Source organism: Comamonas sp. BIGb0124 (assembly GCF_003752175.1).
In the GTDB taxonomy this organism is placed as follows: Bacteria; Pseudomonadota; Gammaproteobacteria; order Burkholderiales; family Burkholderiaceae_C; genus Comamonas_F.
The window spans coordinates 55,309-111,350 of record NZ_RJVF01000016.1 but is presented as its reverse complement, the minus strand read 5'-3'; the positions used below and the strand labels follow the sequence as shown (position 1 = coordinate 111,350).

The window sequence follows — 56,042 nt, the reverse complement described above, 5'->3', positions numbered from 1 at the left end:
ACTCGGGCATGGCGATGAGCTGCCCCACCGCCTCGCGGTCGATGGTGGGCACGAGCTGCACGGCATCCGGCGGCAGGCCGGCATCGGCCAGGGCCTGCTGCACCAGTCGGGCCAGTGCCTTGTTCGAATCGATGGCCTCGGAGCCGCCGCGCAGGATGGCCGCATTGCCGCTCTTGATCGCCAGGCTGGCCGCCTCGATGGTGACGTTGGGACGGCTCTCGTAGATCATGCCGAAGACACCCAGCGGCACACGCATCTGGCCCACGCGGATGCCCGAAGGCTGCTCGCGCAGTCCGCTGATCTCGCCGATGATGTCGGGCATGGCGGCCAGTTGCTCGCAGCCCAGCGCCACGGTCTCGAGGATCCGGGGCGTGAGCTTGAGCCGATCGAGCATGGGGCCGGTCAGGCCGGCGGCCTCGGCCCGCTGCAGGTCGAGACGGTTGTCGGCCTGCAGCGATTCGGTTTCACGGCGCAGCAGCTCGGCCAGGCGCAGCAGGGCCCGATTCTTGACGGCGGCGCCGGCGCGGGCCATATGGGCGGATGCGGCCTTGGCCTGCGAGCCCAGCGTCTGCATCAGTTCATGGGTGTTGATCGCGTTCATGGCCGGCATTTTCTCACGTCTGCCGCCCTGTCCGCTGGGGCCGTCAAGACATCCTCCCCGGCCCCCAAAGCCGGGAACCCCATGCGTAGAAAGAATCTTCTGCTACGAAATCTGTATTTCCGTGTCGTCCACCGTGTGCACGCCACGCCACGCCAGGGCCTGCCGGATGCGCTGCGGCGTGAACGGCGGCTCGCGGAAACGGCAGCCGGTGGCGTCGAACAGGGCATTGGCGATGGCCGCCGCACCCGGCACCGAGGCCGATTCGCCCGCGCCCATGGGGGGCTCGTCCTGCCGGTCCATGAGCAGGACGTCGATCTCCGGCAGATCGGCAAAACCGATGATGGGGTAGGCGCCCCACTCCCGGCTGGCCACGCCCTGGGCATTGAAGTCGACCCGCTCGAGCAACGCGCGCGACAGCGACTGGATGACATTGCCGTGGATCTGGTGACGCACGCCGTCGGGGTTGACCATCATGCCGGTGTCCTGCGCCACCACGATCCGGTTCACGCGGATGCGGCCGCTGGCCGGCTCGACCTGGAGATCGACCACCCAGGCGGCCCAGGCGGCGCCGAAGCCGGGAAAACGGCTGTGCACATACCGCGCGTAGGCCACGCCCCGCCCCCGCAGCAGGCCGTCCGGACCGGGCGCGCCGCGGCTGCCCCGGTCACCCGCTTGCCAGGCGGCGCGCTGCGCCACGGCGCCGACCAGATCGGCGGCGCGACGGTCGTCGAGGTGGCGCAAGCGGAACTCGACCGGATCGGCGCCGGCCTCGAAGGCCAGTTCGTCGAGCAGGCAATCGTGCGCGAACGAATTCGGCAAGGCCGAGACGCCGCGCAGCCAGGACGACCGCACCAGCGGCGGCATGTCGTGGCAGACCACCCGCAGGTGCGGATACCGGTAGGGCGGCACGGCGGTGCGGTCGCCCATTTCCAGGGTGCGGGGCTCGGCCGACACCTTGCCCGTCAGCAGCAGGGCCAGCAGCGGCGCGTCGTTGGACGGGTAGCGGGTCGCAAAATCGTAGGCCAACAGGTTGCCGCGTTCGTCGAGCGCCCCCTGCACCTCCATGAGCTGGGCCGTGCCCTTGGGCTCCCAGACATGCTCCTGCTCGCGCGTGAGCTGCACACGCACGGGCGAACCCACGGCGCGGGCCAGCAGCGCGGCATCGGCGCAGACGTCGTCGGCGCAGTTGCGTCCGTAGCAGCCGGCGGCTTCCAGACGGACGATCTCGATGTTCTGTTCACCCGCGCCCAGCAAGCGGTCGAGGTCGATGCGCAGCATGTGCGGGTTCTGGGTGCCGGACCACACCGTCAATTGCTCGCCGCGCCATTCGGCTACCGCGCAGGACGGCCCGATCGAGGCGTGCATCTGATAGGGCCAGACATAGGTCCGCTGCAGAGCCACGGCGGCATCGGCCAGGGCGGCGTCGGCATCGCCCTGGGCCAGCAGCGGGCGCAGGACGGACGGATGGCCGCGCAGGGCCGCCGCCAGATCGGAGAGGTCCGGCGCGGGCGGCGGCTCGCGCCACTGCACCCGCAACACACGCGCGGCCGCCGCCGCCTGCTCTTCGCGATCGGCGACCACACCGACGAAATCCCCGTCGACCACCACGGCCACATGGCCCGGCAGATGCTGCACCGAAGCCGCATCGACCGACAGCAGGCTGCGGCCGATGAACGGCCCGGCATCGCGCCCGTGGTAAGGCGGGCGCAGCACACGGCCGTGGCGCATGCCGGGCACCCGCACGTCGTGCACGAAGGTGAGCGCGCCGGTGGCCTTGGCCGGAATATCGACCCGCGCCGCACCGCGCCCCACGATGCGGTACTCGCCGGCGGGCTTGAGCTTGACGCTCTCGGCCAGACGGAAGACATCCTGGCGGCCCGACAGCAGCGCGGCGTAAGAAAGGCGCCGCGGCGCGGCACCGTCGCCGCCGCCGTCGCTTGCGACATCGCAGATCACATGGCCATCGGCCGCGCGCACCTGCGCGGCCGGCACACCGAAGACCGATGCCGCCAGCACCAGCAGGTGCTCGCGCGCCTGCGCCGCCGCCCGCCGCAGCGGCACGGCCGAGATCTGGATGGTCGCACTCGCGATGGTGGGCCCCTGGTTGGGCGCGCCCTCGGTATGGCCGAGCACCATCTCGACCTGTGACAGGGCCACCTCCAGCTCCTCGGCCACGATCTGGGCCAGGGCGGTGCGGATGCCGGTCCCGAGGTCGACGTGGCCGTTGAAGGCCATCACGCGGGCCGGCCGATCGGCCCCCTCGTCGAGCACGGCGACAAAGATGTCGGGCGTGCCCGGCACATAGTCGGATGCCGCACCCGGCTGGCCCGGCGCCGGCCGGGCACCCGCCACCGGGTCGCGCACGATGAGAAGCGCGCCCTGGCGGCTGAGCAGATCCTGACGCTGGAGGCGGGGCTGGGGTAGCGGGGTCATGGCAAGGCAGCGAGGGTCGGGGGCGGTCGGCGTCGGGGCGTGAGGTTCAGCCCAGTGCCTCGACGCTGGCCAGCGCCTGCGCCAGGGGCATCACGGCCGCGTACTTCTGCGCCATGTCGAAGAGATTGGCATGGTGCGGGCCCAGCGCGCGGTCGCCCACGCAATCGGCCACCACCAGCGGGCGGAAACCCGCCTGCATGGCATCGACCACGCTGGCGCGCACGCAGCCGCTGGTCACGCAGCCGGCCACCAGCAGCGTCTGCACGCCGCGCTGGGCCAGCCAGGGTGCCAGCATGGTGCCGAAGAACGCCGAGGGCGTGCTCTTGCGCACCACGTACTCGCCGGCCGCCGGCGCGAGCTCGGGCACGATGGCGCTGGCCGGGCTGTCTTCCTTGAGCGTGAGCATGCCCGGCACCTTGAGACAGAAGATGTTGCTGTCGGCATCGTCGTCCGAGAACACGATGCGGCTGTGCGCCACCGGCCAGCCCTGGGCTCGCGCATGCGCCAGCAGGTGCGTGGTCTGCGCGATGGCCTCGGGAATGTTGCCGCCGCCGAACACCGCCGGATCGGCAAAGCCGTTGACGAAGTCGATGACGAGCAGGCCGAACGGCGCCTTGAGCGGCAGCGGCGTGCCGAAGCCCTGCCGTGCGTAGGCCGAGACGTCGCCTTCGACGCCGGCGATGGGGAGGGTCTGGGTGTCGTTGCTCACAGCAGTCCTTTTCTGGCCGCCGCGTAGGCCAGGCCGATGTCGTCCTGCACCACGCCGTCGATCACGGTGGGGGTGCCGTCGAGCGCCACGCTGCAGCGGCGCATGGGAATGTCGATGTGGCAGGCCGTGGTGCGGCTACCGCCGGCTTCGTTGTTGGGGCCCATGGACCACAGGAAGTTGCCTTCGAAGGCCCGGGCATCCATGCCGATATGGGTTTCCTTGTTGTAGTGACCCAGCATCGACCATTGTGCGCGCGGCTGCAGGCCCCAGCCGATGTGCGAGACCGCATAGGCCTCGGGGTCCTCGAAGGTGGCCATGTATTCCTTGAGCAGATCGGCCTGCAGGCCGCCCTCGATGGCGCGCACGTAGCCTTCGCGGATGTCCAGGCGGATGGGCTCGGTGACGTAGTCCTTCATGGGCAGCAGGATGTCGCCGCGGTCGAGCACCACCACGCCGTTGCTCTGCCCTTCGTTGGGCCAGGTCAGCACGAAACCGCTGGGCCAGTGATCCCAGCGTCCCGGCTCGTCGACATAGCCGTACTCGCGGATCGCCGGGAACTCGCCCAGGGCACAGCGCAGATCGGTGCCGGCGGCCGAGGTCACGTGCATCTCGCGTGCGGCCTCGATGCGCTGCGAAGCGGCGCTCACGCGGACGCGGTCGCCTTCGGTGGGCACCAGGCGGCACAGCACCTCGGGCGGCTCGACGGCCAGCAGGATCTTGGTGCCGGCCGACAGGATCTCGTGCTGCTCGGGCGAGAACAGCAGCGTCATCAGGTCGAGCACCAGGTCGCTGGCCTTGAGCGCGGCGATCGCCGCGTGGTTGCCCGTCAGCGGCGTCGTGCCCAGGTAGGCCAGCGAATCGCGGCTGAGGGCCTTCTCGGCATTGACGGGCGGCAGATCGAGCCGGTTGACCAGAGCCCCCATGTCGCTGGCTGCGGCAATGGCGCAGCGCAGGGTCTGGGGGTGGGTGTCGGCGCTGGTCAGCACGGTCACGGTCTGGCCGGCCTGCAGCTTGGACAGAGTCAGAACCTGTTTCCAGGCCTTCATCAGATCGATGTCGCTCACGGACATGGTGTGCTCTCCTGCATAAGGAAGAAAGGGGATCGGTCGGGCGGCGGAACGGGGCGGACGGCCCTCAGTCCAGCCGGTGGCCCAGGACGTCGTCGAAGGCGGCGTAGAAACCTTCCTCGTTGTCCCAGGGAATCATGTGGCCGGCCGCAGGCACGCGATGGTGCTGGGTCTGCGGAGCCAGTTGCTGCCACTCGGCCACGTCGTCGTCGCGCACCACGTCGCCGCGTTCGGCGGTGATCAGGCGCAGCGGATGCTTGATATGCGGCAGATCGGCATGGATGTCGTCGGTGCCGAAGTCCTCGAAGCTCTGCACGATGGCGGGCTCGTGGCAGGTGTGCAGCCACTGGGCACGCAACTGGCGCTGCGCCTCGGTCCAGGTCGGGCAGAAGGCCTTCATGTCTTCGGCCGACATGCCCCGCGTCGCCTGCCGGATGGAATCCACGTACCAGGGCAGCTTGGCCGGATAGGCCCGCCGCCCGGGCCCGGAGACCGGCGGATCGACGATGATCAGCTGCGACAGGCCGGCCGGCTGGCTGCGCGCCGCACGCACCGCGATGCGGCCGCCCATCGAGTGGCCGACCAGCGTATAGCGTTTCAGGCCCAGCGCCTGCGCCAGGGCGACGACGTCGGCGGCCTGGGCGTCCAGGCTGTAGTCCAGCCCCGGGCCGGACGACGACAGGCCGCGGCCCCGCACGTCCAGCACATAGGTGTCGACGTGGCGGCCGAAGCGTTCGGCCACGAAGCCCCAGGTCACCGCCGGGCTGGTGATGCCGGGAATCAGGATGACGGGATCGCGCCTGGCGCGCTCGCCGTCGCTGCCGCCGTAACGCAGCACGTGCTGGCGGATGCCGTTGGCATGCACGTTGGCGCCGTAAAGAAAATTGCTCATGCAGAACTCCAAGCAAGGACCGTGACAGGACGACGACGCGCCGGGCGCTTCGTCAGTCGGCGTAGGGATAGGCGCCCGACAGCAAGGCCCCCGCGCCCGGCACCACCGGATCGAGCTTGAGCTCCTTCAGGATCGCGTATGTGGTGGCGATGGCCGCCGTCAGCACCGGCTTGCCGGTCTGGGCCTCGACCTGCGCGACCGCCGGCAGCGAAGGCATCTGCACGCAGGCCGACAGCACGATGACGTCGGCATCGGCCACGTTCATGCCGGCGACGATGCCGGGCAGCCTGGCCGGGTCGTGGCGGCCGACATCGAGGTTGTCGGGGATCTCGAGGGCGCGCCAGTCGACGATCTCGAAGCCTTCGTTGGCGATGTAGTCCCGCACCAGTTGCGTGAGCGGCAGCATGTAGGGCGCCACCAGCGCGATCTTCTTGGCACCCATCACCTTCAGCGCATCGACCAGCGCGCCCGCGCTGGTGATCACCGGCGCCGTGGCGCCGTTGCTGGCCGTGCGTTCGGTCAGGCGGGCCTGCGAGACCCGGTGGTAACCGTGCCCCATGGCCATGATGGCCACCAGGCAGGCATAACCCAGCACGTCGACCTGCGCATCGCTGAGCTCGAGCGCGCAGCGGTCGCTTTCGGCATCCATCGCAGCCAGTTCGTCCTTCTGCACGGTCTTCATGCGCATGCGGCTGGAATGGAAGGTGAAGCGGTCGTGCGGGCGGATCTGCTGGTGGGCCAGCAGCATGGCCGGCACTTCGGTTTCCATCGTGGTGTTGGAGCTCGGCACGATCTGGCCGATGCGGTAGGTCTTGCTCATGGTTGTTTTCCCGTTGGTGGCGCAGCGGTCTGGATGCGCTTTGAAAAGAGCCCACATTTAGGCGTACACACTTGATTCTCACAGATCGCACGCCGTCTGACAAACCTATTTCGACACCAAGGAAAACCGCACCAAAACAACCACTTCAATTCACCAAAACGGATAGAAAAGCATCGATTTGGTGCATGAAAAAAGACAGGTGACAAGAGCATATTCAAGTGTGTACACTTAAAACAAAGCACGCAAGAGCTGGAACGTTTCGTGCTTTTCAGAACCTGTCACAACGCCGGGCGGCGCCCACACCGCAGCCGCCGGCTCACGTCATCGCACCCACAAGCCAGGAGTTAACCGTGTCATCACAACCCCGCATCGCCATCGTCGGCGCCGGACTCGGCGGAGCCGCCGCAGCCGCGCTCATGGCCCAGGCCGGCCTGAACGTCCGTGTCTACGAACAAGCCCCTTCGTTCTCGCGCCAGGGCGCGGGCATCCACGTCGGCCCCAACGTCATGAAGATCCTGCGCCAGATCGGCATCGAGGACGCCCTCAACGCGCAGGGCTCGCATCCCGACTACTGGTACAGCCGCCACTGGGAAACGGGCGACATCCTGGCCCAGATCCCCCTGGGCGACTACGCGGTCAAGACCTACGGCGCCAGCTACCTCACGGTGCACCGCGGCGACTTCCACGCCCTGATGATCGACGCCCTGCCCGACGGCATGGTGGTCTTCGACAAGCACCTGAAGCAGGTCGAGGACCTCGGCCATGTGGTCCGCCTGAGCTTCTCGGACGGCACGGTCGAGGAGGCCGACCTGGTGATCGGCGCCGACGGCGTGAACTCGTGCATCCGCGACACCCTGCTGGGTGCCGAGCCGCCGAAGTACGCCGGCTACCTGGCCCACCGCGCCGTGTTCCCGACGCCCGTCGACAGCGGCGCGCTGCCCTTCGACGCCTGCGTCAAGTGGTGGTCCGAAGACCGCCACATGATGACCTACTTCGTCACCGGCAAACAAGACGAGATCTACTATGTCACCGGCGTGCCGGTCGAGCAATGGGACCTCAACGACCGCTGGCTGCCGAGCAGCCGCGAAGAGATGCGCGAAGCCTTCTCGGGCTGGCACTCGACCGTGCAGGCCCTGATCGACAACACGGTGGAAGTGACCAAATGGTCGCTGCTCGAACGCGATCCGCTGCCGCTGTGGAGCCGTGGCCGACTGGTGCTGCTGGGCGATGCCTGCCACCCCATGAAGCCCCACATGGCCCAGGGCGCGGCCATGGCCATCGAAGATGCCGCCATGCTCACCCGCTGCTTCAAGGAAGTCGGCGCCAACCACCACACCCTGGCCTTCGCCCTGTACGAAGCCAACCGCGCCGAACGCGCCAGCAAGGTCCAGCGCATCTCGCACGACAACACCTGGCTGCGCACCAACGAAGATCCCAGCTGGTGTTTCGGCTACGACGTCTTCAACGTGCCCCTGGTCGAACCCAAGAAGGCACAGGAGCCCGTGGCAGCCTGAGCGCCCGGCGACACGGCGCCGGCAGCGTCCCGCGGATCGGACGCGCACGCTTCTTGCGTCGGTTCGCTGCATGCGGCAGCGCAGGGCCTGGACAGGGCCCGCGCTGCCCTGTCGTTTCCAGCACCCCCATCATGAGCAGCAGTCCATCCCCGCACGTCCACCCCGCGCCCGCCCCGACCGGCACGTCCGAGCCGCTGACCCTCGAGGTCAACGGCCAGGCCTGCCGGGTGGCGGCGGCTCCGGGCACGCCGCTGCTCTACGTGCTGCGCAACGACCTCGAACTCAACGGCCCCAAGTACGGTTGCGGTCTGGGTGAATGCGGGGCCTGCACCGTGCTGGTCGACGGTGTGGCCGCCCGCTCGTGCGTGATCCCCGTCAAGGGCGTGGCCGGACGCCGCGTGACCACCCTCGAAGGACTGGCCTGCGCCGGCCGGCCCGGCCCCACGCAGCAGGCCTTCATCGACTGCCAGGCCGCGCAGTGCGGTTACTGCCTCAACGGCATGATCATGACCACCGAGGCCCTGCTGCGCCGCAAGCCGCAGCCCACCGACCACGAGATCCGCCAGGAACTGCACCACAACCTGTGCCGCTGCGGCACCCATATCGAGATCCTGCGGGCCGCCCACCGGGCCGTGGATCTCCATGCAGCCGCATCGGCCCGATTGGGCCCATTGGCCACTCCGGACGATATGCCGCCCGGCGCCGATTGACAGCCCACAGCCCCCCGAACCCCATGGACCTCACGGATCCGCAGGCCAGCCCCAAGGCCCCGCCCTCCCCCCCGCCCACGCTGCCGCGCGAGGTCCTGCACGGCGCCGTGCTGCGGCCGCCGACCCTGGCGTGGGACGGCAGCCGCTACCGCGGCGATCTGCTCGAATCGATGGATCTGGCCCACGCCCAGGCGCTGCCCGGCGTGATCGCTGCGGTGCGCATCCAGCACTACGTCGGCCTGGCCGCCGTCTCGCCCATCCTGGCCCGCCAGGCCGCCGACAGCCTGCAGCTCCGCTGGCACAGGCCCGACCCCACGCTGCAGCAGGCAGCGCAGGCCCGGCGCCCCCCCACCCCGGCCACCGCCGCAGACGACACGCGCTACATCTGGTCGCCCGGTACGGCCGGCGCAGCGGTCTCGGGCGAGGCCGTCGCCTGGTGCCTGCAGCGCGCCGCCACCGTGTGGCTGCCGCTCGCCCCCGAACACCTCGACCCATGCCGCCGCGAGCTCGCCCGCCTGCTCCAGTGGGACGAACACCAGATCGTGGTGGTGTCCACCGAGCCGGCCGGCACGGCGGCGGCGGACGTCCTCTCGGCCGTGGATGCCGCCGCCGACGCGGCCCTGCTGTCGCGCGCGACCGGTCGTCCGGTGCGTGTTGCCCTGCATGCAGGCAGCCGCCCGCCCGTGCGGCTCGAGCTGGCCGTGCCGGTCTGCCCGCCCTTCACGGACGGCGCCGACGGCACGCCGGGCGCACCGTCGGCTCCACCCGGTTCGGCTGACGACGGCGAGGCCGAATCCGCCGACACCGGCACCGCACCGGCCAGCGCGAGCCCACCGGTCCTGCAGGCCGAAGCGCCGTGGGCCGTGCGGCCCAGCCTGGCCCGCCTGCTGAGCCAGCCGGCCCAGGCCACGCCGCAGGCCGAAGCGGCTCCTGCCGAGCTGGTGGCCATCCGCCGCACGGCAGCCGCCGGTGCGGCCCCGCTCAACCACGCGGACGGCACCCACCTGCTGGCCGCACAGGTGTTTGCCCAGGAAAGCCTGGTCGACGAGTACAGCCGCCGCCATGGCCAGGACCCGGTGGCCTACCGCCTGGAGCGCCTGGCCAGCGAGCCGGCCCGCCGACTGGTCCGCGATGTCGCCGCACGCGCCGACTGGCAGCCGGCCGGCGGCGTCGCCGGCAACGCGCAGGCGCTGTCGACGCAGACCCGGCCCGACACCCGACTGCGCGGCCGGGGCTTCGCCTATGCGCAGGCGCCCGAAGCCGGCGGCACGGCCTGGAGCGCGTGGGTGGCCGAAGTCGCCATCGACCCGGCCAGCGGCCAGATCGATGTGACGCGGGTCGTCGTCGGCCACGACAGCCAGTCGCTGTCACCCGCACGCAGCGCACCGATCGACGACGCCCACCTGCTGGCACAGGCCCGCCAGTTGCTGGCGGCGCCCGCGCGCTTCGACGACTGGGGCGCACTGCCGCCCGAAACCGCAGGCGGCAGCGCGCAGGCCTCGACCGCCATCGCCCCGGCAGTCACCCCGTCCGACTTGCCCGTGCCCACCGCCGAGCCCGACGCCAGCCGGCCGGCGGTCGATCAGGGCCGCCTGGCGCTCGACGGCGTGCTCACGCTGCCCGCCGCCGCCGCCGTGGCCAATGCCATTTACGACGCCACCGGCGTGCGGCTGCGCCAGGCCCCCTTCGATGCCGAACAGTTGCGCCTGGCCCTGCAAGCGCCGCCGGCCGTGCGCGGCCGGGGTGCCTCGTCTGCCGCCTGGTTCAGGAAGACCTGGGGCTGGCTGGCCGCCGGGGCAACCGCCGCCGCGGGCCTGGCCGCCATGGCCTGGCCGGTCAAGGCGCCCATCGCTCCCACGGCCGGACCCGACGTCTCGCTCTATTCCGCAGCCGCCATCGAGCGGGGCCGGCTAGTGGCCGCCGCGGGCGACTGCATCGTCTGCCACACTGCGGCGGGTGGCGAGGCCAACGCGGGCGGCCTGGGGCTGGACACCCCCTTCGGCACCATCTACAGCACCAACATCACGCCCGACAACGACACCGGCATCGGCCGCTGGTCGTACAGCGCTTTCGAGCGGGCCATGCGCGAAGGCGTGCACCAGGACGGCCGGCAGCTCTACCCCGCCTTTCCCTACACGGCCTTCGCCAAGATGAGCGATGCCGACATGCAGGCGCTCTACGGCTACCTGATGTCGCAGCCCGCCGTGCGCGCCGAGCCGCCCAGGACCGAACTGGCCTTCCCCTACAACCTGCGCCCCACGCTGGCCGGCTGGAACATGCTGTTCCACGACAACACGCCCTATCGGCCCGATCCCACGCAGAGCCTCGAATGGAACCGCGGCGCCTACCTGGTGCAGGGCGCGGGCCACTGCGGCGCCTGTCACACGCCACGCAACAGCCTGGGCGGCGAAAAGACCGGCACGGCCAACTTCCTGGCCGGCGGCAGCGCCGAAGGCTGGAACGCGCCCGCGCTCAACCGGCTGGCCGAAGGACCCCGGCCGTGGACCGCGGAGGAACTGTACCAGTACATGCGGACCGGTTTCTCGACCCGCCACGGCGTCGCGGCCGGCCCCATGGCTCCCGTGATCCATGGCCTGGCCGAGCTGCCGGAGCAGGATGTGCGCGCCATCTCGACCTACCTGATGGCCCTGTCGCCCGAGTCGCCTGCACAGACGGCTTCGGCAGACGCCCGGACGCCAACGCCAACGCCAACGCCAACAGCCCCGGCCACCCTTGCGCCCCAGGCCCTGGCGGCGCTGCCCGCGGACACGGCGGCGGCCGCTCGGACACCGGCGGCCGGCACGACTGCGACACCCGTCTACGCCGCCCACGTCAACGGCGAACGCCTCTACCAGAACGCCTGCGCCGCCTGCCACGAAGCGGGCCAGGGGCCGACGCTGTTCGGCGTCAAGCCTTCGCTGGCGCTCAACACCAACGTCCACAGCGCGCAGCCCGACAACCTCGTCCAGGTCATCCTGCACGGCATCCAGGACCCGGCCAACGGCGAACTGGGCTACATGCCCGGTTTCCAGGACAGCCTCGACGACAGCCAGATCGCCGACCTGCTCGGTTACCTGCGGGCCCGCTTCGCACCGGACCAACCGGCCTGGACGGACAGCGCCGCCGCCGTGGCCCGGGTACGGCAGGGGCATGCGCCCTGACCACCCAAAAAGAAACCCCAGGCAGTCATGAGCCACCTGGGGTTTCCCGCCCCGGCCGATCCGCGAGGACAGGCGGGACTGCATGCCGGCCTTTCGGGGGAAAGCCGCATGGTTGGCGATGCGGGCGCACCGGGCGCCCGCATCGCGTCACTTCACGCCATGTCGCCGCCGGCCACGCGAACACCGCCGCCTGGCACCGCAGCCGCCTGGGCCAGCACCGACTGCAGCAGCGTCTCGCTGGCCGCGTGAACGCGGTACAGGGCCTGTCCGGCCTGCACCGTGTCGCCCACGCCGCACAACAGGTCGATGCCCGCGCCCGGGTGCTGCGGCGCACCGGCCGAGCGCGCCAGGCCGGCGACGGTCCAGCCGTCGATCTCGACGACACGGCCCGAACACCCGGCATCGATCTCGGCCGAATGCGACGCCGGCGCCACCGCTGCGGCCGGCCCCTGGGCCGCCACGATGCGCGCCAGGGCCGTCTGCGCCGCGCCGCTGTCCAACAGATGGCGGGCCACCTCCAGCCCGCGCTCGACCGAGCCGACGGCCGGATCCCAAGCCAGGACATGCGCCGCAAAACGCAAGGCCTTGGCCCGCAGATCGTGCGGTGCGGCCGGATCGCGCGCCAACACCTGCTGCACGTCGCGCACTTCCAGCGCCGGACCGATCCCTCGGCCGATCGGCCGCGTGCCGTCGGTGGCCAGCGCACGCACCGTCAGTCCCAGCCCCCGGCCCACCTGTTCGAACAAGGTGCAGAGCGCCTGCGCCTGGGTTTCGTCGGCTTGTTTGGTGTGCGGCCCGTAAGGCACATCCACCAGCAGATGGGTCACCCCCGCCGTCACCTTCTTCGACAGGATGGAGGCGACCGACCAGGCCCCGGTCTCCAGCCCCATCGGGCGGGTGATGCGGTTCATCACGTCGTCGATCACCGAATGGCTGATGCGGCCGTTCCAGGCGATGCAGGCCCGTGCCTCGCGCACGCAGCGCCGCACGTCCTGCGGCGACAAAACCACGTTGGCCAGCACGGCCATCGCATCGGCCGTGCCGGCTGCCGACGTAATGGCACGCGACGACGCCTTGGGCATGGCCAGCCCATGCGCCGCCACGATCGGCACCACGACGAGCGTGATGCGGCTGCCCGGCACGCCCCCCAGCGAGTGCTTGTCCACCACCATGGCCTCGTCCCACACCATGGGCTTGGCCAGCCGGGTGCGGGCCTGCGCCAACGCCAGGGTCTCGTCGGCATCCAGCGCCCGCGTCGTGGCCACCAGAAACGCCGTGAGCTCGGCTTCGGTGTAGCGGCCATCCAGCGCATCGAGAAACACCGCCTCGTATTCGGATGCCGCCAGCCGCCCGCCGCGTAGCTTGTGCCCCAGCCAGGTCCGGCTGCTGGCCTCCAGCGTGGGCAGCACACGCACCGTCTGCCCCTCGTCCAGCCCCAGACGCTGCATCAGGCCGGAAGGCAAGCCCAGCTCGCCCGTCTGCAGCGCAGGAGCGACCTCGGCGAGTACATCCTGCGGCGCTGCCGACACGCAGGTCGCCACCCGTGCCTGCACATTCGCCTGCAAGGCCGCCCGCATGCGAACCGGCTCGTGCGGATGCATCCGGGCCAGCACCCGCACATCGGCCAGCGCACCGGCCGGCCCTTGCAGACGCAGGCGGCTGGCGGCCGGCCAGCTCGCGCAAGGCGCCAGCACCAGGCTTTCACCCCCCGTGTCCAGACCCAGCCGGCGAACCACGCGGTTCGTCACGGGCTGGCTCAGCACCTGCAGAAAACGGGCGATGCCTTGCGCCGGATCGCCGTCGTTGACCACCCGCTGGCGCAGCAGGCCGGTCGGCAGGGGATCGACCTGGCGGGCCAGACGGGCCAGTACCTCCTGGGCCGTCTCGCGCCCGCGTCCGGCAATGCGCCGGGCCAGCACTTCGGGCGGCGCGCAGACCTCGACCACCACCAGGCCGGGCAGGCGTTCGGCAAGCGTCGCCACCATGGCACGCGACCCGTTGGCCACCACGTGCGAGCCCGCAGCCAGCACGCCCAGCAAGCTCGCCGGCAGGCCGTAATCCAGGCCATGGGCACGCCAGGTCATCAGGAAATCGCCCGCGGCCCGGCGCCTCTCGAAACCTTCGGCCGTTTCGGCCTCGTGGTCCTCGCCCGCCGCGCCGGCCGGCCGGGTGATGACCCGGCGTGCAAACACATAGGGCCGGCCGGCCAGGGCCTGGCGCGCGCCGTCGATCAGCGTGTCCTTGCCCGCACCGCTGGGGCCCACGACAAAAAAGAAGGTCCCTGCGGCGGCGGACCGCTCGGTGCTCATGCTTCGTCCAGGCCGATGTCCACGGCCGGGGCCGACTGGGTGATCTTGCTGGTCGAGATGTAGTCCACGCCGGTCTCGGCGATGGGACGGATGGTTTCCAGGCGGATGCCGCCCGAAGCTTCCACCTTGGTGCGTCCGGCCACGATCGCCACGGACTCGGCCATGTCGGGCAGCGACATGTTGTCGAGCATGATGACGTCCACGCCGGCCGCCAGCGCCTCGCGCACCTGGTCGACGCGATCGCACTCCACTTCCAGCTTGGTCAGCACCGGCAGCTTGCGGCGCACGCGGGCGACGGCCTCGGCAATGCTGCCGCAGACGGCGATGTGGTTGTCCTTGACCATCACGCCGTTGTCCAGCGCCAGGCGGTGGTTGAGGCCGCCGCCGCACAGCACGGCGTGCTTCTCGAGCATGCGCAGGCCGGGCGTGGTCTTGCGGCTGTCGATCAGCTGGGCGCGTGTGCCTTCGATGGCCTGCACATAGCGTGCCGTCTCGTTGGCAATGCCGCTCAGGCGCTGCATGAGGTTGAGCGCCGTGCGTTCGGCCGTCAGCACGCTGCGTGCGCTGCCCTTGACCGTCATCAGCACCTTGCCCTTGCCCACACGCTCGCCGTCCGCCACATGGACCTCGACCGCCAGCGTCGGGTCGTATTTCTGGAACACCCGTGCGGCGATGTCGATGCCGGCGACGATCAGGCTCTCGCGTGCATTCATCACGAAATGACCTTGCTCGGTGGGCTCGATCATGGTCTGCACCGTGAGGTCGCAGGCGCCGATGTCTTCGGTCAGCCACAGGTCGATCAGTTTTTCAGTTGCGTAGCGGTCGTACATGGTTTGCTTTCGTTGCGGATTTTTCGTTGAGACGAGGAACAGGTTCCAGTTTAACTTAGAGATCGAATAAATTTAAAGCGTTTTTTTGCGCTCTCGTCCAGCCCCTGCGGACCGGCACGCATGCGTCGGGATTCAGTCTGTCGACAACCTCTGCCGGTAGTCCACGATGAGCTGCTCCCAGACCATTTCCAGCTCGTAGCCGATCGAACGCGCCAGCCCGTCGAGCCCGGGAAACAGCGTCGCCGCCGTGATATTCATGCGGTAGAGCGCACGCAACGCCTCCTCGCGGACCTGCGCCGGCAAGATGAACTTGCGCAACAGCGGTTCGTCGCTGTCGTAGCCTGCCAACAACGTTTCGAGCGGCACGTCCAGCATGCCCGGAACCACCAGAATGCCCGACTGGGCGACCAGCCGGGCATCCATCTGATTGGGCTCGCCAAACCAGACCAGGCCATGGTTGTTGTTGGCGAAATAACGCTGATAGTTCCCCGGCTTGCGCAGGTCGATGACATCGCGGTGCAGCGACGGATCGAAGCGTGGCGCGGCTTTCCAAAGCGCCGGTGTATTGAGCGCGAAGACCGCTGCATCGCCCTGCAGATGCCAGAGCGCGAAGAAGGCCGCCACGAACGGCGACTTGGTGAAATCGACCAGCCGCGTGGGCGCGCCGTGATGCTGCATCAGCGCCAGGCAGCGCAGATCGTCTTCCAGCACCGAGCCATCCTGCAGGTACACATGGGCCTTGCGCCGGAACACCCGGATCGCACGTTCCTCGCGCAGCGGCCACAGCGTGGTGTCCGGGCAGTAACGTGCCAGATGGCGGGTGAGCGAACTCACGAGCGGCCAGTCCTCGTTGGGCTGGCCACGGAAAACCCAGCCTTCGAGCTGGTCGGCGGCCTGGGCGAAATCGGCCCAGCTCGAGAGCTTCACGTGTTGAATGGTCTGGTCGGAAAGCATACGAAACCTTCTCACAATCTTCGATATCTACACATGCAAAAAGCAAGCCAGCAGGTTTTCCGTTTCGGGCTGCAATGCCACCCCGATACGAAGCGGACAAGATATCATCTCCGACATCCTTAGATTACTGAGCAACAGCAACCCATGGCCCGTCCATCCAAGAAACAGACCCGGCTCTCGAACCCTGCGGAGCAGGCCGAGGCCCTGGCCGCCGCCGTCGACCAGCTGGCCCACGAACGTGTTGCCCACCTGGTCAAGGACGCTGCCCGCGCCTTCATCCGCAGCCTGCAGATCCGGCTCGTTCCGCATACCGTGAGTTACGGCCACTGGACGATTCTGCGCGTGCTGTGGGATCAGGACGGCCTGTCCCAGCGCGCCCTGGCCGAACGGGCCGGCGTCACCGAGCCCACCACCTTCACGGCGGTCAAGTCGCTCGAAGGCCTGGGTTACGTCGAACGCACCCACTTGCCCGGCGACAACAAGAAGGTCCACGTTTTCCTCACCAAGCAAGGCCGCGCCCTCAAGAAGAAGCTGGTCCCCCTGGCCGAACAGGTCAACAGCGTCAGCATGGCCGGCATCACCGAGGCCGAGATCGAGACCACCCGCAAGGTGCTCATCGCCATGGCCTACAACCTGTCCCGCGACGAGCAGGCCTCCGGCGAGCTCGGCCAGCGCATGCCCTCCACCCAGGAGCTCGGCCGCCTGATGACAGCAGCCAACTGAGGCCGCTGCACGGCCCTCGAGCCGGCTGCTCCGGCTGCCTCGGTGCATGCGCCCCACAGCCGTGCCGCATGCACCGAGAAAGCACGCACAAGCGCGGCGCATGCACCACAAGACACCGCAATCGGGCGGCCTACCGACCTTTCCGACCCCGGTCCACCTCGAAGATCCCGACCCTCAAGGCATCTCGAAAATAATATAAGACATCTAAGTTATTGATTGGATTGACGACAAAACGACAATCTTCGTTTTTTCAATCGATATCTAATGTTGGCACATGGCTTGCATGCAGCCCCGGTACTCGCCTGTACACGCTGCATCGGAACACACGCCGGCGCATGCGTGGAGGCACAGGAACCTGTCTTCCACTTCGTTTCGAGGAAACCATGCAGACCTTCGTCAAGCGCTTCCGGGCCGCCCTGTGCGCGTCCTTCGTGATGTCCGCCGCCCTGGCCGCTCCCTCCGCCGCCAACGCCGAGGAAATCTCCGTCACCCAGTGGGGCAGCAGCCTTTACGGCCTGCCCTACGCCGTGGCGATGGACCAGGGCCTGTTCAAGAAGGCCGGCATCGACATCACCGGCATCCTCACCTCCGGCGGCGGCGGCACCACCGTGCGCAACATCCTCGCCAGCAAGCTGCCGTACGGCGAAGTCGCCGTCTCGGCCGCGCTGGCCGCGCAACGCCAGGGCCTCGATGTCGTCATCGTCAACACCGGCACCCGCAGCGTGGCCGAAGCCACCCTGGTCACCCTGCCGGATTCGCCCGTCAAGGACGTCGCCGATCTGGCCGGCAAGAAGGTGGCCATCACCTCGCCCAAGGGCGTCTCCGAAATGCTGCTGCTGATGGTGCTCAAGGAAAAGGGCGTCGACGCCGCGCAGGTTCAGCGTGTCGCTTCGGGCGGCTACGTCAACGGCCTGACCATGCTGGAACAGAACGCCGTGGCCGGCGCCGTGCTGATCGAGCCCCTGTCCATCGTGCGCAAGGACAAGTACCGCACCGTCTACAACGCCGGCGCCGTGCTGCAGCCCATGACCACCTCGGTCGGCATCACCACCCGGGCCTTCGCCAAGGAGCACCCGGAAAAGCTGCGCGCCATCATCGAAGGCCGCCAGGCCGGCGTGCGCGCCACCTATCGCGACCCGGCCGCCGCGGCCAAGCTGCTGGAAACCAGCTTCAAGCTCACGCCCGAAGTCGCACGCGAAGCCGTCGACAACATGGTCAAGTCGCGCATGTGGAGCGAAGGCGAATTCGACCAGGTCGAACTCGACCGCATGACCGACGGCCTCAAGCTCATCGGCGAACTCAAGGACAGCGTGGACTGGACCAAGCTGGTCGACAGCAGCCTGTTGCCGCCCTCGGTCAAAGCCAAGAGCAAGCTCTAACGCCAGCGCCGAGTAACGCCTCATGACCATCCACAGCACCGCCCGATCGCCCTCGCCCATGTCCGCCGACACCCCCCACCTCAGCGTGGTCCAGAAGGAAGCCCATGCCACGCTCAGCGGCGTGACCCGCTACTTCCAGAAATCCGACAGCAAGGAGCTTTTCCACGCCCTGGGCCCTATCGACCTCACGCTCCACAAGGGCGAGTTCTTCTCCGTCGTCGGCCCCTCGGGCTGCGGCAAGTCCACCCTGCTCGACACGCTCAGCGGCCTGGCCACGCCGACCGACGGCGCGGTGCTGTTCGAAGGCCGCGAGATCAAGGGCGTGCCCGACGGCGTGGGCGTGGTGTTCCAGGAAGACGCCTCCTTTCCGTGGCTCAACGTGCGCGACAACATCTCGTTCGCCCTGCGCATGGCCGGCATGGACGGTGCCGAGGTGCAGCGCCGCGTCGACTATGCCCTGGCCTTCATGGGGCTCAAGGACTTCGCCCGCGCCTATCCCGCCCAGCTCTCGGGCGGCATGCGCCAGCGCGTGTGCATCGCGCGCACCCTGGTCCAGCAACCCCGCCTCATCCTGCTCGACGAACCCTTCGGTGCACTCGACCAGCAGACCCGCCTGCTCATGGGCGACGAGCTGCTTCGGCTGTGGCGCGAAACCTCGGCCACGGTGCTGCTCATCACGCACGCACTCGACGAGGCCGCCATGCTCTCCGACCGCGTGGGCGTGATGTCCTCGCGCCCGGGCCTGTTCATCGACATCGTCGAGACCGGCTGGGAAAGGACACGCGACAGCCGCATCGTCTCCACGCCGCGCTTCGGCGAAGTCAATGCACGCCTGTGGGAAAAACTCCGGGTCGAGTCGCTCAAGGTGATGGGAGCCGCCCATGGCCACTGAGACCGCCGCCCCGCCCCGCGATACGGCCCGCCGCAGTCCCGGCCGCCGCAGCCGCAGCCTGTCGGGCTGGCTGCTCCAGGACAACGTGCTGCGCGTGATCGTGGTCGCCCTGCTGATCGCAGGCATCGAACTGCTCTGCCGCATCGGCGTGATCCAGGCCACGACCATGATCCCTCCCTCGGCCATGGCCGGCCACGCCTGGACGCTGCTGCAGAACGGCAAGTTCGACCACGACATCGCCTCCAGCCTCTTCAACATCGGCGTCGCCACCGTGCTGGCCGTGCTGCTGGGCTTCACCTGCGGCCTGTTCGTGCACACGGTGCCGCCGCTGCGTGCCGCGCTCGAGCCGCTGCTGGCCAGCTACTACGCCGTACCCACCTTCATCTTCTACCCGGTCTTCATCGTGGTGCTGGGCGTGGGGGCCGCGCCCATCATCGCCATTGCCGTGCTGCTGGCGATCGTCACCATGATCACCGCCACGCTCAACGGGCTCGACCGCATCCCGCGCGCCCTGCACAAGACGGCGCGGGTGCTGCGGCTGTCGCCCTGGCAATCGGCCGTGCGCGTCAAGCTGCCGGCCGCCCTGCCCCACCTGTTCACCGGCGTCAAGCTGGTGGTGGCCTACGCCTTCATCGGCGTCATCGCCTCGGAATTCATCCTCTCCGGATCGGGCATCGGTTATGCCATCGGCTACGCCTACAACAACTTCGAGAACGACGACATGTATGCGCTGATGTTCCTCGTGCTGACCACGGTCACGCTCGTCAACATGGTGCTCAACACCCTCGACCGGCGGCTGCAGTCCCGCCTGCACCGCTGAGTCCCCGCCCGAAGGAAACGCATGAAAAACCTCACGCAATATGGCGGACTCGCCGCCGCGCTCGTCGTGGCCTGGCAAATCCTGCACTGGATGGTCGGCGGCGGCTCGCTCGCCTCGCCCTGGGAAACCGTGCTGGCCCTGGCGGAGATGCTGCAGACCACCGAGTTCTGGCTGCACGTCGCGGAAACCGGCCGCGCACTGGCCTACGCCCTGCTCATCGGGCTGGCCGGCGGCCTGGTCCTCGGCCTGATCCTCGGCGTCAACCGGCTGGCGCGCGACGTCACCGAGCCCATCCTGCTCAATCTCTACGCCGTGCCCAAGGTCACCCTCTACCCGCTGGTCCTGCTGGCCTTCGGACTGGGCCTGTCGGCCAAGGTGGCCTTCGGCGTGATGCACGGCATCATCCCCATCATGGTCTTCACCATGAGCGCCATCCGGCAGATGCGCCCGGTCCTTCTGCGTGCCTCGCAGTCGATGCGGCTGACCACGCGGCAGTCGATTCTTCACGTGGTGCTCCCCGCCATCCTGCCCGATGTGGTCTCGGGCCTGCGCCTGGCGTTCTCGCTGACGCTGCTGGGCGTGCTCATCGGCGAGATGTTCGCCTCGCAACGGGGACTGGGTTATGTGCTGACCAATGCGATGAACCTCGGCGACATCCGCACCATCATGGCCGTGGCGCTGTTCCTCACGGTCTTCGCACTCACCTGCAACGGCTCGCTGATGCAGGCCAGCAAGCGCCTCTCGCATCGCTGAGGCCGCGGCCCGGGGCCCGGGGCCCGGCAACGGCCGGGCCGCCGAGCGCCGGCGGATGGCATCAGGCGTCCGCCGGCACATCCACATCCCGCAGCACACCGGCATCGTCGACCGGCACCCGCAACGCCGCCGACCAGTCCAGCGCACGGCGAACCCCGTCGTCTCCGCTGAGGCCCACCAGCCGCTCGTAGAAGACCTGGGGAACGAGGCGCGGATTGCCCGGCTGCCCCGCATGCACCGGCAGCACCAGCTGCCCGGGATGGCGGCGCCAGGCCTGCACGAGCCGCTCCAGCGTCTGCACCTGCACATCGCCCATGTCGGCCAGCGCCACCAGCATGGCCGGCGCCGCGCCCACCTGCGGCAGGGCCGACGAGAGCGAAGCGGCCAGCCCCTGGCCGCGTGCAAAGGACCAGGCCACGCCGGCGCCATGGGCCCGGCTGCACAGCAGGCCCCAGGCATCGCCGGGCGGCAGCACCACCACCACCCGTTCGCAGACCGACAGCAGCGGCCGCAACGCCGCCTCCATCAACGTCGGGCCGCCGCGCCATGGCAACTGCCGCTTGTCGCGGCCGAAGCGCCGTGCGTGACCGGCGGCCAGCAACACCCCGACCACGCCGGCGGCCGGGCGGCCGGGGGAGTCGAGTTCGTCGCGTATCGGATCTGAAAAGGTACAGGCGGGCATGCCGGCATCATCGCGCATGGCGCGCGCGCCCGCTGCCAGGGGCGTATTCAGGCCCGGCAGATCCCGCCAGCCAGGGCGGGCGACATCGGCCGCTCGCTGCGGCGCCCGACCGGCCCCGCCGTCGGCAAGGCCTGCTGGCAGGCCAGCAGTTCACCGGCCACCGACACCGCGATCTGGGCCGGGGTCCGCGATCCCAGGGGCAATCCCGCCGGACTGTGCAGGCGCGCCATCTGCGCGGCCGTCACATCGAACATCGACAACCGCTCGCGGCGCTTGGGCGCACTGGCGCGCGAGCCCACGACGCCGACGTAGAAACACGGCAGGGCCAGCGCCTCGATGAGCGCAAGATCGTCGAGCTTGGGATCGTGCGACACGGCCACCACCGCCGTGCGCGCATCGCAGCCGCACCCGCGGATCAGGTCGTCGGGCATGGCCTCCACGAGCGCCACGCCGGGCACCCGCCACACGGCACGATAGGCCGCGCGCGGCTCGCACACCGTCACATCGAAATCCAGCGTCAGCGCGATCTGCGCCAGATAGGCCGCCACGTCGTTGGCGCCAATGAGAATGAGGCGGCTGGCCGGGCCCAGCACATGGCTGTGTCCGCCCGCATCGCTCACCAGGCCGGGCCGGTCGCCGCTGCCGGCCGGCGCCAGCTCGACCCGGCCGTCGGCATAGTCCAGCGTCCGGACCACGGTCTGCCGCGCCCGCAGGGCCTGCACCAGATGCGCAAGCGCATCGTCCTCCAGCCCATACTCCACGCTCAGGTGCACCTGCTTGCCGCAGGGCAGCCGCAGACGGGCCTGCTCGGCTTCGTCCTGTCCGTAGCACAGGCGTTCGCAGCGCGGCAACGCCACATCCGGGGCCTGCGCCCAGCGTGCCATCACATGACGCGTGAGGACGTCTTCGACACAGCCGCCAGAAACCGACCCCGCCACCGCGCCGTCTTCGCGGATCGCCGCCAGGCTGCCGGCCGGACGCGGACTGGTCCCGTAGGTATCGAGCACCGTGACCAGCACCGCACGGCACCCCGCGCGTTGCCAGGCCAGCAGTTGCGCCAGCACGTCGAGGCTCTGGTCTTGCATCATGGCGGGTTCCGCGTCGGGTTTCCGGTGCCTACACCGTCAGGTAGGCCCGCCGCACCTCGTCGTTCGCGGCGAGTTCGGCCATGCTGCCTTCGTACTTGATCTGGCCCTTCTCGAGCACATAGGCACGGTCGGACACCAGCTCGGCAAAGTGCACGTTCTGCTCGGACAGCAGAATGCTCGCGCCCTTGGCCTTGAGCGCCAGGATCATGTGCGCCATCTGTTCGACGATCACCGGGGCCACGCCCTCGGACGGCTCGTCGAGCAGCACCAGGAACGGGTTGCCCATGAGCGTGCGAGCCACCGTCAGCATCTGCTGCTCGCCACCGCTCATCTGTCCGCCCGGCCGGTCCTGCATGGCCCCCAGGTTGGGAAAGAGCTCGTAGAGCGCCGCAGGCGTCCAGTTCAACGCCTCGCTGCCGTCGGGCCACAGGCGGTCGGGCTGGCGACCCACTTCCAGGTTCTCGGTCACCGTCAGGTCCGTGAACACCCGCCGGTCCTCGGGCACGAAGCCCAGGCCCATGCGCGAGACCTCGAACGGTGCCTTGGCCGTGATGTCCTGCCCCAGGAAACTCACCTGCCCCTGGCGCCGGCTGAGCAGCCCCATCACCGCCTTGAGCGTGGTCGACTTGCCCGCGCCGTTGCGGCCCATCAGCGCCACCACCTCGCCGCGGCGCACATTCAGCGCCACGTCGAACAGGATGTGCGCCGCACCGTACCAGGCGTTGAGGCCGCTGACCTCGAGCAGGGCCTGCTCGCCCGGCGTGGCCGCGCCGAACACGGCCGGCCGGCTTTGTTGATCGAGCACTGCGTTCATGCCGTGGCCTCTGCTTTCTGTTGCTCTTTCTCGAATGTCTTGCCGCTGCCGAAGTACACCTCCTGCACCTTCGGATGGTTGCGGATCTCCTGCGCGCTGCCCTCGGCGATCAGGCGGCCCCGCGCCAGCACGATCATGCGGTCGGCATAAGCGAACACCACGTCCATGCTGTGCTCCGTGAACAGCACCGCCATCTTGCGCTCGATCACCAGGCGCTTGGTCAGCGCCATCAGATCGTTGCGTTCCTTGGGCGCCATGCCCGCCGTGGGCTCGTCCATCAGCAGCAGCTTGGGATCGTTGGCCAGTCCCATGGCCAGTTCCACCCGCTTGACGTCGCCATAGGCCAGCTCGCTGCACGGCCGGTCGGCCTGCGGGCGCATGCCCACCTGCTCTAGCAGCGTCAGCGCCTGGTCGCGGAACTGCGAAGCCGCCGGCTTCCACAGTCCAAAGGTGCGGCCCTGATGCGACAGCAAGGCCATCTGCACGTTTTCCACCACCGTCAGCGAGGCAAAGGTGGCCGCGATCTGGAAGGTCCGGCCCACGCCCATGCGCCAGATGTCGCGTGGCTTCATGCCCACCAGCTCCTGGCCGCCGAGCTTGACCGAACCGCCCGAGGCCTGCAGTTGCCCGCCCACCATGTTGAAGGTGGTCGACTTGCCGGCCCCGTTGGGCCCGATGAGCGCCAGCAGTTCGCCCTCGTGCAGGTCGAAGTTGATGCCGTCGACCGCGCGCACGCCGCCAAACGACTTGCTCAGGTCGCGTACTTGCAAAAGAGTCGTCATGCTTGTTTCTCCGCCGGCGCGATCGCCACGCCCGTCTTTGCGGGCGCAGCCCGGCGCGCCTGCCACCAATCGCCCACCTGCCGGCAGAAGCCCGCGATGCCCTGCGGGAACACCAGCACCAGCACCAGGATCACGCCACCGAACAGCGCACGCCAGTAATCCGTGGCGCGCATGATGTAGTCCTGCAGCACGTTGAAGGCGGCCGCGCCCACGATCGGGCCCAGCAGGGTCTGGATGCCGCCCAGCAGCACCATCACCAGCCCGTCGACCGACTTGCCGACGGCCATGGCGTCCGGCGAGATGCTGCCCTTCGAGAACACGTACAGCGCGCCGGCCAAGCCGCCGAACACGCCCGCCACCACGAACGCCATCCACTGCACGCGCTTGACGTCGATGCCGATCGCATCGGCCCGCAGCGCCGAGTCGCGGCCGGCCCGCAGGGCGTAGCCGAACGGCGCGAACAGGATGCGGCGCAGCAGGAACACCGACAGGCCCACCAGCGCCAGCGTCAGGTAGTAGTAGCTCGTGGCATCCAGCCACGACGAGGGCCACACGCCGATCATGCCGTTGGAGCCGCCCGTGAAATCGTCCCACTGGAAGACCACCGACCACACGATCTGCGAGAACGCCAGCGTCAGCATGGCCAGGTAGACCCCCGACAGCCGCACGCAGAACCAGCCGAAGACCAGCGCACCGGCACCCGCGATCAGCGGCGCCAGCGCCATGGCCAGCGGCATGGGCATGGTGGCCGCCTTGAGCAGCACGGCCGCACCGTAGGCGCCCAGGCCGTAATACGCCGCATGGCCGAACGAATGCATGCCGCCCGGGCCCATGATGAAGTGCAGGCTCACCGCGAACAGCACGGCCACCAGCACATCCTGCGTCAGCACCGTGGCATAGGGCAGCCAGCCCGACAGCAGCGGCAGCACCGCCAGCAGGATGAATACGCCCATGGCCAGCAGCTTGAACTGCGGCGACCCCGGCCGCAGCGGCGCCTCGATGGGCGCGGAATTGCGGCTGGCGCCTTGCGGCCGGCCCATCAGACCCCACGGCCGGAATACCAGCACCAGGGCCATCACCAGGAACTCCACCACCAGCGTGAGCTTGGAGAACGAAATCGTGATGCCGAACAGCGTGGTCGTGCCCAGTCCGATGCAGATGGCCTTGATCTCGGCGATCAGCAGAGCGGCCACATAGGCGCCCGGGATGGAGCCCATGCCCCCGACCACCACGATCACAAAAGCCTCGCCGATGGCGCGCAGATCCAGCATCAGGCTGGCCGGTTCACGCGGCAGCTGGATGGCTCCGCCCAGGCCGGCCAGCATCGCACCCAGCGCAAACACGCCGGTGAACAGCCAGGCCTGGTTCACGCCCAGGGCACCCAGCATCTCGCGATCCTGAGTGGCCGCCCGGACCAGCACACCCCAGCGGGTGCGGGTCAGCAACAGCCACAGCAAGCCCAGCACCAGCGGGCCGACCACGATCAGCAGCAGGTTGTAGGTCGGGTACTGGCGGCCCAGCAGGTCGATCGACCCGGCCAGACCGGGCGCACGGCGGCCCAGCAGTTCTTCCGGTCCCCACAGCCACAGCACGGCGTCGTTGACGACCAGGACCAGGGCGAAGGTGGCCAGCAGCTGGAACAGCTCCGGGGCCTTGTAGATGCGCCGCAGCAGCACCACCTCGACCAGCGCGCCGATGGCGCCCACGAGCAGCGAGGCCAGCACCAGGCTGAACCAGAAGCCCACGGCACCGGCCGGGCCCGTGCCCAGCCGCTCGACCAGCGAGTAGGCGATGTAGATGCCCAGCATGTAGAAGGAGCCGTGCGCGAAGTTGACGATGCGCGTGACCCCGAAGATCAACGAGAGGCCCGCCGCCACCAAAAACAGCGACGACGCTTCGGCCAGGCCGTTGAGCAGTTGGGCCAGAAAACCTGAAAAGTCCATGACAGTCTCTTGTACAGAGTGATGCGGCGGCCCGCCTGGGCCTTATTCCGGCCCCGGCAACCTCAGGCTGCCGGGCAGGATTCCCATGCGGAGCAAATACGATGCCGGCCCCGTGTGCGGGAGGCACCGGGGACCGGCACACAGCCGGATGCGGTCGGAAAAGAACCGGAATCGACCCGATCAGTTCGCCGGGCGCAGCTTGCGCACTTCGTCGTCCGACGGCAGCAGCTTCTCGCCGGGCACGTAGTGGTAGTCCACCATCACGCCCTTGCCGTCCTTGAGCGCGACCTTGCCCACGTACACGCCCAGCGTGGACTGGTGGTCGAGCGCACGGAATTCGATCGGGCCGTCAGGCGTCGCGACCTTCAGGCCGCTGAAAGCCTTGGCCATGGACTCGCTGTCGGTCTTGCCACCGGCGCGCTTGACGCCTTCGACCAGCGACTTGATCGTCGTGTAGCCGATGACCGAACCCAGGCGCAGCTCTTCCTTGCCGAACTTCTTCTGGTAAGCCGCCACGAACGCCTTGTGCTCCGGCGTATCGATGCTGTACCAGGGGTAACCCGTGACGATCCAGCCCACCGGCGCCTCGTCGCGCAGCGGCTCGAGGTATTCGGGTTCGCCGGTCAGCACGCTGACGACGGGAATGTCCTTGAACGTGCCGCGGGTCGAGCCCTCGCGCACCAGCTTGGCCAGGTCGGCGCCGAACAGCGCGTTGAACACCGCATCGGGCTTGGCATCCGAGATCGCCTGCACCACGCTGCCGGCGTCGACCTTGCCCAAAGGCGGGGCCTGTTCGGTCACGAACTCGATGTCGGGCTGCTGGGCCTTCATCAGCTTCTTGAAGGTATCGGCTGCGGACTGTCCGTACTCGTAGTTCGGGTAGACGATGGCCCAGCGCTTTTTCTTGAGCTTGAGGGCTTCGGGCACCAGCGAGGCCGCCAGCATGTAGGTCGAGGTGCGCAGGCGGTAGGTGTACGCGTTGCCGCTGCCCCAGGTCACCTTGTCGGTCAGCGCTTCGCTGGCCAGGAAAAACACCTTTTTCTGCTTGGCGTAGTCGGTCATCGCCAGGCCGACGTGCGACAGGAAGGTGCCCGCCAGCAGGTCGACGCGTTCACGCGAGATCAGCTCTTCGGCCAGGCGCACGGCCTCGCCGGGATTGGCGTTGTCGTCGCGCGTGACCAGTTCGAACTTCTTGCCGCCGACGCCACCGGCCGCATTGGCCTCCTCGAGCGCCAGGGCCATGCCCTGCTTGTACGCATCGAGGAACACAGGCTGGGCCTTGTAGCTGTTGATCTCACCGATCTTGATCGTGCCTTGCGCCCCGGCGGACACGCTGAAGACGGCGGCGCAGGCGGCTCCGAGCCAACGTGCGCGGGTGGACAAAACGGGGTTCTGACGAGTGCTCATGACATCTCCTAGCGAAATTGACGACGCCGGCATGCCCCCGCATGCCGTGCCCCTTATGCACACACCCAATATTCAATGTGTACGCTCAAAACTACAACGCAAGAAGCATTCCAGGCGTTGCCCCACCTTCAGCAATCAAAAACAGCACCGACTTGGCTTTTCTTTGATTTATCACAACAAAAATGCATGCAAATGGGCATTCAATGCACTACGCTGGTGCTTATTGCCGGTTCGAATTAAAAACCGTCCATTTGCACAATTCAAGCGTAAACACCCTAATTAGCCGATCGATCGGCGGCCGGTGCATCGCCGATCTCGGCCTCGCACATGCGGCGCAGCAGATACACCAGCGCCACCCGTTCGGCCGGGTTGAGCGGCCCGAACGTCTGTTCGGTGATCGTCTGCGCAAACGGCTCCATCTGCCTGACCATGTCGGCGCCCTCGTCGGTCAGGGCCACCACCACCTTGCGCCGGTCCGAGGGATCGTGGCCGACGTGCACGAGCTTGCGCACCTTGAGCCGGTCGATCACGCCGCGGATGGTCGCCTGGTCGATCACGGTGGCCTTGACGATGTCGCTCATCGAACTGCCGCCCTGGTCGCGCAGCGCACACAGCACGACGAACTGCGCCACCGTCAGTTGCGAATCGGGAATGAACTGCTGGAACAGCGCCGTGTGCCGCTGGTAGGCACGGCGCAGCAAATGCCCGACCTGGGCGGAAAAATCATATGCGGCAGGGTCAGTTTCAGTCATGCAAACATCCTATGTGATCGGCGCGGCGCGGGCGGCTCGCCCTTTCATGACGGCGGCGGCTCAGGCCTGCGGGTCGTCTGGACTAGCAAATGCCGAGCCGTCAATTATGCTGAAGATGAGTATAAATGAAGTCGGCACCGCCCCCTCGGCCAGCCGTGCGCGGCTGGCCTCTGTCAGGGTCTTTCAGGTGCTCGCGCGTTGGCCGGCCACGGCCTGGCACACCAGTGCGGCGAGCCGGTGCAGCGCCTGCCAGCTGTCGAGCGGCCAGTCGGGCGACTTCAGCCCCTTGACGATGCCGTCGACCCGCTGCGCCGCCGCCACCAGGCGGTCGACCTGCTGCTCGCTCAGGCGCGGCAGCGCGCGTTCGAACAGCTTTTCCTTGACGCCCCAGATGCGGTTGTCGCGCAGCGCCATGGGCAGCGGACGCCCTGCGCCCAGCGCCGTCTTCACACGCTTGAGCGCGCGGATGTCTTCGGCCAGGGCCCAATGCACCAACACCTCGGCCTCGCCCTCGGCCTGCAGGCCGTCGAGCATGCGCTGGGTGCGCACGAGGTTGCCGCTGAGCACGGCCTCGGCCAGCTTGAACACGTCATACCGCGCGACATTGAGCACGGCCGCCTCGATCTGTTCGAAACCGAGCTCGCCCGGTCCGTGCAGCAGCGCCAGCTTCTGGATCTCCTGGTGCGCCGCCAGCAGATTGCCCTCCACCCGATCGGCAAAGAACTGCAGCGCGAACTGCCCCTGCTCGCCGGCCACCACACGCTGGCCCTGCAGCGCCAGGCGCTGCGCGATCCATTGCGGCAGCGCGCGGCGATCGACCGCATCGACCTGCACGGTGGCGCCATGGGCATCCAGCGCGGAAAACCAGGCCCCCGTGCGGGTCGCCTTGTCCAGGCGCGGCAGCATGAACAGCAGCAGCGTGCCGTCGTTGCCCTGGGCCTGTTCGGCCAGTTGCTGGATCGCGACGCTGCCTTCCTTGCCCGGCTTGCCGGTCGGAATGCGCACCTCCACGATCTGCTTGTCGGCGAACAGAGACAGCGAGCCGCAGGCGGCCATCACCTCGCTCCAGTCGAAATGCGCCCCCGAAACCGTGTGAACGGTGCGTTCGGTATAGCCCTGGGCACGCGCAGCCTGCCGGATCGCGTCGCCGGCTTCTTGAATCAGCAGCGGCTCGTCGCCATGCAGGGTGTAGAGCGAGCGCAGGCCGCGCTGCAACTGGGCCGGTAGCTGGGGGGCTGGAATCTGCATGGGGCTACGCCATTACAGCTTCACGGCGGCCAGACGGCGCATGAGTTGCTGCACGAGATCGGCCTCCATGTCGCGGAACAGCGCCTGTTCTTCCATCTCCTTGGCCAGCGCGGCGCTCTCGGTGAAACTCATGTCGCGGGACTGCCCCAGCGGAGTCGGTCCGATCAGCAACTGGCCGTCCGCCGCCCGCAGCTGAAAACGCAGCGTGGAACGCAGCGTGAACTCGCGCGCCTCGCCTGCCGCGTTGTAGGTGGCCACGGTCTTGGCTCGCCGCTCTTCCAGCACATCCAGGATCACCTGGGCCTGCGCACGCTCCTGCGGCAGCGTCAGGATCCTGACGCTGGGCGCGCTGACGGCCATCGACTGCAGAAAGTACTCGCCCATATCCGACGTATCGGGAAAGCCCGAAAACAGCGACGAGAACGAGAACGTCATGACGCCACGCAGCTGGAAGCCGCAGGCCGAAAGGCCGGCCGCCGCAGCCGGCAACAGCGCCAGGCGCAGCAGCGAGCGGCGGGTCAGGGGCCCGGGAACAGGCAGGCGGCGCGAATCAGCAGAACTCATGGACATTCCTCAGGCGGACGCAAGGCGGAAAGACAGACGGACAGCCATGCGCAGTCCCTCAAATCACGATATTGATCAGGCGCCCGGGCACCACGATCACTTTCTTGGGCTGTGCACCCTCGGCAAACTTGGCATAGGCCTCGCTGGCCAGCGCCATGGCTTCGATCGCGGCCTTGTCGGCACCGGCGGGCACGCTGATCGAGCCGCGCAGCTTGCCGCCGATCTGCAGCATCAGCTCGATCTCGTCCTGCACCAGCGCGGCCTCGTCGACCGTGGGCCAGGGCGCGTCGAGCAGGTCGCCGAAGCGCGCCTCGTAGCCCAGCTCGCGCCACATCGCATGGGCGATGTGCGGCGTCACCGGATAGAGCGTGCGCAACAGGATGCCCAGGCCCTCGGCCGCAGCGGCCTGGCCACCGGCCGTTTCGGGCGACTTGTGGCCTTCCAGCGCGTTGAGCAGCTTCATGGCGCCCGAGACCACCGTGTTGTACTGCATGCGCTGGTAGTCGTAGTCGATCTGCTTGAGCACCGTGTGCACGTCCAGGCGCAGCGCCTTGTCGGCCTTGGCTTCCACGGCCGGCAGGCCCTCGAGCGCCGCAGCCACGCCACCCGGCAGCACCGCATGCAGCTTGGCGCCGTAGCCCCAGACACGCCGCAGGAAACGGTAGCTGCCTTCCACGGCCGAGTCGTTCCACTCCAGCGTGGCTTCCGGCGGCGCGGTGAACATCGTGTAGAGGCGCGCCGTGTCGGCGCCGTAGCGCTCGATGAGCTCCTGCGGATCGACCCCGTTGTTCTTGGACTTGGACATGGTGCCCACGCCCTCGTAGTCGATGACCGTGCCGACCGGCAGCGCGCCCACGGCGTTCTTGAGCCGCGCGCCCACGATCTTGCCGCCTTCGTCGAGCACGTGCTCGATGTCGTGCGGCCAGAAATACTCCTTGCCGCCCTTCTCGGTACGGCGCGAGTAGATATGGTTGAGCACCATGCCCTGCGTCAGCAGCTTGGTGAAGGGCTCGTCGACCTTCACCAGGCCCAGGTCACGCATCACCTTGGTCCAGAAACGTGCATACAGCAGGTGCAGGATGGCGTGCTCGATGCCACCGATGTACTGGTCCATCGGCATCCAGTAGTCGGCGCCGTCGGCCACCATGGCCTGGTCGTTGCGGGGATCGCAATAACGCATGAAATACCACGACGAGTCCACGAAGGTGTCCATGGTGTCGGTCTCGCGCCGCGCGGGCTTGCCGCAGCACGGGCAGACCACGCCGGCGTGGAAGGCTTCGGACTTGAGCAGCGGGTTGCCGCTGCCGTCGGGCACCAGGTCGGTGGGCAGCACCACGGGCAAGTCCTGCTCGGGCACGGGTTGCGCGCCGCAGTCCTCGCAGTGGATGATCGGGATGGGCGTGCCCCAGTAGCGCTGGCGGCTCACGCCCCAGTCGCGCAGGCGCCAGGTGGTCTTCTTGTCGCCCAGGCCCAGCTTGATCAGCTCGGCGGCCACGTCGTTGACCGCATCCTTGTAGCCCAGACCGTCGAAGCGGCCCGAGTTGACCGTGCGGCCCTGCTGCTTGTCGCCGTACCAGTCGGCCCAGCGTGTGCTGTCGAAGGTCTCGCCCTCGACTGCCACCACCGGCCGGATCGGCAGGCCGTACTTGTTGGCAAAGGCGAAGTCACGCTCGTCGTGCGCAGGCACGCCCATGACCGCGCCGTCGCCGTAGCTCATCAGCACGTAGTTGCCGACCCAGACCTCGATGCGATCGCCCGTCAGCGGGTGCGTCACGAACAGGCCCGTAGGCTGGCCTTCCTTGTCGCGCAGCGCCAGTTCGGCCTCGGTGGTGCCGCCCTTCTTGCACTCCTCGATGAAGCGCGCGAGCTCGGCGTTGTCACGCGCGGCGTGCTGGGCCAGCGGGTGCTCGGGGGCCACGGCGCAGAACGTCACGCCCATGACGGTGTCGGCACGCGTGGTGAAGACATAGAGGCGGCCATCCTGGATCGGTTGGCCGTCGTCGCCCAGGATCTCGTGCGGGAACGCAAAACGCACGCCTTCGCTCTTGCCGATCCAGTTTTCCTGCATCAGGCGCACGCGCTCGGGCCAGCCCGGCAGCCGGTTCTGCACGTGGTCCAGCAGTTCCTCGGCGTAGTCCGTGATCTTGAGGTAGTAGCCCGGGATCTCCCGTTTCTCCACCACCGCGCCGGTGCGCCAGCCCTTGCCGTCGATGACCTGCTCGTTGGCCAGCACGGTCTGGTCCACCGGATCCCAGTTCACGACCTGCGTCTTGCGGTAGGCAATGCCTTTCTCCAGCATCTTCAGGAACAGCCACTGGTTCCACTTGTAATAGGAAGGATCGCAGGTCGCCACTTCGCGCGACCAGTCGATGGCCAGCCCCATCGCCTGCATCTGCTTCTTCATGTAGGCGATGTTGTCGTACGTCCACTGCGCCGGCGGCACGCCGTTCTTGAGCGCGGCGTTCTCGGCCGGCAGGCCGAAGGCGTCCCAGCCCATGGGCATGAGCACGTTGTAGCCCTTCATGCGCAACTGCCGCGTCAGCATGTCGTTGATGGTGTAGTTGCGCACATGGCCCATGTGCAGCTTGCCGCTGGGGTACGGCAGCATGGAGCAGGCGTAGAACTTGTCCTTGCCGGCGTCTTCCGTCACGCGGTAGGCGTCGCGGGCGGTCCAGTCGGCGTGGGCGGCGCGCTCGATGTCTTGTGGATTGAAGGTGTCTTGCATGATCGTGATGGAGGTCGCTTCGCCGGTGCGAAGCCGGGCCGGTGTACGGGCCCTGGGAATTCCGTGGGGCGATTTTAGGCTGTGCGCGCGCGAACGCCGAATTGAGGCGTCCTCTCAAAAAAGAATGCCTTCACCCGGCAAGGGGCGAAGGCACGGCAGGGGCAGCCCGGCTGCCGGGGCGGGCACGGGCGCGTCAGCGCAGGCCCAGCACGTCGAACATGTCGTACAGGCCGCTGTTGCGCCCCGCCAGGAAACGCACCGCGCGCAGGCTGCCCTGGGCATAGGTGGCCCGGCTCGACGACTTGTGGGTGACCTCGATGCGCTCGCCCGTGCCGGCAAACAGCACGGTGTGGTCGCCCACGATGTCGCCGCCGCGCACGGTGGCGAAGCCGATGCTGGACGGGTCGCGCTCGCCGGTCACGCCATGCCGGTCGTAGACCGCGCAGTCCTTGAGATCCCGGCCCAGCGCCTCGGCGATGACCTCGCCCATCTTGAGCGCGGTGCCCGAAGGCGCATCGACCTTGTGACGGTGATGCGCCTCGACGATCTCGATGTCGTAGCCGGTCGACAGCGCCTTGGCCGCCATCTCGAGCAGCTTGAAGGTCACGTTCACGCCCACGCTCATGTTGGGCGACAGCACGATGGCGATGTCGCGCGAGGCTTCGGCGATCAGCGCCTTCTGCTCGTCGGTGAAGCCGGTGGTGCCGATCACCATGTTCACGCCCAGCTCGCGGCACAGCGGCAGAAAGGCCAGCGTGCCCTCGGGCCGCGTGAAATCGATGATCGCGTCGGCACCCGCCAGACCGGCACGCAGATCGGCCGTGACCGCCACGCCGCTGTTGCGGCCCAGGAAGGCCGTGGCGTCGCCGCCGGCCGAGGCGGCCTGCAGGCTCAGGGCGCCGCTCAGCGCGCAGTCATCGGCGGCGCTGACGGCTTCGATCAGGGTGCGACCCATGCGGCCGCTCACGCCGGCAATGGCGATCTTGTGCATGCTTATCTCTGTTCGTTGTCGATGATGGAAAACCGAAGGCGCGGACACGGGCGTACAGGTCGCCCGTCCGCCCTCAGGGCTCGAGCGGGGGGTAGCTCTGGCGCGCCGGACCGGTGGTGCCGGGTGCCGGCGCATTGGCGGCGGGCTGGCCGGCCTTGGGCTCGAACGACTTGAGCTGGCCGGGCGTCGCCGACAGCTCGGGCACCTTGACCTTTTCAAGCGGCGGCTGGACCAGCGTCGCGAACTCGGTCTCGCTGGGCAGCGAATCGCCCTCGAAGCGGGTCAGGCGATCGCCGTCGAAAAACACCGTGAACTTGCGTTCCAGGGGCTCGATGCCCTGGCGCCGGATGGTGAAGACGTAATCCCAGCGGTCCTGGTGGAAGACGCTGGCCAGCAGCGGCGTGCCCAGCAGGCCGCGGACCTGGTTGCGGGTCATGCCGGGCTGCAGCTGTTTGGCTTGCTCGGCCGTCACGACGTTGCCCTGGATGACGTCGGCCTTGTAAGGCGTCACCCAATCCACCAGCCGATGGCTGGCGCGGTCGGCGGTGGAGCAGGCTGCGAGCAGCACACACAAGCCCAGAGGCAGGATGACACGGGCTTTGCGGAGGAGAAAAAAAGACATAGCCTCAATGTGACGATATGATCGACCCATTGTAGCGGCAGCTTGTAAAGCCTCTTCGAGCCCGTGGTTCCGCGTGGTTTCAAGAGGTTTCACACCCCGAACATCGGGCGGCGGGCCTGCACCGCCCCGCTGCATCCAGACCTGATCCAGACCACAAGATATCCCCCGACTAGGGCACATCCATGAGCAACAACATCGAAGAACTCAAGAGCACCGGCCTGAAGGCCACGCTGCCACGCTTGAAGATCCTCGAGATCTTCCAGAAGGGCCCGCAGCGCCACATGACGGCCGAAGACGTCTTCCGCCTGCTGCTGGACGACCGCTCCGACATCGGCCTGGCCACCGTCTACCGCGTGCTCACGCAGTTCGAACAGGCCGGCATCCTGAGCCGCCGCAATTTCGAAAGCGGCAAAGCCGTCTACGAACTCAACGAAGGCCAGCCGCACGACCACCTGGTGTGCACCGCAACCGGCCATGTGGAAGAGTTCTACGACGCCGAGATCGAAAAGCGCCTGCAGGCCATCGCCAAGGAACGCGGCTGGACGCTGCAGGACCACACCATCGTCCTGTACGGCCTGGCCCCCGACTACAACCAGGGCAAGGTCGACCTCAAGGGCAAGGCCAAGGGCTGATCCCCTCAGGCATCGGCCTCGACGGCAAAGCGGCGCTCAGGGCGCCGTTTTTTTTGTCCGGGCCCGATGGCCCTCGGATGCCATGGCGTCTGCCCTGGCGTTCGCGCCGGGCTAATCGCCGCGTTCCATGGCCTTGCGGTGGCGCTCGACGAACTGGTCATAGGTATTGATGCCGCGCAGCTGCAGGATGGCGTTGCGCACGGCAGCCTCGACCAGCACGGCGATGTTGCGCCCGGCCACGACCTGGATCACCACCTTGCGCACGGGCACACCGAGCACGTTCTGGGTCAGCGGCTCGTGCGGCAGGCGGTCGTACTCACGCTCCAGCGTTTCGCGCCGCACCAGGTGCACGATCATCTTGAGCCGCATCTTGCGGCGCACCGCGGTCTCGCCGAAGATGGCCTGGATGTCGAGCAGGCCGATGCCGCGCACCTCGAGCAGGTTCTGCAGCAGATCCGGACAGCGGCCTTCGATCGTGGTCTGGTTGATGCGGTAGAGGTCGACGGCATCGTCGGCCACCAGCCCGTTGCCGCGAGAAATGAGCTCCAGCCCCAGTTCGCTCTTGCCCAGGCCGGACTCGCCGGTGATCAGCACGCCCAGGCCCAGAATGTCCATGAACACGCCGTGCATGGTGGTGCGGTCGGCGAAGTGCTTGGAGAGATAGGCCCGCAGCACATCGATCACGAAAGCGGCGGATTCCGGCGTGGCGAACAGCGGGATCTGCGCCCGTTCGCACATGGCCAGCAGGATGTCCGGCGCGGACTGGCCATCGGCCAGGATCAGCGCGGGCGGCTCGAGTGTCAGGATGCGCGAGATGCGGCGCGCCGTATCCTCGGGCGTATCGGCCGTGATGTGCGCCAGCTCGCGACCGCCCAGGATCTGCAGCCGGTAGGGATGGATGTAGTTGAGGTAACCGACGAGATCGGCGCCCGACGTCGCTTCGCGCACCGCGACTTCGTCGAAACGGCGCTCGCTGGCGCCTTGACCCGCCAGCCACTGCCACTGCAGCGAAGCCCGGTGATCCTCGAACAGCGCATCGGCACTGACGGCCGTGGGTTTCATGGATACACCGTCGACAAAAAAATCAGGCCGCGGTAACCGTCGGCTGCCAATTGGCAATCAGACCGTAGAGAGTGGCCACATCGCAGGCGCTGCGGATCTTTTCGCGCAGCACGCTGTCGCTGAGCAGTTCGGCGATCTCCGAGAGGATCTCCAGGTGCTTCTGCGTGGCGGCCTCGGGCACGAGCAGGAAGATCAGCAGGTTGACCGGCTGCTCGTCGGGGGCGTCGAATCCGATGGGTTTCTCGAGGCGCAGAACCGCGGCCATGGGCGACTTCAGCCCCTTGATGCGGCCATGCGGAATGGCCACGCCGTGGCCCAGCCCGGTCGACCCCAATCGCTCTCGCGCGAACAGGCTGTCGGTCACCAGCGCGCGGCTCAGCCCGTGCTGGCTCTCGAACAGCAGGCCCGCTTCCTCGAAAGCGCGCTTTTTACTGGTGGCATCCACGTCGACGAGGACCTGGGCCAAGGGCAGGATGGCAGAAAGTCTGTTCATAAGCTTGTGCCGCGATTATGCACCCAGTGACCGGATCCATGGCAAGCATCGCATGCCGCTGGAGCGGCCCCGTGTTTTGTCGCGACAATATCGGCATGTCACTGTTCAAGCCGCGCGCCTCCGCCACCTCGCCCGACCCGACCCGACCCGAGTCGCCCCCCGCACCTCAGGGGCCGAAACTCGACGGCCGTTTCCTGTGCGCCCACCCGGCCCACCTGGTGGCATTGGCCTTCGGCGCCGGCCTCTCGCCCATCGCCCCCGGCACCGTCGGCACGCTGTGGGCCTGGGGCGTGTTCGAGCTGCTCAATCTGCTGCTCAACGAGGCGCAGATGGGCTGGCTCATCCTGGTCTCGCTGCCGGTGGGCTGGGTGGCCTGCACGGCCACGGCGCGCCACCTCAAGCGCGACGACCCGGGCGCCATCGTCTGGGACGAGGTCGTCGCCTTCTGGCTGGTGCTCTGGCTCATCACCCCGGCCGGCTGGCTGGCACAGCTTTGCGCCTTCGTGCTGTTCCGGTTCTTCGATGCAGCCAAACCGCAGCCCGTGCGCTGGGCCGACCAGACCTTCAAGGGAGCGGGCGCACGCGGCGGCTTCGGCATCATGTTCGACGATCTGGTGGCCGCCTTCTGCACCTTGCTGGTGATTGCCGCCTGGCGTTTTGCGGTGTCCTGAACTCGTCCCCGCCGTTTTTCCCGGTCATGGCAAACCGGGCCCGGCCGTGCGTCAGCCCCGCGTCAGTGGCCGGTCACGCTTTGCGCGAGAATGGACCGTCCTCGCGTCATCTGCCGAAAGCGCGCCATTGCCATGAATCCCGAAGCCTCACCCGATCCCGCCTCGCCGGCCGCCGGACACGACCCCGTGTTGCCCGAGACCGGCATCGCCATTCCCGCGCTGGCCGCTGCGCTGTCCGAGCTGCTGCTGGCGCGCGGCTGGATGATGGCCACGGCCGAAAGCTGCACCGGCGGCCTGATCGCAGGCGCCTGCACCGAGCTGGCCGGTTCCAGCCAGTGGTTCGAGCGCGGATTCGTCACCTACTCCAACGCCGCCAAGGCCGAAGTGCTGGGCGTGCCCTACGAAACCCTGGACCAGCACGGCGCGGTGAGCGAAGCGGTGGTGCTCGACATGGCTTCCGCAGCCGTGCGGCGCTCGCATGCGCAGGTCGCAGTCGCCGTCAGCGGGATTGCCGGACCGGGCGGCGCCACGCCGGACAAGCCGGTCGGCCTGGTGTGTTTTGGTTATGCCGTGGGCAAACGGGTGCTGGCCGAAAGCCGCCGGTTTCCCGGTGACCGTCAGGCCGTGCGCCTGGCCACGGTGCAGCACGCGCTGTTCCGGCTGGCCGAACTGGTCGCCGCGCGGCCCGTGGCGGCGGCCGCCCGCTGATCCTTCTCGGGCCCTGCATGCGGCAGGGGATCCGACGCGGCTCAGGACGGACGCAACGCCTGCAGAATCTTCTGGCCCGCCCGGCCATTGGCGGTCAGCCCCAGCCGCGTCTGTTCGGCACCGATGGCCTCCCGTGTCTTGGCGCCGATGATGCCGTCGGGCGAACCGATGTCGTGTCCGCGCATGATGAGCAGACCTTGCAGTTCCCGGCGCTCGGCGCGCGAAAGACCGGCGTCGTCGGTGGGCCAGGGCGTCACGAAACGGCTTCCGCCGCGCAGCCGGTCCGACAGATGGGCAATGGCCAGGCCGTAGCTTTCGGCCGCGTTGTACGAAAAGATCGCGTCGAAATTGCGCGTCACCACAAAGGCCGGACCCTGGGCGCCCGCAGGCAGCAGCAAGGCCGCCGGAGCCGAGCCGGCCGGCAGGGTCGAGCCGTCGACGCGCAGCACGCCCAGCGCCGTCCAGCGGCTCATCGGCTGCTTGTTGCGGCGGCCGGCCACGCCGGCATCGAAGCCGGCCGGCAGCCTGACCTCGTAACCCCAGGCCAGATCGTCGTGCCAGCCGGCCTTGGCCAGGAAGTTGGCCGTGGAGGCCAGCGCATCCGGCACGCTGTCGACCAGGTCGCGCCGGCCGTCGCCATCGAAGTCGACCGCCAGACGCAGGTAGGTCGAGGGCATGAACTGCGTGTGGCCGAAAGCCCCCGCCCACGAGCCGACCAGCCGCTCGGGCGCCACATGCTCGTCCTGGATGATCTTGACGGTGGCGTACAACTCGCCCTGGAAATAGGCCTGCCGCCGCCCGAAACACGACAACGTCGACAGCGAGGACAGCAGCGGACGCCCGCCGAAGTTCTGGCCGTAGTTGCTCTCGACACCCCAGACCGCCACCACCGTGGCCGGATCCACGCCGTATTGCTGCTGCACACGCGTCAGGACGTCGCGCCACTGGACCAGCATGCGCTGCCCGTCCGCCACCCGTTCGTCGTCGACCAGGGCAGCCAGATAGTCCCAGATCGGCGTCTTGAACTCCGGCTGCGCATCGAGCAGGGGCAGGATGCTGGGGTCGGGCTGGACCCCTTCGAGCGCCGACCGGAACACATCGCGCGCGACGCCCTTGTCGGGCGCTTGCGCCGCCAGGCGGGCCAGGCATGCCTGATAGGCGCCGGCATCCAGCACCGGGGCCGCGGCAGGAGCCGTGGCCGTCTGGGCCTGGGCGCCCAGGCCCAGCAGACCGGCGGCCGCAGCGGCGCAGGCCCGCGCCAGCAGAAAGCCCCGGACGCCTCGGCGGCGACCCGGCCCACGAAGGACGGACTCGGCAGGTTTCACGTGTTCGAAGGACGGGGAGATGGAGGCTGAAAGCATGCCTGCATTGTGCATGCACGCCCCGGGTGCCCGGTAGGACGGCATCCGCATCACAGCCCGGAAATCGGCCCCCGGCCTGCCGAGTGCTGGCATGATGCACGCGCTGCGCACCCCGGTGCGTCCCTGTCCCGCAACCCACCGGAGTTTCCCATGGCGATCGAAGGCCAAACCGCCCACCACCTTGTCCAGGCCGTGACCCTGCTGGCCGCAGCCGTCGTCGCCGTGCCGCTCTTCAGGCGGCTGGGCCTCGGCTCCGTGCTGGGCTACCTGTGCGCCGGGCTGCTCATCGGCCCGTTCGGGATCGGCATCTTTTCCGACTCCCAGTCGGTCCTGCACATCGCCGATCTGGGCGTGGTGATGTTCCTGTTCGTCATCGGACTGGAGATGCGGCCCGCTCACCTGTGGAACCTGCGGCGCGCGATCTTTGGACTGGGCACCCTGCAGATCGCGGTCTGCACCGCCCTGCTCACCGCGGCGGCCTGGCTGCTGGGCTGGCCGCCGGCGGCGGCTTTCATCGGGGCCTGCGGCTTCGTGCTCACCTCGACGGCCATCGTCATGCAACTGCTGGGCGAACGCGGCGACATCAATCTGCCGCGCGGCCAGCGCATCGTCGCCATCCTGCTGTTCGAGGACCTGCTGATCGTGCCCCTGCTGGCCTTGGTGGCCTTCATGTCGCCCGAGTTGTCGCATTCCGAGCAGCCGGCCTGGCAGGGCGTGCTGATCGCCATCGGCTCGCTCGCCGCCCTGGTGGCTGCCGGCCTGTGGCTGCTCAACCCCATGTTCAGGGTGCTGGCGCAAGCCAAGGCCCGCGAGGTGATGACGGCGGCCGCGCTGCTGGTGGTTCTGGGCTCGGCGCTGCTGATGCAATGGGGCGGGCTGTCCATGGCCATGGGGGCCTTCCTGGCCGGCGTGCTGCTGTCGGGCTCGACCTTCCGGCACCAGATCGAGGCCGACATCGAACCCTTCCGCGGCATCTTGCTGGGCCTGTTCTTCCTCGGCGTGGGCATGGCCCTGGATCTGCCGGTGGTGGCCGCAGCCTGGCCCACGGTGCTGGCGGGCGTGCTGGTCTTCATGGCGGCCAAGGCCGCCGGCATCTATGCCGTGGCGCGGCTCACCCGGGCCAGCGCGGCCGATGCGCTCGACCGCGCCGTGCTGATGGCGCAGGGCGGTGAATTTGCCTTCGTGCTGTTCGCCGCAGCCTTGTCGGCCCGCGTGATCGACGCGCAGACCGCCGCCAACCTGACGGCCATCGTGGTGCTGTCGATGGCGTTCACGCCGCTGGCCGTGATTGCCGTGCGCCGGCTGGCGCCCCGGCCCAAGCCGGCCCTCGAGGGCATCGAGGCAGCCAGCGGCCTCACCGGCACGGTGCTCATCATCGGCTTCGGCCGCTTCGGCCAGGTCGCCTGCCAATCCCTGCTCGCGCGCGGCGTGGAGGTCAGCATCATCGACAACGACACCGGCATGATCGAGGCTGCGGCCGGATTCGGCTTCAAGGTGTACTACGGCGACGGCACCCGGCTCGACGTGCTGCACGCCAGCGGCGCCGCCACGGCCCAGGCCATCCTGGTGTGCACCGACAAGCCCGAGGACACCCTGCGGGCCGCCGAACTCGTGCACCACGAATTCCCCCAGGCCAAGCTGCTGGTGCGGGCCTTCGACCGCGGCCATGCGCTCAAGCTCGTGGAGCTGGACGTGGACTATCAGATCCGCGAGACGCTGGAATCGGCCCTGCTGTTCGGCGAAGCGGCACTGCGCGCCCTGGATGTGCCTGCGGATGAAGCCGCCGACATCACGGAAGACGTGCGCCGCAAGGACATCGAGCGGTTCGAGTTGCAGTGCGCCAACGGCGACATGAAAGCCGGACGCAACCTGATGCGCGGCAACATCGTCAAGCCGCAGCCGCTGACCAAGCCCCGCCAGGAGGGCCAGGTGATCGGCATGCCGGCTGCGGTCGACGGGGCCGCGACAGGCGGGCAGCCGGCCACACCGTCGCCCTGAGCCCGGCAGCCGGCCCGCTCAATCCTGGCGCGCCGGCTGCCCGTGCAGCCAGTCGAGCACGGAGCCGCCCACCACGCGGCCGCTGCTCAGGCAGGCCGTGAGCAGATAACCGCCGGTCGGCGCTTCCCAATCCAGCATCTCGCCGGCGCAGAACACGCCCGGGGCACGCTTGAGCATCAGGCCGGGCGTCATGGCTTCGAGGCGCACGCCGCCGGCGGTGCTGATGGCCTCGTCCAGCGGACGTGGCGCCACCAGGTTCAGCGGCAAGGCCTTGATCGCCGCCCCCAGCCAGACCGGATCGGCCAGTTGTTCGCGGCTGAGCATCTCGTACAGCAGCGCCGCCTTGGCGCCATGCAGGCCCAGCCGGGTCTTGAGGTGGCTGGAGAACGAGCGCGCCCCGCGGGGATGGCGCAGTTCGGTCATGATCCGTTCGGGGCTGTGGTCGGGCAGCAGATCCAGCGTCAGGCTGGCCAGCCCATGCTTCTCGATGTCGTCGCGCAGCCACGACGAGGCCGCATACACCAGACTGCCCTCGATGCCCGACTGCGTGATGACGAACTCTCCGCGGCGCTCGAAGCGCGGCTGGCGCAGTCCGTCCACGCGCAGGGCAACCGCCTTGAGCGGATGACCCGCAAACCGCTGGCGCAGATGGTCGCTCCAGCCGACGCGGGCCGTGCCTTCCGGCGTGCGGGTCTGCACGTCGAACCCGCAATTGGCCGGGGCCAGCGGGGCCACATCCACTTGCCGGCGGCGGAGTATGTCCACCCAGGCGCCGTCCGAGCCCAATCGGGCCCAGCTGCCGCCGCCCAAGGCCAGCACCACGACGTCGGCCTGAATCTCGCGCTCGCCCTCGGGGGTGGCAAAACGCAGGGGCCGGCCGGAGTCGCCGGGCGCCGCCCCTTCGACCGGCTGCGCATCGGGCCAGCCCAGCCAGCGGTGGCGGTGATGGAAACGGACGCCGGCCGCGCGCAGGCGAGCCAGCCAGGCCCGCAGCAACGGCGCTGCTTTCATGTCGCGCGGAAAGATCCGGCCCGAACTGCCGACAAAGGTCTCGACGCCGAGATCGGAGGCCCACAGTTGCACTTCGTCCGGGCCGAAATGGCCCAGCCAGTCGCTCAAGGCCCGTTGGCGCGGACCAAAGCGCCGCACGAAGTCGTCGAACGGCTCGCTGTGCGTGAGGTTCAGCCCGCCGATGCCGGCCAGCAGAAACTTGCGCCCGGCCGACGGCATGGCGTCGTACACATCCACCGCCAGCGGCTCGTGCTGCATGGCGCGCGCCAGCACCTCGGCCACCATGAGTCCGGCCGGGCCTGCGCCCACGATGGCGACACGCCTTGCTCCAATGCGCTCACCCATGCTGTGCGGCACCTTTCAGATCGGCGACCGCTTCGTCGGCATCGCCCGCCGTGCCGTCGAGCAGCGGCGTGAAGAACCGGGGCCGCATGTCGTTCAGTCCGACGGTGGCCAGCATCTCCTCGAGCCGCTGGCCGGCGCGGCGGCGTGCCACGCCGGGCTTGCGCGTGGCCACGATCAGCTCGTTCTTCATCGAATGCTCCCAACCCACCAGTTCGGTCACGCTGACCTGATAGCCATGCGACTCGAGCTGCAGGCAGCGCAGCACATTGGTGAGCTGGCTGCCGAATTCACGGGTGTGCAAGGGATGGCGCCACAGTTCGGCCATGGGGTTGCGCTGGATCGCCGCGCCCTTGCCCGCACGCAGGTGCGCGGCGACTTCGGCCTGGCAGCAAGGCACCAGCACCATGTGCTGCGCGCCGCGGGCCAGGCCAAAGCGGATGGCGTCGTCCGTTGCCGTATCGCAGGCGTGCAGCGCGGTGACGATGTCCAGCCGCTCGGGCAGGGCATCGGACTGCATGGACTCGGCCACGCTGGCATTCAGAAAACTCATGCCGGGCGCAAAGCCCAGACGCTGCGCGAGCTCGCGCGAACGCGTCACCAGTTCGTCGCGGGTCTCGACGCCGTAGATGTGGCCGGCGGCACCCGGGGCCTGCGACTTGAAGAACAGGTCGTACAGGATGAAACCGAGGTAGGACTTGCCTGCGCCATGGTCGACCAGGCGCACTTGCCCGTGTTCGGCCAGCACCTCGCGCAGCAAGGGCTCGATGAACTGGAACAGATGGTAGACCTGCTTGAGCTTGCGGCGGCTGTCCTGGTTGAGCTGGCCGTCCCGCGTGAGGATGTGCAGTTCCTTGAGCAGTTCGATGGACTGTCCCGGCCGGATCTCGTGTTTGGATGCCGGCACGGACGCCGCCGGGGCGCCGGGCTTGTTTCTGGCTTTGGATGTCATGGATGGCCGTATCGGGGACGCGCGGTGCGGGGGATCGTCATTGGGGTTCGAAAAGCTTGCGCCAGCCGGCCAGGCCGAGCCGTTCCATCGTCTGCATGTTGCGTTCGTAGATCTGCTCGGCCTCGGGGAAGGCGTCGACCGCCCGGTCGATGCTGGCCTCGCGCAGCAGGTGCAGCGTGGGAAAGGGCGACCGGTTGGTGTAATTGGTGATGTCGTCCTCGCGCGTACCGGCGAACTGGTAGTGCGGGTGAAAGCTTGCGATCTGCAAAAGACCGTCGAGTTCCATCTCCACCAGCAGATCGTCGGCGTCGCCCAGGAAGGTGTTGTAGTCGATGAAATCGCCGAGCACGCGCGGATGGATGAGCAGGGTCGTTTCGACCTGCACCGGGTCCTGCGCCTGCAGGAAATCCAGCTCGCGCCGCAGATCCTCGAGCAGGTCTTGCGGCGACAGCGCTTCGCTCACCACATAACGGATGCGGCCGTGCACATGCTCGGCCTTGGCGAAGGGGCACAGGTTGAGCCCGATCACGGCGCGCTCCAACCAGCGCTCGGTGGCCAGCCTCACGGCGACCGGCGCCAGATCGGCAGGCGGTCCGTCGGGCACGAGCGAAGGCGGTATCGAACGGTCGGGCGGTGGAAATTGAGGCATAAGCCCCCGATTGTCCCACTGCCCGGAAGATCCGGCACAAAGGTCGGCCGACGCGCACTGAATGAGAACACTTCTGCACGTGTCCTGCGAACGGGCCGGCCGCAGCCGGCCCCGGCGTCAGTCCCAGCGGGGTGCCAGTCCTTCGGGGTCGACCAGCCGGCCGGCGGCGCCGGCATCCAGCGCGGCCAGGCGTTCCATGTCGGTCGAGGTCAGGCGCAGCGACTGCGCCGCCAGATTGCTCTCGAGGTTCTTGCGCTGCGTCGACGACGGAATCACCGCGTAGCCCAGTTGCATGGCCCAGGCCAGCGCGATCTGCGCCGGCTCGACACCGTGCTCGGCGGCGATCTCCTGCACCACCTCGTCTTTCAGGACCTTGCCGTAACCCAGCGTCATGTAAGAAGTGATCTGGATGCCCTGGCCGGACGCGAAGTCGGCAACGAAGCGGTTCTGCAGATAGGGGTGCAACTCGATCTGGTTGGTCGCGATCTGGCCGGCGCCGACGGCGTCGATGGCCTCCTGCATCAGTGCCACCGTGAAGTTCGACACGCCGATGTGGCGCGTCAGGCCTTGACGGCGGGCTTCGGCCAGCGCGCCCATGAACTCGGCCACCGGCACCGCCTGGCCGGGCGAAGGCCAGTGGATGAGCGTGAGGTCGACATCGTCGGTGCGCAGCTTGAGCAGGCTCTCCTTCAGGCTGGGGATCAGCCGGTCTTGTGCCAGGTTGTCGGTCCAGATCTTGGTGGTGAGGAACAGCTCGCTGCGCGCCACGCCGCTGCCGGCCACGGCCTGGCCCACTTCGGCTTCGTTGCCGTAGATCTGCGCCGTGTCGATGGCCCGGTAGCCCAGCGACAGCGCGGTGCTCACGGAGTCGATCACGGCTTGCTCCTTGAGCCGGAAGGTGCCCAGGCCGAACAGGGGAACGATGGGGTGTGTCATGTTGGAAGTCCTTGTGGATGGGAAAGATGAATAGAACGCTCGGCGCCTGCATACCACCCTAGCCCTCCGGGCGAGAAACAGGCGTCGGAGAAGACGACGACCGCCCACTGGTTTGCAGGCCGGCCGTCCGGCGGATCAGTGTCCGGCCAGTACCACGGCCCCCTCGGGTCTCGGCGGAATGCCGGCTCGCCGGTCCAGCGCCCCGCTCCAGAACGTGAGGGCCAGCGAAACGAGCACCACGGCCGCGCCGATCCAGGCCGTATGCACCAGGCCGAGGTGCTTGACGATCAGGCCGCCGGCCCAGGCCGCTCCGGCAATGCCCAGATTGAACGCCGCGATGTTCAGTCCCGAGGCGACGTCGACGGCATGCGGCACTTGGCGCTGGGCCTGCGCCACCACATAGACCTGCAGGCCCGGCACATTGCCGAACGCCACGGCCCCCCAGGCCAGCACCGTCAGCACGGCCAGCCAGGGCGAGTGCATGGTGAAGGTCAGGATCAGCAGCACCCCCGCCAGCAGTCCAAAAATGAGCTTCAGCGCGGCGATCGGGCCCAGCCGATCGGCCAGTCGTCCCCCCCACAGATTGCCGGCCGCCACCGACACGCCGTACACCAGCATCACCCAGCCCACGGAAGAGGCGGAGAAACCCGCCTGCTCCTGCAGGATGGAGGCCAGGTAGGTAAAGGGAATGAAAGTGCCGCCGTAACCGATGGCCGTCGTTGCATAGACCAGCAGCAGGCGCGGCTGGGCCAGCACACGCGCCTGCTGGCCCAGCGTGGCCGGCGGCGCATGCGGAATGCCGCGCGGCACGAACCGTGCGCTGCCTACCATGGCGATCAGGCCCAGCGCCGACACTGCGAGGAAGGTCTCGCGCCAGCCGAAATGCTGGCCGATGAAGGTGCCCAGCGGCACGCCGGTGACCAGCGCCACCGTCAAGCCGGTGAACATGATCGCGATGGCACTGGCCGCCTTCTCCTTGGGCACCAGGCCGGTCGCGATGGTCGAGCCGATCGAGAAGAACACCCCGTGGGCCAGTCCCGTCAGCACCCGGGCCACCACCAGCGAGTGGTAATCGGGTGCCTGCCAGGCCACCAGATTGCCCGCTGTGAACAAGGCCATCAGGCCCAGCAGCAGCGCTTTGCGCGGCAGGCGCGCCGTCAGGGCGGTGAGCACCGGGGCCCCGATCGCCACGCCGAGCGCATAGAGGCTCACCAGCAATCCGGCCGACGGCACATCGACGCCCAGATCGGCCGCGACAGTGGGTATGAGGCCGACGATGACAAACTCGGTTGTCCCGATGGCAAAGGCGCTCAGCGTGAGCGCCAGCAAGGCGATGGGCATGATGGACTCCAGAAGAAGCCGCGTGACCTCGTGCCACGCGGAAAGACCCGAAGTTTGAACCGCCGTCTCTTGCTGAAAAAGCCGTGCTCGCACACATGAATTTTGATTAAATATCAATAATCGAGCAGACTTCGATTTTCCATCCCACACCGGGCAGACACCAAGCGGAGCATGCGCGCTCCCCTCCCTCTCTGCCCCATCGTCACGTTCAAGCGCCCCCCATGCCCGCAGACCCATCCGCCAACCCGTCCGCCAACCCGTCCGCCAACCCATTCGCCAACCCATTCGCCAACCCATTCGCCTGCCCCGTCACCGCCAGTCCGCGGCTTCTGGCCCAAGTCCTCGTGCCGCTGGCTCTTGTGCTGGGTGCCTGCACGCCGACCGTCGGCCAGCGTGTTCCCCTGGGCCAGTCCGGTTTTGCCGACTACCAGCGTGAAACCTCGGACTGGGTCGCCACGCACCGCCAGTACGTGGCGCAGGACGACGCGGCCCGGCAGGCCGAGACCGACTGGAACAGCCCCCGGGAATGGCGCCCGGCCGGTACGCCGCAGGGCGGTGTGCTGCTGGTCCATGGCCTGGGCGACTCGCCCTGGTCGTTCACCGATATCGGCGAACAACTGGCCCGGCAGGGCTACCTGGCCCGCACCGTGCTGCTGCCCGGCCATGGCACCCGGCCCGCCGACATGCTGTACGCCAGGCTGGCCGACTGGCAGCGTGTGGTCGGCGAGCAGGCCCGCATCCTCCAGGACGATGTCCGCCGACATGCCGGACCGGCGGCCCCGGTCTGGCTGGGGGGGTTCTCCACGGGCGCCAATCTGGTCACCGACTACGCCTACGACCACCCCGCCATCGCCGGGTTGCTGCTGTTTTCCCCGGCCTTCCGTGTCGGCAATGGCCAAGTCTGGCTCACCCCCCTGATCGCCTGGGCCAAACCCTGGCTGACCCCGACCGACAGCCGGCAACGGCCGCAGCAGAATGCCGTGCGTTACCTCACGGTGCCCACCAATGGCTTCGCCCAGTTCTACCGCAGCAGCCAGACCGTTCAGCGCCAGATCAGCGTCGGCTACTACGACAAGCCCGTCTTCATGGTCGTCGCGCAACATGACTCGGTGCTGGATGCGCCCGGTCTGCTCGACGTGTTCCATCGGCGGTTCCGGCACCCGGACAGCCGCCTGGTCTGGTACGGCACCCTGCCGCCCGGCCCTGCCGCCACCGACAGCCGCATCCAGCAACGGCCCGACCGCCTGCCCGAATACCGCATCAGCCAGTTCTCGCACATGGGCGTGCTGTTTTCGCCGGGCAATCCCGTCTACGGCGAGCAGGGCAGCCTGCGCATGTGCTGGAACGGGCAATCGGCCACGGCCATGGCGAGTTGCCTCGCCAACGAAACGGTGTGGTACTCGGACTGGGGCTACCAGGAGACGGGCAAGGCGCACGCCCGGCTCACCTTCAATCCGTATTTCGACTGGCAGGCCGGGCTGATGGCGCAGGTCATGCAGGCCACCGCGCCCCAGGCTGCACCATGACGGTCACGCTCGATGAAATGCTGGCCTTGCGCCAGGTGGTCGACACCGGCTCGATCAGCGCCGCCGCCGAGCAGATGGGCCAGACGCCGTCGGGCATCAGCCGCGCACTCAGCCGCCTGGAAACCAAGCTCGACACCAGCCTGCTGCACCGGACGACACGCCGGCTCTCCCTGACCGACGAAGGACAGGCCTTTCTGGCCCAGGCACGCCGGATCCTGAGCGCCGTCGACGAAGCCGAGGAGCAGGCGCGCGCGCGCCGCAGCAGCCCGGCCGGCCGGCTGCGGGTCAACGCGGCCATGCCGTTCATGCTGCACGTGCTGGCACCGATCGCCGACACTTTCCAGCAGGCCTTTCCGCTCATCGACCTGCAGTTCGACACCGATGAACTCCCCATCGACCTGCTGGCCCAGGACCCGGCCGGACCGGGCAGCACCGATGTGGCCATCCGCATCGGCCCGCTGCGCGACTCCACGCTGCGCGCGCGCCCCCTCGGTTCGACACGGCTGCGCGTGCTGGCCAGTCCGGGCTACCTGGCGCGCCACGGTACACCCGCCTCGGTCGAGGAACTGGCCACCCACCACCGCATGCTGGGCTTCAACCAGCCCGAGTCACTCAACCGCTGGCCGCTGCGCGGGGCCCATGGCGACCGCCTCGTCATCCAGCCGGCGCTGCTGGCCTCCAGCGGCGAAACCCTGCGGGCATTGGCACTCGGCGATGCCGGCATCGCCTGCCTGTCCGATTTCATGACGCAGGCCGACCGCACCCACGGCCATCTGGTCGAGCTGCTCTCGGCCCATGCGGTCGAGGTCCTGCAGCCCATCCACGCGGTGTTCTACCGCAACAGCCAACTGGCCGCACGGATCGCGTGTTTTCTGGATTTTCTGGGTCGGCACATGCAGGCGCAGGCCTGGTGCGTGCGTTAGCACGCCTAACGCGCTCAATCCGCCTCGACACCCTCGTCGTCCGCCTCGCGCGGCGCATCCGATTCGCCCACGCCCGCCAGCCGGCGCGCCTCGGCGGCCTCGCCGGCGCGCACACGCACCGCATGGGCCTGCCAGGACACCACCTCCTGCTCGATCGCACCGAAGACACTCTGGCCATCCCGGCCCTTCATCTCGATGCGCACGGTATCGCCGAAAACCAGGAATCCGGTCTTGGCCACGCCGTCCTGCGCCACCTCCATGCCCCGCTTATCGGCGATGCTGGCATACCCCTTGGGCCAGTCCATGCGGCTTTTCTTCTCGACGCCGCGATTGCTCACCACGCCGCTGCAGACCACCGTGCCGGCACGCAGATGACGCGTTTGCACCGCCTGCGCGATGACCTGTCCAAAATGATGGCCCATGTCCACGCCGGCCTCCAGCAAACCCACCTTGCGGCCGTTCCAGTTGACCTGCAGGGTCAGGTGCGCACGGCCGCCCTTCCAGGCCTCGCCCAGTTCGTCCGGCGTGACCGCCACCGGGCTGAAGGCCGCGCTCGGCCAGGCCAGCACGTCGGCCAGACCGTCGCCCGCCGCCCACACGGCACGCAGGCACGGCAGGTTGGCCAGGGCCAGCAGGCGTATCGAGTCGAGCGACTGCTCGTTGGTGCTGCCGTGGCGCACGTCGGCGGTGATCACCGCCAGTTGCGCACCGAAATCGATGTCCATGGCCTCGCGGCTGGCCACGATCGCCTCGCGCGGACCGGCCAGGTTGTCGCCGGCCCCCTGACGGATCACCAGCGCCGCCCGGCGCGGTGCACTGCCGGGCGCCGCCTCGCCGGTCTGGCCATAGGCCTGGGCAACCAGCGCGGCATGCTCCCCGTAAGCCTGCGCATCCAGACGCTGGAAGGCTCTCGGCAACGGCGCCATGCACCGCTCCGGCTCGAAGCCGAATGCATGCCGGGCACGCCCGGCGTTCAGCGCGTCGTACAGATCCTGCAGTTGCGGACTCAGGAAATTCCAATCGTCGAGCACCTGCTGCAGCCGGGTCGCGATGCCGGTGGCGTAATGGGCCTGCGTCAGGTCCCGCGAGACGACGACCAATGCCCCGTCCCGCGATCCGTCGTTGTAGCTTGCAAGTTTCATGGGCTCGAGTGTAAAAGCCGGCCGGCCCGCCGGCGTCGCCAGACGGCCATCAGCAGCAGCACGCCGACCCCGGCCTGCAAGGGCAGCAGCCCCCACTGCGAGGTCCAGGCCGCATAGGGTGTGAGTCCGGTGCGGCCCGTCACCTCGCCCTGCAGCACACCGACGGTATAGGGCTCGAGCGATGCGGCGACCTGCCCCTCGTGATCGATGATGGCCGTCGCGCCGGTGTTGGTGGCCCGCAGCATGGGCCGTTCGAACTCCAGGCTGCGCATGCGCGAGATGTGCAGATGCTGGTCCACCGCCAGCGTGTTGCCGAACCAGCCGATGTTGCTCATGTTCACCAGCACCGTCGGCGCCTGCTCGGGGTCGGCGAACGTCCGGGCCAGTTCCTCGCCGAACAGATCCTCGTAGCAGATATTGGGCGCCAGGCGTTGGCCTTTCCAGGCGAACGAGGGCTGGCCCAGCGGCCCGCGGTTGAAGTCGCCCAGTGGAATGTTCATCAGATCGGTGAACCAGCGGAACATCGGCGGAATGAACTCGCCGAACGGCACCAGGTGATGCTTGTCGTAGCGGTAGGTCTGCCCGACCGTTTGCCCGGCCGGCTGCCCGGGAGCCACGCCCACCACCGAATTGGTGTAGCCCACCTCGAAGTTGCCCAGGGGCGCGCCCACCAGTGCGGCCCGCCCCCCGCTGGTCACGCTTTCCTCGAGATAACGCCAGTAATCGGGCGGCAACTGTTCGGGCAGCAGCGGAATGGCCGTCTCGGGCGTCACGATCAAATCGCCCTGTGCCGCCCACAGCTGTTGTCCGTACCAGATCAGAGATCTGTCGATGCCGGCACCGAACTCGAACTTCTCGTCCTGCGGGATATTGCCCTGGAGCAACGACACCGACAGTGTCCCGTTGTCGTGGCCCTGCCAGGCCGGAATCTGCGTCTTGAGCCATGCCAGCCCCGGTCCGGCGAGCAGCAGCAGAACCCCCAGCCCGGTCACCCGGACGGCCTGCGCCCCGTTGCGCCGCCTCAGCGCGCACAGCGCCTCGACCGCCACCGCACCCAGCGCCGCAGCCACCGCACCCAGCCCATACACCCCGATCCAGGGCGCCAAAGGCCTCAGCAGCGGATTGTCGACATGGGCATACCCGCCGGCGCCCCAAGGAAAGCCCGTCCAGAGCCCCCCGCGCAGCAACTCGGCGCCCAGCCACAGCAGGGCAAAGAACCCGATGCGGCGCCAAGCCGCGCAGGCACCGCCGTCACCGCTCTGGACACCGTCGCCGGAGCGTGGGCCCTTGGCCGGCCCGACACCGCAGAGCCAGCACCAGAGCGCCCCGGCGGCGCCGTAGTACAGCGCCAGAAACGCAGCCAGCGCCAGCACGGCGGCAGCGGCCAGCGGCGCCGCCAGCCCACCGTAGGTGTGCATGGAAATGAACAGCCACCAGAACGTGGCCACCAGGCTGCTGGCTCCGGCCAGCCACCCCGCCAGCGCAGCACCGCCGACCGTGGCGCTGCCGCGCAGCACCAAGTAGGCCAGGCCCACGCCCACGATCTGCAAACAACCGCTCGACTGGCCGGACCCCGGCAACGCCAGAGCCGCAGCCTGCAGCAAGCCGGAAACCAGCGCCACCGGCCAGCGCCAGGCTGCGCCGATCGGTCCGCGGCGCACACGTTCGGACGCGGCCACCGTCAGCCGGCCTGGGTCACCGCTTCGAGCGGAGAGACCTTGAACCATTTCACGGCGCCACCCTTGGTGTGCAGCACCACGAATCGCAGCCCCGCCGTCTCGTAGACCTCGCCCCGGCGGGGCACATGGCCCATCTCATGGGCGATGAAACCGCCGACGGTATCGAAATCCTCTTCCGGCAAGGCGACGTCGAAAGCTTCGTTCAGGCGCTCGATCGGCGTGTCGCCGCTCACGCGGTAGGTGCTGTCGGCCAGACCGAAGATATCGCCATGGTCTTCCTCGATGTCGAACTCGTCCTCGATCTCGCCCACGATTTCCTCGAGCACGTCCTCGATGGTCATCAGCCCCGCGACGCGGCCGAACTCGTCGATCACGATGGCCTGGTGGTTGTGGTGGCTGCGGAACTCGCGCAGCATGTCGTTGAGGCCCTTGCTCTCGGGCACAAACATCACGGGACGCAGCAACGCCCGCAGATTGAGTTCGGGTGCGCGCTGGAGCTTGAGCAGATCCTTGGCCAGCAGGATGCCGATGATGTTGTCGCGCCGGTCTTCATAGACCGGAAACCGCGAGTGAGCCGTCTCGATCACCAGATTGAGGATGTCCTCGTACGGGGAATCGATGTCGAGCATGTCCATGCGGGGAGCCGCCACCATCACATCCGTCGCCGTCAGATCGGCCATGCGGAGCACGCCTTCGAGCATCACCCGAGACTCGGCGTTGATCACCTGCTTCTCTTCGGCGCCGGCCAGGACCTCGATCAGATCGCCCTTGGATTCGGGGCCGTGGTGGATGAATTCGGCAATACGCTGCCAGAAGCTGCGTTTGTCCTCGCGCTCGTTCCCATGGGACGGCGCTCGGCTCGAAGGACTCTCGGAAGATTCAGACACTGCGAAGAAGGCAGGACATGCTGTAGTGGTACAAGCCTCTAGGATAACGGATGCCTGCCGACCTGCCGCGGCGCTCGTCTACTGCGCAGACCGCTGACGGGCATCGCGCACGCCGGTGCGCACGTCCTGCATCAAGCCCAGCAGGTCCCAGAAATGCCGGGCCTGTTTCTTGAGTTTGTAGTCGGCCTCGGCATACTGCTCGTGCAGGATCTGGGCGAGCCGGCTGTCGAGATTCGGCGCCGCCAGTTGCAGATGGGCCTCCGATTCGCTGCCGTCGCGCTGCACCGTGGCTCCGGCCTTGCGTGCGATGCGCAGCATGGCACTGTTTTCGCTGAGCGCGTGGATGAACAGCATGTTCACGCCCTCGTTGCGCGCATGCATGGCCGCGCGTTCGAAGAGCCGCCCGCCATAGCCGCGCCCACGGGCCGACTTCAGCACGGAAACGCCGAACTCGGCGCATGAAGCCGTCGCGGCATGTGTCGAATAAGCCAGGTGGGCCATTGCCACCAGTTCCAGCGATCGATTGAAGATGCCGAAAACCTCGTCGCGCTCGAAATTCAGGCCCGTCACGTAACGCTCGACCTGCTCGTCGGTCGCCGTGTAGCCGAAACGCAGATACCGGTCATGCTCGTCGAGCGCCAGAAGGTGGGCCAGGATGCGGGAACGGTGATTGGGGGCCAGCGTACGGATCGGAACCATCGCCGCCACCGGTACGCTGGCTTCGCCGGGCGCACGCATCCACGGTGCCAGCATGTGCAGCGTGGCTTTGAGAAAGGCGGTCGATTCAGTCATGGACTCAATCCTAGGGAAATCCCTAGGAAACAGCCAGTCTGCACCGACATGCCCCTGACACATACATGACAATGCCTACCTGCAGAAAGCAGTCCCAGGGCACGCAAAACGTGTGTTTTGCCGCGTGTTTTGATAGCGTGCCACAGCCGCCGGCCTGTGCGCAATAGCGACAAACCCAATGGGATCCGATCCCGCCCGGCCAAGCACGCCGCAAGCCCTGGCCTGCTGGGACGAAAAAAAAGCACCCTGTTTTTCAACAGGATGCTTTTAAGATGGTTGCGCGGGCAAGATTTGAACTTGCGACCTTTGGGTTATGAGCCCAACGAGCTACCAGGCTGCTCCACCGCGCGTCAAGAAGGTTATTGTAGCACGATTTTATTCGGCTGCGCTGGTTTCTGCAGATTCTGCGTCGACATCGGCGCGATCGACCAATTCGATCAGGGCCATGGGGGCGTTGTCGCCCACGCGGAAGCCCATTTTCAGGATACGTGTGTAGCCACCGGGACGGGCCTTGAAGCGCGGGCCGAGCACGTCGAACAGCTTGACGACGTTGTCACGGTTGCGCAGGCGCGAGAAAGCCAGGCGGCGGTTGGCCACGGTTGCTTCCTTGCTCAGGGTGATCAGGGGCTCGATCACGCGGCGCAGTTCCTTGGCCTTCGGCACGGTCGTCTTGATCGCTTCGTGTTCGATCAGGGCGTTGGCCAGATTCTGCAGCAGAGCCTTGCGATGGGCGCTGGTGCGATTGAGTTTACGGAGTCCGTTTCCGTGGCGCATGGTGCTTTTCCTTTCTCTGATTTGAACCCGCAGCCGTACAAGGTACTGCGGGGTGCACAATGACTAAAAATTGAACGCGAGATTATAGCTGCAGGAGCCGTCTCGTGCTTAACGCTTGTCCAGACCGGCCGGGGGCCAGTTCTCAAGGCGCATGCCCAGCGTGAGACCACGCGAAGCCAGCACTTCCTTGATTTCGTTGAGCGACTTGCGACCCAGGTTGGGGGTCTTGAGCAGCTCGTTCTCGGTACGCTGAATCAGGTCGCCGATGTAGTAGATGTTTTCGGCCTTCAGGCAGTTGGCCGAACGCACGGTGAGCTCGAGCTCGTCGACCGGACGCAGCAGGATCGGATCGAAATCCTGCTTGCCGCCCGAAGCGGCTTGTGCACCGCTGAACGGCAGGTCGCTGCCCTCGAGCTGTGCGAACACGGCCAGCTGCTCCACCAGAATCTTGGCGGAAGCGCGCACGGCGTCTTCGGCAGACACGGCACCGCTGGTTTCGATGTCCATCACCAGCTTGTCCAGGTCCGTACGCTGTTCGACACGGGCGCTTTCGACCGTGTAGCTCACGCGGCGGATGGGCGAGAACGAAGCGTCGAGCACGATGCGGCCGATGGTCTTGGAAGACTCTTCGCCATAGCGGCGAACGTTGCCGGGCACATAACCACGGCCCTTCTCGACCTTGAGCTGCATGTCCAGCTTGGCACCTTGCGACAGCGTGGCGATCACGTGGCCGGGGTTCAGGATCTCGACGTCGTGCGGCGTCTGGATGTCACCAGCCGTCACCACGCCTTCGCCATCCTTGCGCAGGCTCAGTGTCACTTCATCGCGGTTTTGCAGCTTGAAGACCACGCCCTTGAGGTTCAGCAGCACGTTGACCACGTCTTCCTGCACGCCCTCGATGGACGAGTACTCGTGCAGCACGCCGGCGATCGTCACTTCGGTCACGGCATAGCCGACCATGGACGACAGCAGCACGCGACGCAGCGCATTACCCAAGGTGTGGCCGTAACCACGCTCGAAAGGCTCCAGGGTGACCTTGGCGCGATTCGGGCCAATTTGCTCAACGTCGATTGCCTTGGGACTCAGCAAATTTGTTTGCATGCAAACTTCCTCTCAATACCCCCAGCTCGTTACACCGGTAAGGCTGATGACAAATAAGAAAGCGCAGCCGAGCCCTTTCGGGCCAGCCGCGCCGGGAAAAACATTAACGCGAGTACAGTTCGACGATCAACGATTCGTTGATGTCCGCACCGAATTCATCGCGGTCGGGAGACTTCTTGAACGTGCCTTCGACCTTGTCTGCATTGACTTCGACCCAAGCCGGCAGGCCGACTTGTTGAGCCAGTTGCAGGGATTCGAGCACGCGAACTTGCTTCTTGGACTTCTCGCCCACGGCAACGATATCGCCCACCTTGACGGAGTACGACGGGATGTTGACCGACTTGCCGTTGACCGTGATGGCCTTGTGCGAGACGAGCTGGCGGGCTTCTGCACGCGTCGAGCCGAAGCCCATGCGGTAGACCACATTGTCCAGACGCGATTCGAGCAGGCTCAGCAGGTTCACGCCCGTGCTGCCACGGCGGCGATCGGCTTCGGCGAAGTAGCGGCGGAACTGGCGTTCCAGCACGCCGTACATGCGCTTGACCTTCTGCTTTTCACGCAGTTGCAGGCCGAAGTCGGAGGTACGGGCACCCGAAGTGCGGCCATGCTGGCCGGGCTTGGAGTCGAACTTGGCCTTGTCTGCGATCGAGCGGCGGGCGCTCTTGAGCAGCAGGTCGGTGCCTTCGCGGCGGGACAGTTTGGCCTTGGGGCCGAGGTAACGTGCCACTTGATTTCCTTGGTTGTTCTGCTGCGGCGTAGCCGCAGGAGCCTTCGGCCCGTGGGCCTGATGGCGGTGGTCTTAAAAACAAACGCAGTGCGGCCACCCATGTGGCCTCACTGCTTTCAAAAAGCGGACGCGCTCAGATGCGGCGACGCT

General features: G+C 67.9%; 51 protein-coding genes and 1 tRNA gene (2 of these 52 only partly in view). 14 read left to right on the top strand and 38 right to left on the bottom strand.

The genetic code is table 11. From position 1 onward, the window contains the following. The 6 genes from EC845_RS21450 to EC845_RS21425 form a co-directional block, all read right to left on the bottom strand. Positions 1-601, bottom strand: partial view of a glutamate-5-semialdehyde dehydrogenase gene (locus EC845_RS21450; protein ID WP_123300618.1) — the beginning only. It extends 680 nt beyond the left edge of the window; the window shows 601 of its 1,281 coding nt (coding positions 1-601); its start codon is at positions 599-601; its stop codon lies beyond the left edge, outside the window. Between the two features lie 102 nt (positions 602-703). After that, positions 704-3,034, bottom strand: coding sequence for a molybdopterin cofactor-binding domain-containing protein (locus tag EC845_RS21445; RefSeq protein WP_123300420.1), 2,331 nt, complete (start codon positions 3,032-3,034; stop codon positions 704-706). A 46-nt stretch (positions 3,035-3,080) separates the two neighbouring features. Beyond that, positions 3,081-3,743 carry an isochorismatase family protein gene (locus EC845_RS21440; protein ID WP_123300418.1) on the bottom strand — a complete coding sequence of 221 codons (663 nt, stop codon included), beginning with the start codon at positions 3,741-3,743 and terminating at the stop codon, positions 3,081-3,083. Beyond that, complete coding sequence (locus tag EC845_RS21435; RefSeq protein ID WP_123300416.1) at positions 3,740-4,813, bottom strand: 2,5-dihydroxypyridine 5,6-dioxygenase; 1,074 nt, start codon at positions 4,811-4,813, stop codon at positions 3,740-3,742. Before EC845_RS21435 ends, EC845_RS21440 begins: the two co-directional genes overlap by 4 nt. Positions 4,814-4,877: 64 nt before the next feature. Beyond that, entirely contained in the window at positions 4,878-5,702 is an 825-nt protein-coding gene (locus EC845_RS21430; RefSeq protein WP_123300414.1) for an alpha/beta fold hydrolase, read from the bottom strand. 52 nt (positions 5,703-5,754) lie between these two features. Then, the gene (locus EC845_RS21425) at positions 5,755-6,522 is read right to left on the bottom strand and encodes an Asp/Glu racemase (protein WP_123300412.1); all 768 of its coding nucleotides are present in this window, start codon (positions 6,520-6,522) and stop codon (positions 5,755-5,757) included. A gap of 350 nt (positions 6,523-6,872) precedes the next feature. Here EC845_RS21425 and EC845_RS21420 point away from each other — a divergent pair, with 350 nt between their 5' ends. The 3 genes from EC845_RS21420 (at position 6,873) to EC845_RS21410 (ending at position 11,907) form a co-directional block, all read left to right on the top strand. Beyond that, complete coding sequence (locus tag EC845_RS21420) at positions 6,873-8,036, top strand: FAD-dependent monooxygenase (protein WP_123300410.1); 1,164 nt, start codon at positions 6,873-6,875, stop codon at positions 8,034-8,036. A 131-nt stretch (positions 8,037-8,167) separates the two neighbouring features. Continuing rightward, positions 8,168-8,746, top strand: a complete 579-nt coding sequence (locus EC845_RS21415; protein WP_123300408.1) for a (2Fe-2S)-binding protein — start codon at positions 8,168-8,170, stop codon at positions 8,744-8,746. Positions 8,747-8,769: 23 nt separating this feature from the next. Further along, a complete protein-coding gene (locus tag EC845_RS21410) occupies positions 8,770-11,907 on the top strand; it encodes a c-type cytochrome (RefSeq protein ID WP_123300406.1) in 3,138 nt (1,045 codons plus the stop codon). Between the two features lie 152 nt (positions 11,908-12,059). On the opposite strand, the gene phnN is transcribed toward EC845_RS21410, so the two are convergent. The 3 genes from phnN to EC845_RS21395 form a co-directional block, all read right to left on the bottom strand. Continuing rightward, on the bottom strand, positions 12,060-14,216 hold the full coding sequence (phnN, locus tag EC845_RS21405) for a phosphonate metabolism protein/1,5-bisphosphokinase (PRPP-forming) PhnN (protein ID WP_123300405.1): 2,157 nt from the start codon (positions 14,214-14,216) through the stop codon (positions 12,060-12,062). Further along, positions 14,213-15,046, bottom strand: coding sequence for a carboxylating nicotinate-nucleotide diphosphorylase (gene nadC, locus EC845_RS21400; RefSeq protein WP_123300402.1), 834 nt, complete (start codon positions 15,044-15,046; stop codon positions 14,213-14,215). Before nadC ends, phnN begins: the two co-directional genes overlap by 4 nt. Before the next feature lie 132 nt (positions 15,047-15,178). Further along, entirely contained in the window at positions 15,179-16,000 is an 822-nt protein-coding gene (locus EC845_RS21395) for an FRG domain-containing protein (protein ID WP_123300400.1), read from the bottom strand. Positions 16,001-16,144: 144 nt separating this feature from the next. Here EC845_RS21395 and EC845_RS21390 point away from each other — a divergent pair, with 144 nt between their 5' ends. The 5 genes from EC845_RS21390 (at position 16,145) to EC845_RS21370 (ending at position 20,567) form a co-directional block, all read left to right on the top strand. Continuing rightward, entirely contained in the window at positions 16,145-16,723 is a 579-nt protein-coding gene (locus tag EC845_RS21390; protein WP_123300398.1) for a MarR family winged helix-turn-helix transcriptional regulator, read from the top strand. A 383-nt stretch (positions 16,724-17,106) separates the two neighbouring features. After that, positions 17,107-18,102 carry an ABC transporter substrate-binding protein gene (locus EC845_RS21385; RefSeq protein ID WP_123300396.1) on the top strand — a complete coding sequence of 332 codons (996 nt, stop codon included), beginning with the start codon at positions 17,107-17,109 and terminating at the stop codon, positions 18,100-18,102. A 22-nt stretch (positions 18,103-18,124) separates the two neighbouring features. Next, complete coding sequence (locus tag EC845_RS21380; protein WP_233598212.1) at positions 18,125-18,994, top strand: ABC transporter ATP-binding protein; 870 nt, start codon at positions 18,125-18,127, stop codon at positions 18,992-18,994. Continuing rightward, complete coding sequence (locus tag EC845_RS21375) at positions 18,984-19,814, top strand: ABC transporter permease (protein WP_123300395.1); 831 nt, start codon at positions 18,984-18,986, stop codon at positions 19,812-19,814. Before EC845_RS21380 ends, EC845_RS21375 begins: the two co-directional genes overlap by 11 nt. 21 nt (positions 19,815-19,835) lie before the next feature. Then, a complete protein-coding gene (locus tag EC845_RS21370) occupies positions 19,836-20,567 on the top strand; it encodes an ABC transporter permease (protein WP_123300393.1) in 732 nt (243 codons plus the stop codon). Positions 20,568-20,628: 61 nt separating this feature from the next. Here the strand turns inward: EC845_RS21370 and EC845_RS21365 are convergent, their stop codons facing one another. The 12 genes from EC845_RS21365 to EC845_RS21310 form a co-directional block, all read right to left on the bottom strand. After that, positions 20,629-21,249 (bottom strand): nucleotidyltransferase family protein, encoded by a 621-nt coding sequence (locus EC845_RS21365; protein ID WP_158615750.1) that lies wholly within the window; start codon positions 21,247-21,249, stop codon positions 20,629-20,631. Between the two features lie 47 nt (positions 21,250-21,296). Then, positions 21,297-22,337, bottom strand: coding sequence for an XdhC family protein (locus tag EC845_RS21360; RefSeq protein WP_123300389.1), 1,041 nt, complete (start codon positions 22,335-22,337; stop codon positions 21,297-21,299). Positions 22,338-22,365: 28 nt separating this feature from the next. Beyond that, complete coding sequence (locus EC845_RS21355; RefSeq protein WP_123300387.1) at positions 22,366-23,151, bottom strand: ABC transporter ATP-binding protein; 786 nt, start codon at positions 23,149-23,151, stop codon at positions 22,366-22,368. After that, positions 23,148-23,933, bottom strand: coding sequence for an ABC transporter ATP-binding protein (locus tag EC845_RS21350; RefSeq protein ID WP_123300385.1), 786 nt, complete (start codon positions 23,931-23,933; stop codon positions 23,148-23,150). The genes EC845_RS21355 and EC845_RS21350 overlap by 4 nt, the downstream gene beginning before the upstream one ends. Then, positions 23,930-25,876, bottom strand: coding sequence for an ABC transporter permease (locus tag EC845_RS21345; protein WP_123300382.1), 1,947 nt, complete (start codon positions 25,874-25,876; stop codon positions 23,930-23,932). Before EC845_RS21345 ends, EC845_RS21350 begins: the two co-directional genes overlap by 4 nt. A 180-nt stretch (positions 25,877-26,056) precedes the next feature. Then, positions 26,057-27,283, bottom strand: a complete 1,227-nt coding sequence (locus tag EC845_RS21340; RefSeq protein WP_123300380.1) for an ABC transporter substrate-binding protein — start codon at positions 27,281-27,283, stop codon at positions 26,057-26,059. Positions 27,284-27,558: 275 nt separating this feature from the next. Further along, on the bottom strand, positions 27,559-28,035 hold the full coding sequence (locus tag EC845_RS21335; protein WP_123300378.1) for a MarR family winged helix-turn-helix transcriptional regulator: 477 nt from the start codon (positions 28,033-28,035) through the stop codon (positions 27,559-27,561). Positions 28,036-28,218: 183 nt separating this feature from the next. Next, positions 28,219-29,283, bottom strand: coding sequence for a DNA polymerase III subunit delta (holA, locus tag EC845_RS21330; protein ID WP_123300376.1), 1,065 nt, complete (start codon positions 29,281-29,283; stop codon positions 28,219-28,221). Between the two features lie 12 nt (positions 29,284-29,295). Beyond that, a complete protein-coding gene (gene lptE / locus EC845_RS21325; protein WP_123300374.1) occupies positions 29,296-29,847 on the bottom strand; it encodes an LPS assembly lipoprotein LptE in 552 nt (183 codons plus the stop codon). 58 nt (positions 29,848-29,905) lie between these two features. Continuing rightward, the gene (gene leuS, locus EC845_RS21320) at positions 29,906-32,572 is read right to left on the bottom strand and encodes a leucine--tRNA ligase (RefSeq protein ID WP_123300372.1); all 2,667 of its coding nucleotides are present in this window, start codon (positions 32,570-32,572) and stop codon (positions 29,906-29,908) included. Between the two features lie 193 nt (positions 32,573-32,765). Continuing rightward, positions 32,766-33,563, bottom strand: a complete 798-nt coding sequence (gene dapB, locus EC845_RS21315) for a 4-hydroxy-tetrahydrodipicolinate reductase (protein WP_123300370.1) — start codon at positions 33,561-33,563, stop codon at positions 32,766-32,768. 73 nt (positions 33,564-33,636) lie between these two features. Beyond that, a complete protein-coding gene (locus tag EC845_RS21310; protein WP_123300368.1) occupies positions 33,637-34,185 on the bottom strand; it encodes an outer membrane protein assembly factor BamE in 549 nt (182 codons plus the stop codon). A gap of 182 nt (positions 34,186-34,367) precedes the next feature. On the opposite strand from EC845_RS21310, the gene fur reads away from it, so the two are divergent. Next, positions 34,368-34,817 (top strand): ferric iron uptake transcriptional regulator, encoded by a 450-nt coding sequence (fur, locus tag EC845_RS21305; RefSeq protein ID WP_123300366.1) that lies wholly within the window; start codon positions 34,368-34,370, stop codon positions 34,815-34,817. Between the two features lie 111 nt (positions 34,818-34,928). Here fur and hprK read toward each other — a convergent pair whose 3' ends face one another. Next, positions 34,929-35,879 (bottom strand): HPr(Ser) kinase/phosphatase, encoded by a 951-nt coding sequence (gene hprK / locus EC845_RS21300; RefSeq protein ID WP_123300364.1) that lies wholly within the window; start codon positions 35,877-35,879, stop codon positions 34,929-34,931. Between the two features lie 22 nt (positions 35,880-35,901). Beyond that, complete coding sequence (locus tag EC845_RS21295) at positions 35,902-36,372, bottom strand: PTS sugar transporter subunit IIA (protein ID WP_123300362.1); 471 nt, start codon at positions 36,370-36,372, stop codon at positions 35,902-35,904. Between the two features lie 95 nt (positions 36,373-36,467). On the opposite strand from EC845_RS21295, the gene EC845_RS21290 reads away from it, so the two are divergent. Both EC845_RS21290 and EC845_RS21285 read left to right on the top strand, forming a co-directional pair. Continuing rightward, positions 36,468-37,043, top strand: a complete 576-nt coding sequence (locus EC845_RS21290; RefSeq protein WP_123300360.1) for a phosphatidylglycerophosphatase A — start codon at positions 36,468-36,470, stop codon at positions 37,041-37,043. A 132-nt stretch (positions 37,044-37,175) separates the two neighbouring features. Next, entirely contained in the window at positions 37,176-37,751 is a 576-nt protein-coding gene (locus tag EC845_RS21285; protein ID WP_123300358.1) for a CinA family protein, read from the top strand. 41 nt (positions 37,752-37,792) lie between these two features. On the opposite strand, the gene EC845_RS21280 is transcribed toward EC845_RS21285, so the two are convergent. After that, positions 37,793-39,112, bottom strand: a complete 1,320-nt coding sequence (locus EC845_RS21280; protein ID WP_123300356.1) for a lytic murein transglycosylase — start codon at positions 39,110-39,112, stop codon at positions 37,793-37,795. Between the two features lie 150 nt (positions 39,113-39,262). On the opposite strand from EC845_RS21280, the gene EC845_RS21275 reads away from it, so the two are divergent. Continuing rightward, complete coding sequence (locus EC845_RS21275) at positions 39,263-41,110, top strand: monovalent cation:proton antiporter-2 (CPA2) family protein (RefSeq protein ID WP_123300354.1); 1,848 nt, start codon at positions 39,263-39,265, stop codon at positions 41,108-41,110. Positions 41,111-41,128: 18 nt separating this feature from the next. On the opposite strand, the gene EC845_RS21270 is transcribed toward EC845_RS21275, so the two are convergent. From EC845_RS21270 to EC845_RS21250, 5 genes are all read right to left on the bottom strand, one after another. Then, positions 41,129-42,466 (bottom strand): TIGR03862 family flavoprotein, encoded by a 1,338-nt coding sequence (locus EC845_RS21270; protein ID WP_123300352.1) that lies wholly within the window; start codon positions 42,464-42,466, stop codon positions 41,129-41,131. Next, positions 42,459-43,415: an SAM-dependent methyltransferase gene (locus tag EC845_RS21265; protein ID WP_123300350.1), complete on the bottom strand. Its 957-nt coding sequence runs from the start codon at positions 43,413-43,415 to the stop codon at positions 42,459-42,461. Before EC845_RS21265 ends, EC845_RS21270 begins: the two co-directional genes overlap by 8 nt. A 37-nt stretch (positions 43,416-43,452) precedes the next feature. Continuing rightward, positions 43,453-44,064 carry a DUF1415 domain-containing protein gene (locus EC845_RS21260; protein ID WP_123300348.1) on the bottom strand — a complete coding sequence of 204 codons (612 nt, stop codon included), beginning with the start codon at positions 44,062-44,064 and terminating at the stop codon, positions 43,453-43,455. A 117-nt stretch (positions 44,065-44,181) separates the two neighbouring features. Beyond that, positions 44,182-45,000 carry a 2,5-didehydrogluconate reductase DkgB gene (gene dkgB / locus EC845_RS21255; protein ID WP_123300346.1) on the bottom strand — a complete coding sequence of 273 codons (819 nt, stop codon included), beginning with the start codon at positions 44,998-45,000 and terminating at the stop codon, positions 44,182-44,184. A gap of 135 nt (positions 45,001-45,135) precedes the next feature. Further along, complete coding sequence (locus EC845_RS21250; protein WP_123300344.1) at positions 45,136-46,341, bottom strand: MFS transporter; 1,206 nt, start codon at positions 46,339-46,341, stop codon at positions 45,136-45,138. Between the two features lie 221 nt (positions 46,342-46,562). On the opposite strand from EC845_RS21250, the gene EC845_RS21245 reads away from it, so the two are divergent. Both EC845_RS21245 and EC845_RS21240 read left to right on the top strand, forming a co-directional pair. Then, positions 46,563-47,867, top strand: a complete 1,305-nt coding sequence (locus EC845_RS21245; protein ID WP_123300342.1) for an alpha/beta fold hydrolase — start codon at positions 46,563-46,565, stop codon at positions 47,865-47,867. Beyond that, on the top strand, positions 47,864-48,790 hold the full coding sequence (locus EC845_RS21240; RefSeq protein WP_123300340.1) for a LysR family transcriptional regulator: 927 nt from the start codon (positions 47,864-47,866) through the stop codon (positions 48,788-48,790). Before EC845_RS21245 ends, EC845_RS21240 begins: the two co-directional genes overlap by 4 nt. Positions 48,791-48,804: 14 nt before the next feature. Here EC845_RS21240 and EC845_RS21235 read toward each other — a convergent pair whose 3' ends face one another. The 9 genes from EC845_RS21235 to rpsK all read right to left on the bottom strand — a co-directional run. Further along, entirely contained in the window at positions 48,805-49,932 is a 1,128-nt protein-coding gene (locus EC845_RS21235) for a fumarylacetoacetate hydrolase family protein (protein WP_123300338.1), read from the bottom strand. Next, positions 49,929-51,659: an apolipoprotein N-acyltransferase gene (gene lnt, locus EC845_RS21230; protein WP_123300336.1), complete on the bottom strand. Its 1,731-nt coding sequence runs from the start codon at positions 51,657-51,659 to the stop codon at positions 49,929-49,931. Before lnt ends, EC845_RS21235 begins: the two co-directional genes overlap by 4 nt. Beyond that, the gene (locus tag EC845_RS21225) at positions 51,614-52,498 is read right to left on the bottom strand and encodes an HlyC/CorC family transporter (RefSeq protein ID WP_123300334.1); all 885 of its coding nucleotides are present in this window, start codon (positions 52,496-52,498) and stop codon (positions 51,614-51,616) included. The genes lnt and EC845_RS21225 overlap by 46 nt, the downstream gene beginning before the upstream one ends. Before the next feature lie 78 nt (positions 52,499-52,576). Next, entirely contained in the window at positions 52,577-53,290 is a 714-nt protein-coding gene (locus EC845_RS21220) for a GNAT family N-acetyltransferase (RefSeq protein WP_123300332.1), read from the bottom strand. Positions 53,291-53,563: 273 nt separating this feature from the next. Continuing rightward, positions 53,564-53,640: transfer RNA gene (locus tag EC845_RS21215), tRNA-Met, on the bottom strand. Between the two features lie 25 nt (positions 53,641-53,665). After that, complete coding sequence (gene rplQ / locus EC845_RS21210; RefSeq protein ID WP_123300330.1) at positions 53,666-54,064, bottom strand: 50S ribosomal protein L17; 399 nt, start codon at positions 54,062-54,064, stop codon at positions 53,666-53,668. 108 nt (positions 54,065-54,172) lie between these two features. After that, positions 54,173-55,165, bottom strand: a complete 993-nt coding sequence (gene rpoA, locus EC845_RS21205; protein WP_123300328.1) for a DNA-directed RNA polymerase subunit alpha — start codon at positions 55,163-55,165, stop codon at positions 54,173-54,175. A 103-nt stretch (positions 55,166-55,268) separates the two neighbouring features. Next, on the bottom strand, positions 55,269-55,892 hold the full coding sequence (gene rpsD, locus EC845_RS21200; RefSeq protein WP_123300326.1) for a 30S ribosomal protein S4: 624 nt from the start codon (positions 55,890-55,892) through the stop codon (positions 55,269-55,271). A 133-nt stretch (positions 55,893-56,025) separates the two neighbouring features. Then, a protein-coding gene (gene rpsK, locus EC845_RS21195; RefSeq protein WP_123300324.1) for a 30S ribosomal protein S11 crosses the window boundary here: on the bottom strand, positions 56,026-56,042 show its 3' end. The gene runs 388 nt beyond the window's last position; 17 of the gene's 405 nt are visible here — the last part of the coding sequence; its start codon lies beyond the right edge, outside the window; the stop codon is at positions 56,026-56,028.

What these genes read in the sequence shown, in the direction of transcription:
- rpoA (WP_123300328.1), bottom strand. Translation starts at nt 55,165, where the DNA reads ATGCAAACAAATTTGCTGAGTCCCAAGGCAATCGACGTTGAGCAAATT.
- hprK (WP_123300364.1), bottom strand. Translation starts at nt 35,879, where the DNA reads ATGAAACCCACGGCCGTCAGTGCCGATGCGCTGTTCGAGGATCACCGG.
- EC845_RS21270 (WP_123300352.1), bottom strand. Translation starts at nt 42,466, where the DNA reads ATGGGTGAGCGCATTGGAGCAAGGCGTGTCGCCATCGTGGGCGCAGGC.
- EC845_RS21280 (WP_123300356.1), bottom strand. Translation starts at nt 39,112, where the DNA reads ATGCTTTCAGCCTCCATCTCCCCGTCCTTCGAACACGTGAAACCTGCC.
- EC845_RS21370 (WP_123300393.1), top strand. Translation starts at nt 19,836, where the DNA reads ATGAAAAACCTCACGCAATATGGCGGACTCGCCGCCGCGCTCGTCGTG.
- EC845_RS21220 (WP_123300332.1), bottom strand. Translation starts at nt 53,290, where the DNA reads ATGACTGAATCGACCGCCTTTCTCAAAGCCACGCTGCACATGCTGGCA.
- EC845_RS21355 (WP_123300387.1), bottom strand. Translation starts at nt 23,151, where the DNA reads ATGAACGCAGTGCTCGATCAACAAAGCCGGCCGGCCGTGTTCGGCGCG.
- EC845_RS21235 (WP_123300338.1), bottom strand. Translation starts at nt 49,932, where the DNA reads ATGAAACTTGCAAGCTACAACGACGGATCGCGGGACGGGGCATTGGTC.
- EC845_RS21360 (WP_123300389.1), bottom strand. Translation starts at nt 22,337, where the DNA reads ATGATGCAAGACCAGAGCCTCGACGTGCTGGCGCAACTGCTGGCCTGG.
- EC845_RS21425 (WP_123300412.1), bottom strand. Translation starts at nt 6,522, where the DNA reads ATGAGCAAGACCTACCGCATCGGCCAGATCGTGCCGAGCTCCAACACC.
- EC845_RS21345 (WP_123300382.1), bottom strand. Translation starts at nt 25,876, where the DNA reads ATGGACTTTTCAGGTTTTCTGGCCCAACTGCTCAACGGCCTGGCCGAA.
- EC845_RS21340 (WP_123300380.1), bottom strand. Translation starts at nt 27,283, where the DNA reads ATGAGCACTCGTCAGAACCCCGTTTTGTCCACCCGCGCACGTTGGCTC.
- EC845_RS21310 (WP_123300368.1), bottom strand. Translation starts at nt 34,185, where the DNA reads ATGTCTTTTTTTCTCCTCCGCAAAGCCCGTGTCATCCTGCCTCTGGGC.
- EC845_RS21275 (WP_123300354.1), top strand. Translation starts at nt 39,263, where the DNA reads ATGGCGATCGAAGGCCAAACCGCCCACCACCTTGTCCAGGCCGTGACC.
- EC845_RS21390 (WP_123300398.1), top strand. Translation starts at nt 16,145, where the DNA reads ATGGCCCGTCCATCCAAGAAACAGACCCGGCTCTCGAACCCTGCGGAG.
- rplQ (WP_123300330.1), bottom strand. Translation starts at nt 54,064, where the DNA reads ATGCGCCACGGAAACGGACTCCGTAAACTCAATCGCACCAGCGCCCAT.
- EC845_RS21445 (WP_123300420.1), bottom strand. Translation starts at nt 3,034, where the DNA reads ATGACCCCGCTACCCCAGCCCCGCCTCCAGCGTCAGGATCTGCTCAGC.
- EC845_RS21375 (WP_123300395.1), top strand. Translation starts at nt 18,984, where the DNA reads ATGGCCACTGAGACCGCCGCCCCGCCCCGCGATACGGCCCGCCGCAGT.
- EC845_RS21380 (WP_233598212.1), top strand. Translation starts at nt 18,125, where the DNA reads ATGACCATCCACAGCACCGCCCGATCGCCCTCGCCCATGTCCGCCGAC.
- EC845_RS21430 (WP_123300414.1), bottom strand. Translation starts at nt 5,702, where the DNA reads ATGAGCAATTTTCTTTACGGCGCCAACGTGCATGCCAACGGCATCCGC.
- EC845_RS21245 (WP_123300342.1), top strand. Translation starts at nt 46,563, where the DNA reads ATGCCCGCAGACCCATCCGCCAACCCGTCCGCCAACCCGTCCGCCAAC.
- EC845_RS21285 (WP_123300358.1), top strand. Translation starts at nt 37,176, where the DNA reads ATGAATCCCGAAGCCTCACCCGATCCCGCCTCGCCGGCCGCCGGACAC.
- EC845_RS21415 (WP_123300408.1), top strand. Translation starts at nt 8,168, where the DNA reads ATGAGCAGCAGTCCATCCCCGCACGTCCACCCCGCGCCCGCCCCGACC.
- EC845_RS21295 (WP_123300362.1), bottom strand. Translation starts at nt 36,372, where the DNA reads ATGAACAGACTTTCTGCCATCCTGCCCTTGGCCCAGGTCCTCGTCGAC.
- lptE (WP_123300374.1), bottom strand. Translation starts at nt 29,847, where the DNA reads ATGAGTTCTGCTGATTCGCGCCGCCTGCCTGTTCCCGGGCCCCTGACC.
- fur (WP_123300366.1), top strand. Translation starts at nt 34,368, where the DNA reads ATGAGCAACAACATCGAAGAACTCAAGAGCACCGGCCTGAAGGCCACG.
- EC845_RS21385 (WP_123300396.1), top strand. Translation starts at nt 17,107, where the DNA reads ATGCAGACCTTCGTCAAGCGCTTCCGGGCCGCCCTGTGCGCGTCCTTC.
- lnt (WP_123300336.1), bottom strand. Translation starts at nt 51,659, where the DNA reads ATGGTTCAAGGTCTCTCCGCTCGAAGCGGTGACCCAGGCCGGCTGACG.
- EC845_RS21435 (WP_123300416.1), bottom strand. Translation starts at nt 4,813, where the DNA reads ATGTCCGTGAGCGACATCGATCTGATGAAGGCCTGGAAACAGGTTCTG.
- EC845_RS21290 (WP_123300360.1), top strand. Translation starts at nt 36,468, where the DNA reads ATGTCACTGTTCAAGCCGCGCGCCTCCGCCACCTCGCCCGACCCGACC.
- holA (WP_123300376.1), bottom strand. Translation starts at nt 29,283, where the DNA reads ATGCAGATTCCAGCCCCCCAGCTACCGGCCCAGTTGCAGCGCGGCCTG.
- EC845_RS21350 (WP_123300385.1), bottom strand. Translation starts at nt 23,933, where the DNA reads ATGACGACTCTTTTGCAAGTACGCGACCTGAGCAAGTCGTTTGGCGGC.
- dapB (WP_123300370.1), bottom strand. Translation starts at nt 33,563, where the DNA reads ATGCACAAGATCGCCATTGCCGGCGTGAGCGGCCGCATGGGTCGCACC.
- EC845_RS21250 (WP_123300344.1), bottom strand. Translation starts at nt 46,341, where the DNA reads ATGCCCATCGCCTTGCTGGCGCTCACGCTGAGCGCCTTTGCCATCGGG.
- leuS (WP_123300372.1), bottom strand. Translation starts at nt 32,572, where the DNA reads ATGCAAGACACCTTCAATCCACAAGACATCGAGCGCGCCGCCCACGCC.
- EC845_RS21395 (WP_123300400.1), bottom strand. Translation starts at nt 16,000, where the DNA reads ATGCTTTCCGACCAGACCATTCAACACGTGAAGCTCTCGAGCTGGGCC.
- EC845_RS21410 (WP_123300406.1), top strand. Translation starts at nt 8,770, where the DNA reads ATGGACCTCACGGATCCGCAGGCCAGCCCCAAGGCCCCGCCCTCCCCC.
- nadC (WP_123300402.1), bottom strand. Translation starts at nt 15,046, where the DNA reads ATGTACGACCGCTACGCAACTGAAAAACTGATCGACCTGTGGCTGACC.
- EC845_RS21335 (WP_123300378.1), bottom strand. Translation starts at nt 28,035, where the DNA reads ATGACTGAAACTGACCCTGCCGCATATGATTTTTCCGCCCAGGTCGGG.
- EC845_RS21240 (WP_123300340.1), top strand. Translation starts at nt 47,864, where the DNA reads ATGACGGTCACGCTCGATGAAATGCTGGCCTTGCGCCAGGTGGTCGAC.
- EC845_RS21265 (WP_123300350.1), bottom strand. Translation starts at nt 43,415, where the DNA reads ATGACATCCAAAGCCAGAAACAAGCCCGGCGCCCCGGCGGCGTCCGTG.
- EC845_RS21365 (WP_158615750.1), bottom strand. Translation starts at nt 21,249, where the DNA reads ATGCCCGCCTGTACCTTTTCAGATCCGATACGCGACGAACTCGACTCC.
- phnN (WP_123300405.1), bottom strand. Translation starts at nt 14,216, where the DNA reads ATGAGCACCGAGCGGTCCGCCGCCGCAGGGACCTTCTTTTTTGTCGTG.
- EC845_RS21260 (WP_123300348.1), bottom strand. Translation starts at nt 44,064, where the DNA reads ATGCCTCAATTTCCACCGCCCGACCGTTCGATACCGCCTTCGCTCGTG.
- dkgB (WP_123300346.1), bottom strand. Translation starts at nt 45,000, where the DNA reads ATGACACACCCCATCGTTCCCCTGTTCGGCCTGGGCACCTTCCGGCTC.